We start from the raw sequence: 55382 nt of genomic DNA, 5'->3' as shown, positions 1-55382 counted from the left end.
CCGGGGTGGTTTGGTGGACTGCCGGGACAGTGGAACCCGGCAGGGAGGCGGCGGCGGCACCGTGTGCCACTGCCTGACGGAGGCAATCGGCCGGGGCGGCGCCCTGGCCGTGTGCGAGCAGATAGCCAGCCAGCGATGAATCGCCCGCGCCGACAGTACTGACCGCGGCGACCGGCGGATGCGTGGCCAGCCACGCGCCGTCGGCCGTTACTAGGACAGCTCCCTTGGATCCGAGAGTTGCCAGCACAGCACCCACACCGGAACGCACGACGGCGGCGGCGGCCGCTGCAGCAGATTCCGGATCCGCTTCAAGTTCGTCTGCGGTAAACGCCGTGGCGAAGCCGGCTGCAGCAGCCAGTTCCGCCAGTTCCTCGGCGTTGGGTTTGAGGAGGTCCGGTTTCCCGGACACACCGTCCTGTGACGTGCCATGCTGTGCCGTGCCGTCCGGCGAGATGCCGGAGACGGCGGCGACGAGCGGGCCGCCGGAGGAGTCGACGGCGATCAGCGGGGCGCCGCCGTTGGCTGCCGCCCGCAATCGCCGCGTGACGGTGGCGTAGAAGTCGGCCGGGAAGCCGGGAGGCAGGGAACCGGCCAGGACCACCCAGCTGGCGCCGCGGGCGCGTTCCAGCAGCAGGCCGATCAGGGCTTCCTGCTGGTCCTCGCTCAGCCGCGGGCCGGGCTCGTTGATCTTGGTGGTCACGCCACCCGGCTCGGTCAGCGCCACGTTGGTTCGCAGCGGCTCGTCGATGGGAAGGGCCGCGAACGGCACGCCATCGTGGAGCAGCCCGGCGAGGACGGGATCACTCGCGGCGCCCGGGAGCACCGCGATGGTCTCCAGGCCGGAGGCAACCAGGGCGCGGGAGACGTTGACGCCCTTGCCGCCGGATTCCTGGCTGACCGAGACGGCGCGCTGGACTTCGCCGCGTTCCAGGGGTCCGGGCAGGGCCACCGTGCGGTCCAGGCTGGGGTTGGCCGTGAAGGTGACGATCACGCGATCACCACGTCGACGCCGGCCTCGGTCAGGGCTGCCGCCAGTTCGGGGCTGGGCTCGCTGTCTGTAATCAAGGTGTCCAGATCTTTCAGGGAGGCGAACTGGACTAGGGTTTCTGCGTCCAGCTTGGAGGAATCGGCCAGCACCACGATGCGGCGTGCCGAATGGACGAAGGCTGCCTTGACGGCGGCTTCTTCAGGATCGGGCGTGCTGAGGCCAAAGGTGGGGTGGATGCCATTGGTGCCGATGAAGGCGATGTCCGGGCGCATCCGCTGCGCGGCCTCCACTGTTGACTGTCCCACGGCGGCCTGGGTGAGGCCGCGCACGCGGCCGCCCAGGATCTGGAGGGCGATTCCGGGAGCGCTGGACAGTTTGGCTGCGATGGGAACGGCGTGGGTGATGACCACCAGTTCGGCTCCAGTTTCGCCGGCGGAAGGTTCGACGGCGGCGCGGCGGGAGAGGAGGTCGGCCAACGCTTCGGTGGTGGAACCGGCGTCGAGCAGGATGCTGCCGGACGAGGCCTGGGGGATCAGGGCAAGTGCAGTCTGCGCGATGCGCATCTTCTGGTCCGGGCGCTGGATGGTCCGTTCGTTGATGCTTTCCTCGGTGGTGCTGAAGCGGTCGGCCGCAACTGCTCCGCCGTGGACCCGCCGCACGGTGCCGGTGGTTTCGAGCGTGGCGAGGTCGCGGCGGACGGTTTCGGTGGTGATGCGGAAGCGCTCCGCCAGCATGGTCACGCTGACCCGGCCCGTGCCCGCGACTAGCTCGGCAATCTTCTGCTGGCGCTCCTCGGCGAACACGTACCCTCCATTGCGTAAAGTGCTGAATCCCAGCGGCTGTGACGTCCAGTGATTGGCATCACATGATGTTGAATTACTTGACTTTATCTTCGCTTATGTTGGTTTGTCAATGGAAACCCACAAGAAACAAAGTCCGCAGGCCGGGTCTTCGCGCGGAACGGAAAAGCCGGGCCGGGCCTGTGTGGTCCGGCCCGGCGTCCGGGTGGTTGTGGAGCCTAGATACCGCCGTCGCGGCTTTCGTTGCGGGTGATGCGCTCGCCGGTGTTGGGATCAACCACCGAACGGGTTTCGCTGACCCGGCGGCTGCGGCCCGGTGAGGCCAGGATGAGGGAGGCGATCAGCCCGATCACGCCAACAGCCATCAGGATGTAGCCAACCATGACCTGGTCTATGAAGGGGATGAGTCCCGGGGCGACGGCCCAGGCCAGGATGGCGCCGAGTGCAATAAGGAAGATGGAGGAACCGATTCTCATGACTTGCTCCTTGTTGTCCGCTGATCTTGGAGGGGCGGTACTACGCGCGGCAGCATCCTGTGCGCCGCACTTGCTAAGCATGCTTTCCAGCGTCAGGCTACCTTATGTGTCCGGTGTTGGGCGGAACGCTGGCCTCAAATCCCGAGTCGTGCCCGGCTCCCCAGTCGATGTGGTGACGGTAGACCCAGTCCGGACGGTGGACCGCAGCCCGTCCGCGCCTATCAGCAGGTGGCCTTCGGCGGACGTGCCGTCGTCGAATCCTGCGGTCACGCCGTCGGGGGTTTCGGTCACGGAGCTGAGCCCCTTTCCGTACAGGATGCGGATGCCCCGCCGCGTCGCTTCCGTGCGGAGCAGTCCGTATAGCTCGGAGCGCGTCAGTGTGCGGGCGGTGGTCCCGTCCGGCAGGGCGCCGCCGTACTTGAAGTCGATCAGGTGGCGTCCCGTCGAGCCCAGGTACATGGACATCCGCGGCGTGCTGAACCCCAGCCCTGCCGCGGCGTGCTTCAGCCCAAGGGTGTCCAGGGCGTCGAAGCCGTTGACGGCGACGGTAAGGAAGCCTCCGACGCCGTCCGACGGGCCGCCGTACGCTTCGAAGACAACGGGCGTGTGCCCCGCCTTTTGCAGTGACAGGGCCGTCGCCAGCCCTGCGACGCCGGACCCGATGATGAGGCAGTTCAACATGGCTGTTCTCCTTCTGATTTATTTCGTTCTCCGAACTGCAGGGACTCTCGGCCACCGAGGGCAAGGCGATCGACATTCTGATGCGCTTCGGCCCCCTGACGGCGGGGGAGTTCGGCGAGCGGCCGGGCTTGGCCCCCGCATCCGTGACCGGCCTGATGCGGCGGCTTGAGGCCAAGGGTGTGGCCCGGCGCGTCCGGCATCAGGAGGACAGGCGCAAGGTGCTGATCGAACTGGTGGGTGACCAGGCCTCTGCCGCGGCGCCCTATTTCCTGGATTTCATGGGCGGGCTGGCGGCCCTGCTGGAGGGCTACAGCGACGAGCAGTTGCGGACCATCGCCGACTTCTCATCCAAGGCTGCTGCGGTCCAGCAGGATGCGGCCGGGCACCTCGGGTCCGGGGCAGAATAGAGAGCCAAGCACGGCGGGCGGCTTTTCCGGCACATTCGCGGCAGGAGTCGATGCGAGCCGCTGGCCCGCTGGACTGGCTACGCTGATCCGATGGAAACAGTTACGTGGTCCAAGCCGGAAAGCGAACGGGACGGCACGCCGCTGCTGGTCATGATGCATGGCTACGGCACCGATGAGTCGCGGATGGTGCGGCTGTTCGAATACCTGCCGGCCGAGTTCACTTGTGTTGCCCTGCGCGCACCCATGGTGATCGGCGACCACTACGGCTGGTTCCTGCTGGACTACTTCCTGGCCAACGATTTCGCGGATGTCATCGCGGCCACCAACACCGTCCAGGCGTGGATTAACTCCGTCAGGGGCCAGCACAGCAGCGTGAGTCTGTTGGGTTACTCGCAGGGGATGGCCATGGCCAGCACGCTGCTCCGGCTCCATCCCGCGGATTACAAGGCCACGGTTGGGCTTTCCGGTTTTGTGCTGGAAAACGAGCTGTTGTCCCTGACCGAATCCTTCACGGCCCCGCCGCCCTTTTTCTGGGGGCGGGACAAGGCGGACCTGGTGATCAATGAGGACGCCACGGCCTACACCGGACAATGGCTGAACGAAAACACCCGGTTGACCGCCAGGACGTATCCGGGCATGGGCCACGCCATGAGCAAGTCGGAGATGGTGGACGTCAGCGCGTTCCTGCGCCACTACGTGCCCGGCTGAACTGCGTCATCGGTCCAAGCGCGTGATCGGTTGAACCCTGTGCCCGGCCGGGCGTGTGCCCCGTATCGCAATATGAGAAAAAACAGTTGCGCGCGAAATTTGTAAGCGCTTACACTCGTCGGTGGCCGGCTCTTTGCTGGCCATTGGAAACCGTCGGAAAGGGCAGCCGGACAGATGCCATGTGCCAGGCCTCTATCCAGGCCTCCTGCTCGCCTTGCGCCGCGATGCCTGCTCCGCCAAGTTGTCAGGCCGTGCCAAGGCGCTCATGATGGAAGAAGACGTTAAACAGCAGCCCATCGGCCCGCCGTGGTTTTACCGTGGCCCTTAGCCGCCTCTGCTGACCCCGGCGGCATCGTGGCCGCCCCTCTCCGCTCCTTGCTTGGACCCCTCCTTGCTGCCCGCCGCTTTTCTGCCAGCCCTTCCACGTTCCGCCTGTATGCACAGCCCCCGCTTACATAGCCCCACTACTTTCCGCCCAGTGACATCCCGCCCGTGACATCCCGCCTGTTGCCCGCCGTCTGAAAGGACACCGCGCATGACTGACGTTCTGAAAACCCAAAGCACCAGCTGGACCACTGCCTCCGCCATCCTGTTCGACCTCGACGGCGTGCTGACCCCCACAGCCACTGTCCACGAACAGGCGTGGAAGGAACTCTTCGAGGGCTTCCTGGCGTCCCGTCCGGATGTGCCCGGCTACCGCGAGGACGATTACTTCGATCACATCGACGGCAAGCCCAGGTTCGACGGCGTCCGGGACTTCCTGGCGTCCCGCGGCATCGTGCTGCCCGAAGGCGAGCCCAGTGACGGCACCACCGGTCAAGATTCCGCCGAGATCCCCGGGCAGGACGCCACCGTCCAGGGACTGGGCAACCGGAAGAACAAGGTTTTCAACGACATCGTCAGCGCCGGCGTCGAGCCGTTTGAAGGCTCGGTGCGCTTCCTGGAAGCCGCCGTGGACCGCGGACTCAAGGTCTCCGTCGTCTCCTCATCCCGGAACGCCCCGGCTGTGCTTAAAGCCGCCGGCCTGAACGGGTACTTCGAAATAGTGGTTGACGGTGTGGTGGCTGCGGCCCAGGGCCTGCCCGGCAAACCGAGCCCCGCCACGTACCAGTACGCCGCGGAACTGCTGGGCCTGCCCAGCGAAGAATGCGTGGTGGTTGAGGACGCCGTCTCGGGTGTCCAGGCCGGACACGCGGGGCAGTTCCACTCGGTGATCGGCGTGGACCGCGGCGCCGGCCGGCAGACCCTGCTCGACGCCGGAGCCACAAGCGTGGTCAACGACCTCGACGAACTGCTCTAACAGTCATCGCCGCCTGACGCTCCCCCGGCCTCAGGCACGAAGCACTTCCCCGCAACGCACAACGCCAAAGGACCCCAACACCATGGCTCTTATCACCGCGGACCGTGAACGGTTCCCCAACACCTCCTGGCAGCTTGTGGAAACACAGCACCAGCCGGGCAGCGCGGGCACCCTTGAGACGCTCTTTGCCCTGGGCAACGGCCATCTGGGTATCCGCGGTGCGCACTGGGCGGCCTCGGACGCAGACCTTCCGGGCAGCTTCATCAACGGCCTCCATGAGATCTGGGACATCAAGCATGCGGAGAACGCGTTCGGCTTCGCCCGGACCGGACAGCGGATCATCTACATCCCTGACGCGAACAACTTCACGGTGATCATCGACGGCGAGAGCCTGACCCTCGCCGAATCAGCCGTGCTGGACTACCGCCGCTCCGTCGACTTCGCCACCGGCATCTACGAATGCCGGATCACGTGGCTGTGCCGGTCCGGCGCCACGGTGACCACCACAGAACGCCGCGCCGTGGGCTTCGCCTCACGCGGCAGCCTGGGCATCTCGCTCGAAGTCGCCGCGGACCGCGAGGTTTCCGCCGACGTGACGTCCTCCGTCATCAACCGCCAGGACCAGCCTGTGGAGGACCACTCGGCGCATGACCCGCGCCGGGCAGGCCGGCACGCAGGCCGGGTTCTCCTGCCGGTAAGGACCGACGGCGGCGACGGCTCGCTCCGTCTCTCCTGGGAAGCGGCGGAATCCGGGCAGCGCGTGGGAATCGCCGTGGACCACTGGACTTCCGCCGGCCACCAGCCCTTTGAGACCGTTGCAGGCGAAGACGACAGCAGCGTCCGGTACGTCCTTGCCGTCCGCGCCGACGAGCCTTTCCGGCTCGAAAAGAGCGTCAGCTATGCCGCCGGCCGCGGCGTCCAGGACTCGGACCGGGACGCGGCGGAGGCCGCCGAAGCCGGGCTCCGGTCTGTGGAGGACATCTTCACCGAGAGCCGCGAGCATTACCGCGCGTACTGGGACACCTCGGACATCGTGGTGGGTGGCCAGCCCGAGCTCCAGCAGGCCATCCGGTGGAACCTGTTCCAGCTGGCCCAGGCCACCGCGCGGGCGGACATCGCCGGCATCCCCGCAAAGGGGGTCACCGGATCGGGTTACGAGGGGCACTACTTCTGGGACCAGGAGGTCTACCTCCTGCCCTACCTCACCTACACGAACCCCGACGGCGCCCGTCAGGTCCTGGAGTTCCGGCACGACATGCTGCCAGCCGCCAAAATCCGGGCCAAGGAGCTCAGCGTGGAGGGCGCACTGTTCCCGTGGCGCACCATCAACGGCCTGGAAGCCAGCGCCTATTACGCCGCCGGCACAGCGCAGTTCCACATCGCAGCGGCCATCGCCTTCGCCACCAACCGCTACCTGTGGGCCAGCGGCGACGAAACCTTCCGCGAGGGTATGGGTGCCGAACTCCTGATCGAAACCGCCCGCATGTGGGCCGCCTTGGGCTTCTTCGGCAAGGACGGGGCCTTCCACATCCACGGCGTTACCGGCCCTGATGAGTACACGGCGGTTGTCAACGACAACCTCTACACCAACGTGATGGCCCGCTTTAACCTGCGCGCTGCTGCGGCGCTGGACCACCCGGAGATCGACGCCGCCGAACGCGAGCTGTGGGAGCAGGCCGCGGCCCGCATCCACCTGCCCTTCGACGAAGACCTGCAGGTCTACTCGCAGGACAACGACTTCATGACCCTGGAGCCGTGGGACTGGACCACCCCCCGGTCCAAGTACCCGCTGCTGCTGAACTTCCACCCGCTGGTGATCTACCGGCACCAGGTGCTGAAGCAGGCAGACACAGTGCTGGCCATGTTCCTGCAGTGGCAGGACTTCTCCGCCGAGGAGAAGCGCCGCGCGTTCGATTTTTACGATCCCATCACCACCGGCGATTCCACCCTGTCCGCCTGCGTGCAGGGGATCATGGCTGCCGAGGTGGGGCACCCTGAGGCCGCCCTGGAGCACTTCACGAACGCCGTTTTCATCGACCTGGACGACACCCACGGCAACACGATCGACGGCGTGCATATCGCCTCCGCCGGGGGTGTCTGGAGCTCGCTGGTCTCCGGCTTCGCCGGGCTCCGGGACCAGGGCCACCTGCCGTTCTTCGATCCGCGGCTCCCGGCCGGGTGGGAGGCATTGTCCTTCCACCTGAAGATCCAGGGCCGGTTGCTGCTGGTGGAGCTCGACGCCGGTGCACTGACACTGAGCGTCCGCAGCGGCGGACCGCTCGACGTGGATGTCCGCGGCCAGGTGCTCAGCATCGGCGCGGAACCGGTCCGGATTGCCCTGGAGCCTGTTGAGGTTCCGGAGCGCACTGTCTTCCCCAGCGGACCCCCGACGGCGAGCCTCCCCATTGTGGGGTTCCGCGCCTGACGTGATTGCGCGCCTGAGGTGATTGCGCGCCTCAGGTGACGGGGTGCGTCAGTCTCCTGCCGCCGTCGTGCGTTCCACTTCAACCTGCCTGTCCAGCGGGTGGGCCAGTTCGTCGGCGGGCATCCGGGCGGCGATCATGGCGATCACCGCCAGGGCGGGGCAGACGACGCCGGCGGCCAGGAAAATTGCCCAGATGGGGAAGACCTCGGCTGCCGGTCCGGCCAGTGCCATGGAGATGGGCATCAGCGCGAGGGACACAAAGAAGTCCAGGCTGGAGACCCGTCCCAGCAGGTGGCTGGGCACGCGTCGCTGCAGCAGCGTGCCCCAGATGACCATGCCCACGCTGCCGGTGGCGCCCCAGACGAACATTGCGGCGGCCACGGTCCAGAAGCTGTCCAGAAAGCCGACGGCGGCGAGCGGCAGGCTGCCCGCACCCCAGGACACCATCATCACCGTGAGATAGCGGCGCGGCAGTTTCAGGGATGCGGTGACCAGCGAGCCGACGGCCCCGCCCACGCCCATCACGGCCAGCAGGAAGCCGAACATTCTCGAGTCGCCGCCGAGCTGGTCGCGGACCACAAACGGCATCAGCACTTCGATGGGACCGATCAGGAAGAGCACGGAAACGCAGGCCCACAGCAAGGTCCACAGCAGCCACGGTGTGCGGATGGTGTAGTTGATGCCCTCGCGGAGGTCGTGGAAGAAGGACGTTTTCGCGTGGCCCGTTGCCCCGGCGTCTTCCCCGGCCCCGGTGCTCCCGCCGTGAGCCCCGCCGTCGGCCCCGTTGTCGGGTGCGTCCAGGGCATGGCGCCCCAGGAAGTTCAGGACGATGAACGCCAGCAGATGGCAGGTGGCCACTCCGGTCACGGCGTGCGACGGCGAGAGCGCCGCCACCACCACGCCCGCGACGGCGGGTCCGGCCGCCTGCTGGAGGATGGGCCGCATGGTCCCCTCCATGCCGTTCGCGGCCAGCAGGTCCTCGGGCGGCAGGATGCGCGGCAGGATCGCGGAGTAGGCAGGGAAGAAGAACGCGGCGCCCACGCCCAGCACAAAGCTGCCCACGGCGAGATGCCACAGCTGCAGCCACCCTGCCATGGCCAGCCCGCTGATCGCCGCGATAACGGCGAGGTTGGCGCCTTCAACGGCAATGATCAGGAGCCGCTGCGGCACGCGGTCGGCGGCGATCCCGCCCGCGAGCACGAAGGCCACCAGGCCGATGCTGCCGGCAGTGGCCACCAGGGACAGCTCCAGCGGGCCGCCGCCGAGGTGGATCACCTGGTAGACCATGGCGACAGCCCACATTCCCGATCCGAAAATGGAGATGGCCAGCGCCGCGATGAGGACCCGGTACTCGCGGTGCGCAAAGGGCCGCAGCGCTTGGAGTGTGGGCATAGGGCAAGTCTAGGCTGGGCTGGATTTTGGCGGAACTCAACGCCGGGGCCCGGCGCCGGGACCGCTTACTCTTAAGCACCCTTAGTGTTAAGGCAGGGCCGCAGCCAAAAACTGCCGGCGGACACAAGCAATACCGAAGCAGAGGTGACCATGAACAAGCGCAGCAATCCCGCAGTACGTATCGCACAGGAGACCGCCCACAACGCGGTGTTCGACGCCGACGGCAAGCCGAAACCCGGAGTCCACAACATGCTCCTCCGGGCAGTCGAAATCCAGCGGCCGCTGGTGCTCGCCTACGTCCGGCGGCTGCAACGCAAACACCCGCGCGCCAGTGCCGCCAGGCTCGCGGAGATCCTCGAACGCGACTACCTGCGGGCGGTGACCGGCGGCGGTGCGATCGTCGGGGCAACCGCCGTTGTGCCCGGCGTCGGAACCGTGGCCTCCCTGGGCCTCTCCGCCGTGGCTACCGTTGGCTTCCTCGAAGCCACGGCACTTTATGCCACCTCGCTGGCGGAACTTCATGGCATCCGGCTGACCAACCCGGAAAAGGCCAGCACCATGGTCATGGCCATCATGCTGGGCGAGGAGGGGGCTTCACTGCTGGGAACGCTGAGCGGCCAGGCCATGGGCAAGGGAGCCAGCGCCACCCAGGCATGGGGCAACGTGCTGACCAAGTCCATGCCATCGGGCTTCGGTGCCATTCGGAACAAGATCCAGAAGGCCTTCCTCAAGAACCTGCTCAAACGCCAGGGCACGGCGCTGCTTGGCCGGGCGCTTCCGTTCGGCATCGGCGCGGTGGTGGGCGGTGCCGGTAACCTCATAATGGGCCGTGCCGTGGTGGCCAACGCCAAGGAAGCCTTTGGTCCGATGCCGGACACCATCCCGGGGGAGCTCAAGGCTGTGGCGGCGGAACCGGAAAAACTTACTTTGGAAGGCAACAACCTTGGATCTTAACGCTGACCTCGGCGAATCGTTCGGCTCGTGGAACATGGGGGACGACGCCGCCATGTTCCGGCTGGTGACCAGCGCGAACGTGGCCTGCGGCTTCCACGCGGGGGATCCCGTCACCATGCTGGACAGCTGCCGCGCCGCCTTCGAGCTCGACGTCACCGTTGGTGCGCACGTGGGGTACCGGGACCTGGCCGGCTTCGGCCGCCGGTCGCTGGACATGTCCTTCGACGAACTGTTCGGTGACGTCCTCTACCAGCTGGGCGCGCTCGACGGCGTGGCGCACGCCGTCGGGGCCTCCGTTGACTACGTCAAGCCGCATGGCGCCCTGTACAACCGCCTAGTCCACGACGCCGAGCAGGCCTCCGCCGTGGTTGCCGCCATCCAGGCCTACGACCCCGGCCTGCCGATCCTCGGCCTGCCGGGCTCGCAGCTGCTGATCCAGGCCAAGGAAGCCGGCCACCCGGTTTTTATTGAGGCTTTTGTGGACCGCGCCTACCAGGCGGACGGGACCTTGGTGCCGCGCTCCCAGGCTGGTGCTGTCCTCCACGACGTCGACTCGATCGTTGAGCGCGCAGTGCGCCTCGCGACGAAGGGCGAAGTTGTGGCCGTGGACGGAACGGTGGTTCAGGTCCGGCCCGACTCCCTGTGCATCCATGGCGACACCCCCGGGGCCGTGGAAATGGCCGCCGGTGTTCGTACCGGGCTCGAAGCGGCCGGCGTGCAGCTGGAGTCCTTCGCGTAACCGCCCCGCGTTGCCTTAGAAGGGCCAGGTCAGCCGAACACCAGGTGCGCCGCGCTGAAGATGACCAGCCCGGCCAGTGAGCCCACCACGGTGCCGTTGATCCGGATGAACTGCAGGTCCTTGCCCACCTGGAGTTCGATCTTCTGCGACGTTTCCTCGGCATCCCAGCGGGCCACGGTATCGGTGATCACGCCGGCGATGTCGGAGCGGTAGGTCCGCACCAGGTAACCGGCGGCGTCGCCGATCCAGGCATTGACCTTGCCGGCCAGTTCGGCGTCGTTCACCAGGCGTGAGCCGAAATCGCGCACCGCCGTCTTGAACCGAACCGTCAGTTCACTGTCCGGATCGTCCACCGCAGACAGCAGGGCGCTCTTCACGGTTCCCCAGGTGCGGGAGGCCAGTTCGCGGACCTCGGGATCTCCCAGAACCTGTGCCTTGATGTCTTCGGCCCGGGCGATCATCGCGGGATCGTGCTGAAGGTCCTGCGCGAGGTCGTTCAGGTATTTGTCGATCTGCTGCCGGACCTGGTGGTTCGGATCGGACTGGACGGCGCGCGTGAACTTGAGGATCTCCACGTACACCTTGTCGCCCACGAGCCCGTCCACGAACTGCGGGACCCAGGTGGGGGACCGGTCGGAGACCAGCCGGCTGACGGTTTCGTGATTGTCGTCCACCCAGTCCGCGGCGCGGTCCACCAGCAGGTCCACGAGCTTGTGGTGGTGCCCGTCGGCAAAAATCCGTTCCGCCATCCTGCCCACCGGCGGTCCCCACGGCGGAGCCAGCAGGTGCTTACGCACCATTCCCTCGATGACCGCCTGGACGTCGTCGTCGTTCAATACCTTGAACACGCCGCGGATGACGGCGGCACCCTCCTTCGCCACGCGCTCGGCGCCGCCCGGACCGGCGAGCCATTGGCCGGCCTTCCGCGCCACGTCCACCGAAGCGAGCTTCTCCTGGACCACCTGCTCGGACAGGAAGTTGGTCTCCACAAACTCGCCCAGCGACGCCCCGATCTGGTCCTTGCGGCGCGGGATAATAGCGGTGTGCGGGATCTTGATGCCCATGGGGTACTTGAACAGCGCGGTCACGGCGAACCAGTCGGCCAGCGCGCCCACCATGCCGCCTTCGGCCGCGGCGCGGACGTACTGCAGCCACGGATACTCCTTCTGCAGCGCGAACGCGAACACAAAAATGACGGCCATGGCAATGAGGAGTCCCAGCGCCACAAGCTTCATTTTCCGCAGCGCTGCCGCCTTTTCGGCGTCCCCGGCACTGAGTTGATGACCGACGACGGCGGCGCCCCCCTTGGGGGGCCGCGGCGCCGGACCTGTGGGCCGGGACGGGTCCTGGCGGGTAGTTGGCTCAGAGTTCACCTGCATGTGCCCAGCCTAGCGCCGAGCCACCGGGCGGCGTCCGCTAGCGTGTCCTCATGACATTCGAGGAGCCTGAGCCGGAACGGCCGCTGGTGTTTGCCCACCGGGGCGCCAGCGCTGCATTTGCCGAACACACGCGCGCCGCCTACCTCCAGGCCATTGCCGACGGCGCGGACGGGGTGGAGTGCGACGTCCACTTGACGCGGGACCAGCACGCCGTGCTGCTCCATGACGCCAACCTGGACCGGACCTCGGACGGAACCGGACCTGTTGCTGACCGAACACTGGCGGAGTTGCGGCTGCTGGACTTCTCGTCCTGGAAAGGCGCCCGGATCCCGGAGGAATACGGCGCAAAGTCAGAGCAGCTCCTCACGCTCCCTCAACTCCTGGACATCCTGCGCGGCGCTGGCCGGCCGATCGGCCTGGCAATCGAGCTCAAGCACCCCAGTCCTTACCAGCTGAAACTGGAAGACCGTGTGCTGGACGTGCTCCGGGGCGAAGGCTGGGACGACGGAACTTCCTCGGTGGACAACATCCAGGTGACGTTCATGAGCTTCAGCCCGGATTCCGTAAAGCACCTGCTCCGGAGTGTGCCGGCCGAATTCATCTGCCAACTGGTGGACGACATCGACGTCGACGAACTCCGCGACGAACTCAGCCTCGGCCCCCTGGCTGGCGGCGCCATCGCCAACCTGATGAAGGCGGCGCAGCTGGAAGGCGAACGCATCCTGGACGAGTGCGACGTGGGACTCGCGGGGCCCGGAATCATGTACGTCCGCGAGCACGCCCGGACCGTGCAGCGCTGGCTGGAGTCCGGTCGCCGCTTCCGCGTGTGGACCGTTGATTCGGAACGGGATGTGGCGCTCTGCCAAGGGCTGGGAATCCACGAGATCACCACGAACAAACCAGCCAGGGTATTGGCGCAGCTGCAATCGAGCGGGCAACAGGTCCAGCTGCCGTCCTGAGTCGCTGCTGTTCAGTCGTTGCCGTTCAGCCGCTGCTGTTTAGCCCCCGGGGCGGCGCTGTGATTGAGTGGACCCATGCCTTTTCGCTGGTCCGCCCGGGCCACCCAAACAGTGTCCGCGGCGGCCATGAGCGCGCTGCTGATGACCAGCGCCATGAAGCACTTCCGCGAGCCACGGTTCTTCGAACAGGTGGTCCCGGATTATCTGTGCCGCGAGACTCCAGGTGCCGGCGGCGAGTCGCCGGAGGGGCACGAAGTGCCAGCGCCCGACGGCGGCAGGCGGCCCCTGGCGGTGATGTCACGGGAGGAATGGATTGCGGTGAGCGGACTGCTGGAAGCGGGTGCCGCCGTCGGCCTCCTGATCCCGGTGTCACGGCGGGCAACAGCCACCGCCGTGACTGCAATGTTCACGGTATTCCTGGCCGGCCACGTGGACGCACTTCGCCGCGCCTATGGCTCCGCCGGATCCCCGACGCAGCGCAAGGTACAAACCGTCCGGTTTCCGCTTCAGCTGCCGCTCATCCTGTGGGCTTGGAGCTTGCGGAACCCGGGACGACGGCGGTGAAGTTGCTCGCCTCGCCCGCCGTGCGGGTGGGAATCTCGATCAGCATCGCCACCGGCCTCTACGGAGTGTCCTTCGGCGCCCTGTCCGTCACCTCAGGTCTTGATTTCTGGCAGACCATGGCGCTCAGCCTGCTGCTTTTCAGCGGCGGTTCCCAGTTCGCGTTCATCGGTGTGGTGGCGGGTGGAGGCTCCGGAATTGCCGCCATGAGCGCAGCCACGTTGCTGGGCATGCGGAACGGCATCTACGGCATGCAGCTCAACGCCCTCCTGCATCCGACGGGCTGGCGGAAGTATGTTGCCGCACAAGTCACCATTGACGAGTCGACCGCCACCAGCAGCGGGCAGACCGACCCCGACGAGCAACGCCGCGGTTTCTGGACGGCCGGCATCGGCATCTACGTACTCTGGAACCTTTTCACCGCCGTGGGGGCCCTCGCAGGAAGCGGATTGGGTGATCCCAAACAGTGGGGCCTGGACGGTGCGGCAGTGGCCGCATTCCTGGCCCTGCTGTGGCCGCGGCTCAAGGGGCGGGAACCGGCGGCGATTGCCGTGGTGTGCGCACTCGCCACGGTTGTAGCCGTGCCGTTCGTTCCCGCAGGCGTGCCCATCCTGATCGCCGCCGTGGTGGCTGCACTGATCGGCTGGTTCAGCCACGGACGCAGTGATGAAGGCCTGGAGCCGGACGTGGATCCCTACGACGAGCACCATGGGCGTCGGGACAAAAACCGGGACGCGCACCTGGACAATCAGAGGGACAGCCACGGGGACAGCCACGGGCAGACGGGGCAGGCGGGCGCATGAATCTCTGGATCTGGTTGTTGCTGGCGTGCTTCCTTGCCTACGCGTGGAAGCTGGTGGGCTATTTCGTCCCGGCGAAGCTGCTGAAGGACCCCCGGATGTCGCGTATCGCCGGCACCATGACCATCGGACTTCTGGCATCCCTGACCATTGTCAACACTGTGGCGTCCGGCCAGACGTTGGCCGCCGACGCGCGGCTGGGAGCCCTCGCCGCCGCAGCCGTCGTGTTGGCTTTCCGGGCGCCCTTCCTGCTGGTGGTGGTGGTGGGAGCCGGTGCCGCAGCCCTGCTGCGGCTCATCGGATGGAACTGACCGCCAGGTGAAACCGACTCCGAAGCACTGGTGGTGCGGCTCATATGCGTTATAGCATGGGCCTGGCTATGCAGTTGGCCGTGGACTCTCGTGAGAGCGCTGACCATGGAAATAAGGCTGCACCCAGCCGGTGCGAGACCCGGCAAAACCCGCCGTCCAGCACGTGATGGATGGCGCGCCGGGCTTCCGGTCAAGCGCTTCTTTACCCGGTTCCGGTCTCTGGCAGACCTGCCGCCGGAGGACCTGGTTGTACTCTCCGAGCGGATGAGACTGGCTCTGGACGTCAGTCAGGAAGCAAACATCACCGCCCTGCACGCGGCCGTACGGGCCGAACTCCGAAACCGGGAAACGGAACCTGACGATTGATGGCCGGCCGGTGTATCGGCGTGAGGCTGTCGCTACGGCCTAAAGGAGTCAGTCAAGATGAACGAACAGCCAGAGCCCAACACCCCGGATCCGGATAGCGGAACCGACAACCCCCAGGCTGCAGACCCGAAGCCGCGGCCGGTCTATGACACCACTGTCTCCGAATCGACGCGGGAACTGCGGGATACTTCCCGGCGCCGCCGCGATGCGGAGGAGAAGCTGCAGCAGCACCTGTTGGAGGCCAAGGAGCACGTGCCCCATCACTACGATCATGAGCCTCACAAGCACGGCCAGGAGCCTCCCCCGGCGGAGGGGAAAGGCAGCGCCGGGCCGCAGGAGAACACGCCCGAAGAAACCAAACATCAACAAAAGAACCCCGGGGGCGACGCCAGCTGATTGGGCTCATCGTCAGCACGGCACCGCCACCCTCGTGGTCCGGGCCGTAGGCCGGTCAGGCGGTTTGCTCATCCTCTGGCGACCCGGTCCGGCGGGCGCTTTCCTCGACGGCCAGCTCATACCACGCCTGCGCACCGAATACCGGGGTGGGAGTGTCGAGGTTTTGGTAGAGGGCGTCCAGCAGATTGGCCAGGTCCTCCGCCGCCAGCGACGGCAGGATCTCCTCGGGGCCGCGGGGGTCGTGGATAATCTGGGACAAGTGTGTCTGGTTCATCGGCGGACGATGGCGTTGGACTGGCTGCGCTGGAGGTGTTTCACTCATGCTCCCTCAGAAGATTCAGAGGCTGGCTGCGTAACCTTACCTGAGTCTAATCCAACGTTTGGACACCAACAATGGGGCGCCCGTGGTGGTGGTCCGGCGGGAGGGCGCGGGTGTCAGGTGAACTGTGGACCCTGTAGCTGTGGGGCGGGCAGCGGCACATGCGCGGGCAACGGGCGGTGGGGCCGTTCAGTGCGGATGGCGTCCTCGATCAGTGCCAGCGGGCGGCGCCAGGCGTCGGAACCGGGCTCCATGGTGTCCACGACGCCGATCAGCATGGCGAGCAGGCGGAACATGTCGGTCATGGAAATATCGGAACGCAGGGTGCCTTGACCCTGGCCGCGGCCAAGCAGGACGCTCATGGAATCCATCAGCGAGCCGGTGATGCCGGTGAGGAGTTCGCGGCGGCCCGCAACGGCGCCCAGCAGGTTGGCATCAGAGCTGGCCGCGGCCATGATGGCTTCGAGGACGCGCAGCAGTCCCGCAGTTGCGTCGATGTCCGCCAGCGCGTCCGCCATAACGGGGTCCACGGTCTCGCGGAGCTGCCGGTTGAGGGCGGCCAGGACCAGCTCCTCCTTGTCGGCGAAGTTCCGGAACAGGGTGGCCGGGCCAACACCTGCCGTCAGTGCGATGGTCTGGAGGGGAACCTCGGGACCATGCTCGCGGAAGCACTGGCGCGCGGCCAGGATGATCTTGTCCACGTTCCGGGCAGCGTCTGCGCGTAGTGGCTTGCGGACGACAGCAATGCTCATTCGTTCAGGTTAGCAATGCCGCAGGCAGCCTTCACGGTTACCGGAGGGTAGCAACGTATGTGACGCTTCGCCGGCCTCACCAGACCCGTTTCGGGTTGGGCCACATGGCAGACTTGCCCTATGTTGCTTGCATTTTCAGTCGCCCCGTCCGGTACGCCTGCAGGGGGATCGCGTCCCACCGACGCATCAGTGCACGACGCCGTTGCGGCCGCCGTGCGGATCGTCCGGGAGTCGGGCCTGCCCAACCAGACGGACTCAATGTTCACCACCATCGAGGGCGAATGGGACGAGGTGTTCGACGTCGTAAAGCGCGCCACCGAAGCCGTGGGAAAGTTTGGCAGCCGTGTCTCACTGGTCATCAAGGCAGACATCCGGCCCGGTTATAAGGGCGAGCTCAGCGCCAAGGTGGACCGCCTTGAAGGGGCACTCTCGGACGGCTCCTAGACTGGTGCCTACGCCGAGTCCTAGACCGTCGCGTGCCTGCGTGCCAGACTGTGGCCATGTTTGAGCACAAGACCCAGCCTGGGTGGGTGGCAGTGGAAGACTTCCTCACAACCACGGTGGTGCACCCAGACTCTGCACTTAAGCAGGCGGTGCGCTCCGCCGTCGACGCAGGGATGCCGCCCATTGAAGTTACGCCCAACGCCGGCAAGCTGCTCAAGCTCCTGGTCCAGCTGTCCGGCGCCCGCCGGGTGCTGGAGATCGGCACGCTCGCAGGGTTCAGCACCATCTGGATGGCGCAGGGACTGCCCGACGGCGGCCGGCTGGTGACGTGCGAATACCTCGCCAAACATGCGGACATCGCCAGGGCGAATGTGGAGGCTGCCGGCTTGGGGGACAAAGTTGAGATCCGGGTGGGCGCCGCCCTGGACACCTTGGCCGCGCTGCAGTCGGAGGGCCAGGAGCCGTTCGATTTTGTGTTCATCGATGCGGACAAGGAAAACGACGCCGCGTACCTTGAGTGGGCCGTGCGCATGGGCAGGCCGGGAACCGTGGTGGTCCTGGACAACGCCGTCTGGGAGGGCGCGGTGCTGGATCCTTCCATGGACCAGATCAATGCCCCCGGGATCATCAGCGCCCTGGAACTGCTGGGCCGGCATCCGCAGCTCGATGCCACCGTGATCCAGACGGTCGGGTCCAAAGGCTGGGACGGGTTCGCTCTGGCACGCGTCCGCTAAGTGCTGACCGCAAGCATCTAACCGCAAGCCCGTGACTCCGAGCGGCTGACTTCTGGGCGCAGACTGCATCCGTTCATCCAGAATATTGCTAAGTATGCTTAGAATGACTGTCCGGCCGATGCCTGTCCGGAACCGCCTGCAGTGGAGGAACACGATGAAAGCGTCACCCACCCTTGCCAGCAATCTTCAGATGGTCCTTACGGACCTGATTGAGCTGCATCTCCAGTCCAAGCAGGCCCACTGGAACATAGTGGGCACCAACTTCCGCGACCTTCACCTGCAGCTCGACGAGATCATCGCCAGTGTCCGGCTGTTTGCGGACCAGACGGCGGAGCGGATGCGGGCCCTGCACGCCCTGCCCGACGGACGGAGCCACACCGTAGCCGCAGACACGCGTCTTGCTGAGCTCACCGGCGGCCTGATTTCCACGAAGGACGCCGTCAAACTGATCACTGCCAGGCTCGAACGGACAGTGCAGACAATGCGGGATGTCCACGATGACGTGGATGAAGAGGATCCCACCAGCGCGGACCTGCTGCATGCCGCCATCGAACGCCTGGAACGGCTCGCGTGGATGGTCAACGCGGAAACCATGACTCCGTCCGCGGCCGTCACCGAACCGGCGGCTAAGTAGGCAGTGCAGAGAGGCGTCAGCGTGACTGCATCATCCCACCAGCCCGTCCGGCTGGTTTCAACTCAAACGGAACTGGCCTGGACGGTTCCCCTGCTCGAGTCCGTGGCGGCCGCATCTGGCGATGTTCCCGCACTTCTGGCCCTGGCCCGGGACTCGGGAAGCCATTGGCCTCAGCCAGGGGACGGACAAACTGCCCGCCTCTGGGAACTGCTCGCTTCCGTCGCGGCGGTGGATATTGCCGCAGGCCGCGTTTTTGAACCGCATATGGATGCCCAAGCGATTCTTGCCCAGACGGGGAACCATCGGGCGGGCGCTGTTCCGGCCGACTGCGCGGGCGCTTGGGGAGTGTTTGCCGCGGAGGGCCCGGGACTCCGCCTCGAGGCCAAGACCGGCGACGCCGGAATTCTGCTGAGCGGGTCCAAGCCGTGGTGTTCACTGGCGCCGCTCCTGGACCGGGCCGTCATCACTGCCTACACCGAAACCGGCGGAAGAGCCGCCTTTGCGGTGGACCTCCGGCATCCGGGAGTGACGTGTGAGGAGTCGGCGTGGGTGGCGCGCGGGTTGCGCGAGATTCCCAGCGGGACTGTCCATTTCAGCCAGGTGCCCGCACAGCAGTTGGGCATCGATAGCTGGTATTTCAGCCGGCCCGGTTTCGCCTGGGGTGGCATGGGGGTAGCAGCCTGCTGGCTCGGGGGCGCCGTGGGCGTGGCGCGGGACTACAAGAACTCCTTGGTCGCCGCAGCTCAGTCCGGCCGCGAACCTGACCAGATCGCGCTGGCTGCCCTGGGCGAGACAGACAGGATCCTCACCGCCGCACTCCAGTACCTGGCGCGAACGGCGGCCCTCATCGACGACGGCCAGCTGTCCAACGACGGCAGCCTGTCCGCCGGGGAAGATACACGGGAGACCGGAGGCGGAAGCCCGGAAGTCAGGGAAGACAGACAGGAGCCAGGGGCACACCCGGCGGCGGACCGGAGCGCGTGGAGCGAAGCGTTACGCGTGCGCGGAACCGTAGCTGCCGCCGTCGAGCGTGTCCTGTCCCTTGTCAGCCGGAACCGGGGACCGGCGCCACTGGCGTTCGACGAACCGTATGCCAAGCGCATGGCGGACCTGGCGCTGTACGTGCGCCAGCACCATGCCATGCGGGACGATGCACAGCTGGGAAAGCTGACGTTGAAGGGGGAGCATCTGTGGTGACCTTCTCGCACACGGACCAGGGGACTGATGAGGCCCGTTGGGCGGCGAGCGGGCTCGCGGCTATGGCGGAGTTGCCCTTGGGGCAGCAGGAATTGGCTGCCATGCGGTTCGTCGTGCTGGCGGCACACCCCGACGACGAGACCCTGGGCGCCGGGGGCCTGCTGGCGCTGCTGCACTCGCTGGGCGCCGACGTCGAGGTGCTGCTGTGCACGGCGGGGGAGGGCTCGCACCCGGACTCGGCGACAACCACGCCTGAACAGCTCGCCGCCGTCCGGCTTGAGGAGTTTGCGGCAGCGATGGGAGTCCTGGGGTTGGCCGGACGCTGGCGTTTCCTCGGGCTGCCGGACCGGGGCCTGCAAGAACTCACGCCGGAAATCGCCGCCCGGCTGCGGGAGGCCGTCGGCCGGCTCCCCGGTCCACCGCAGCACCTGGCAATTGTGGCCCCGTACCGAGACGACGGCCATGCGGACCACAACGCCCTTGGTGCGGTGGCCGCCGACGTCGCCAGCGAAGGTGGGCACGCCCTGCTGGAGTATCCCATCTGGTACTGGCTGTGGGCCTCCCCGGAGGACCCTGCCTGGCGGTCCTGGGCGCGCGTTCCGCTGGGTGCTGATCAGCGGGCGGCGAAGAGGTCCGCCATGGACTCACACGCGAGCCAGATACGTCCGCTGTCCGGGCTGGACGGGGACGAGGTGCTCCTCGGCGAGGGGCTGCTGCAGCATTTCAGGCGCGCTTTTGAGACATTCGCCTGGACGCCGCCCGGGGCCCGCCCGGTCCAATCCCTTCCCCACACCAGCGCGGACGCGCAGCGGATCTTCGACGCCGTGCACGCGAAGTCCGAAGACCCCTGGGAGTACACCACCAGCTGGTACGAGCGGCGCAAGCGCGCGCTCACCCTCGCCGCGCTGCCCCAGGAGAACTACCTGTCGGGCCTGGAAATCGGCTGCTCCATCGGAACATTGACCGCCGAATTGGCCACCAGATGCACCAGGCTGCTTGCCGTGGATGCCAGCAACACCGCGCTTGAGCTTGCGGCCCGGCGGCTCGCGCCGTTCCCCGGGGTTTCCACACGGCAGTTGACGCTCCCCGGTGACTGGCCCGGGGGCAGCTTCGACCTTGTAGTGGTCTCCGAAGTGGGCTACTACCTGTCCGCTGCAGAGTTTGATCTGCTGTTGCAGCGGATCAAGGAATCGATGGCGCCGGACGGCACGCTGCTGCTGTGCCACTGGCGGCACCCGGTTTCCGGATGGGAGCTCGACGGCGACTCGGTCCACGCGCTGGCCCGGAACCGGCTGCGGTGGCCCACCGGCGGTCTGTACCAGGAACGCGATTTTGTGCTGGAAACGCTCGTGGCTCCCGGCGATGCCGGCGATCCCGGACCTCCGGTGTCCTGACATGGACAGGATCGCGCAGGTTGCCGTGGTTATTCCGGTCCATAACGAGGAACCCCACCTGGCACGTGCCCTGGCAGCGGTCAGTGCCGCAGCTGATGCCCTGCAGCACAGTCAGCCGGATACAGACGTCGCCATCGTGGTGGTCTTGGACGCCTGCACGGACAGCTCGGGCGCCGTGGCGGCGCATATTGCGGCGGCGGATCGCCGCATCACCCTGCTGCCGGTCGCGTTCCGCAGCGTGGGGAGGAGCCGGCGGGCAGGGATCAACCTGCTCCTCACAGGGCGCCTGCCGGACAGTGCGGGGGCGGACCGACCGCAGACCGCCGGACGGGTATGGCTGGCAAATACCGACGCCGATTCCTGCGTTCCGGAAAACTGGCTCCTGCGCCAGGTGGAACTGGCTGACGGCGGCGCCGATGCAGTCTTGGGAACGGTGGAACCGGATCCGGAGGGCATGGACGGCGAACTCCTGAGGCGCTGGCACGCCCGGCATCCGTTGAGGGAGGAACACCCCCATGTGCATGGTGCGAACTTCGGTGTGCGGGCCTCGGCCTACATTCGCGCTGGTGGCTTTCCCCGTCAGCGCTCGCACGAGGACCGGGCGCTGGCCGCACGGCTGCGCCGCCACGGGTTCCGTATAACGTCCACGGACACGGTGCGGGTCCTGACCTCAGGGCGGACCGAGGCCCGGGCGCCGCAGGGCTTCGGCGCATATCTGCTGGCACTTGGTATGGAGTCCGCCGTGGCGTTCGAACGCTGAGAAACGGACAAAATGAGGGGGCCGACGACGACTGGGGGGACTGGCCTCGGTCTCAGAAGAGGCCACCTCGCCGCCGACCCCGCCAGACACCCGGGACGTCAAAGGCCCGGGAAAACTGAAGGAATCTGCTGATATTGATCTTCCTCCAAGTGGCGGGCCCTGCCTAGACCCGCTTGACGCCGTTTCGTCCCGTACTGGCGTCCGATCCAGCCTGATCCGGGCCGTTCCCGTGGCGCTCACGCAGCTCGCGGCCGCGCCGGATGTCGTCCTCTTCCTGCTCCTGCATCTTCTCGCTCTTCTTGGTGTCCCGCGGCGGGAGCTGAATGGTTTCTTCGGCCTCGATTCCCGCCTGGAGTTGCCGTCCCCGCTCCATCTCGGCGTCAAATTCTGCCCCGAACAAAAGAGACATGTTCAGGATCCACAACCAGAGCAGCATAACGATCACACCGCCAAGTGCGCCGTAGGTCTTGTTGTAATTGCCAAAGGTGGCCACATAGAAGGCGAAGCCGAGCGAGGCCAGCAGGAAAATAAACAGGGCTATGCCGGAGCCAAGGCTCATCCATCTGAACTTGGGTTGCTTGACGTTGGGAGTGGCGTAGTAGAGCACCGCGATGATGACAATGATGAGTGCCACCATTACCGGCCATTTCGCGATGTTCCAGACAGTGAGGAACGCGCCACCGAGCCCGATCAGGTCGCCGACTGCCTCTGCCACAGGTCCGCTGAGCACCAGCATGCCTGCCAGGAGTGCCACGATGACTACGGCGAGGAGCGTAACAGCCAGCATGGTTCCGCGCAGCTTGACGAATGGACGGCCCTCGTCCACTTCATAGATCCGGTTCATCGCCCTACCGAAGGCGCCAACGTAGCCCGAAGCGGACCACAGCGCTGTTCCCAGGCCAATGACCAGAGTCAATCCTGCCGCCGGCGCGTTCGCCAATTCCTCAACCGGGCCGCTAACGGTATTCACCGTCTCAGCAGGGGCGAAGCCCCGCACGATTTCGAGCAGGGCCGTGGTTGTTTTTTCGGGGTCCCCAAAGAGGCCGATCAGGGAAACGAGCGCGAGCATTGCAGGAAACAAGGACAGCACGGCGTAGTAGGTCAGGGATGCCGCGAGGTCCGGGCACTGGTCCTTGTTAAACTCCCGAAGCGTCTTTTTGGCGATGTACTTCCACGACGGTTTGGTGACGTCGGTGGGGCTGTCCGGTTTCCGGGAGTCGTCGGGTGCGGGAGCGCTGCCCGCCTTGGCGGTGCTGGTTTCGGGTGCATCGTGAGCGGCCATGGTGTGTCCTCTCGGGGTTGGAAAGGGAAAGGCCGGTTCCGCCGGGGGAGGCGGAACCGGCCTGTCTGTGCTGCTGGCGGTGCTGGTGCCGTTACGTGTTCTGGACGTGATCCCTGGCGTCGACAGTGCGGTCCTTGACGTCCGCTGCCGCAACCTGACCTTCGGCCTTAACATGCTCGGCGGCGTCGGCTGCCGTTGCTTTGACGTTTTCCATCGCTTCCCGTGCCGGTTCCTTCAGGCCTTCGGCCATGTCCTTCGCGGCCTCGGTCAGCTGGGTGGTCAACGGTTCGGCGGCGGACTTGAGGGCATCCGCTGCTTCGCGTTCCTTCTCGCTGGCAGGGATCAGTGAGGACAGGAGCAGGCCGGCCCCGAACGCGATCAGGCCTGCAGCCATCGGATTGCCCTGTGTTTTGGCCTTCACCTGGTGCGGAGCGTCACCAATGGCGGCGCCTGCATCGCTGAGTGCATCGCCTGCACTGTCAGTCCGGGCGTGGACTCCGCTGTGCACGCGGTTGGTGACGTCGTCGGCTGTTCCCATGACTCTCTCCTTCACTCCGAAGACGGCGTCTTTCACCTTGTCTGTCTGGCGGTGGACGATGTTAGACGGCGTCACTTTGTCCGCCACCGCGTCCACGTTCGTGCCCAGGCGGGCGCGCGTTGCCTCAATATCTGAACGGATATCGTCCGGGTTGTCGCTCATCGTCTTACCTCACCGGGTTTTAGGGTTGGGGGAATTTCCTGGAGTGTTTCAGCGGTTTGGGGCATGCCCCTCACAGTCTTGAGTTCCTTCCGGCCGATGGAGGCCAGGACGGCGGCGATGACGCCCCAGATGACTGCGACGACGACGGCGGACCAGCCGAGTCCCATCAGCTCGCCTAACGCGATCCAGAGGGCGATCGACAGGAACAGCAGCACGAAGTGGCCAGCTACGCCGGCGCCGGCCAGCATGCCACCTCCCCTGCCTGCCTTGCTGGCGGATTCCTTGAGTTCGGCCTTGGCAAGCTCCACTTCCTGGCGCATCAACGTGGACAGGTCGCGGGTCACCTCACCGAGCAGGTCACCCAACGAGGTGTTGTCCGCCTTCGCGTGCGCCGCCGACGGAGGAGGTTCAGGTATCTGGCTGCTCATCACAGCCTGCCAGCCTGGCCGTCCGCTGAGCGGTCGCGGGTCAGGGGGTCGTTGGCCATAGGATCGTCGGCGAGCTCCCGGTCGGCCAACGGGTCGTCGGCAATGCGGTTGGTCGAGAAGGGCTGTGCCGCGAGTTGGGGGCTGTCGAGAGGACTGGCGGGACGCGAAGGGTCGCCGTAACTGCTCCCCGGCGTGCCGCCGTCGTACCCTGCCGTGGTGGTGGCCGGGCCGGGCAGCTGTACCGGCGGGGGCGGGACAGTCCCACCGGCCGACGGCGTGTAGCCGCTGTCGTATTGACCGCCGGCGCCGTACTGGCCACCGCCGTACTGGCCGCGGGCGCCAGCGTAGTGCGTTGCGGACTCCGGTGCGCCGGCGCTCAGGCTGCGGCTGAGCCGGCCAGCGAGGACGCCAGCCCCGGCCGCGAGAAGCAGGAACGTCCCGGGGCGCTGCCGGGCGAAGCTCTTGACTTCATCCAAGAGCGAGCCCGGGTCCCGCCCGTCCAGCCAGGAGGCTACCGACGAGGAACGCTCCGCGGCCTGGCGGACCAGGTCCGTGGCCACTCCGGGCTGGTCCGATGCACGCGCCATGGCGTGCAGTTCGTCCGAGACTGACCGGAGGCCATTGGCTACCTTCTGCTGCTGGGCGCCTGCCTGCTCCGTGAGATCGGAGCGGGCCTGGTGGAGGAGATCCTTGGCATTCGCCTTCGCCTCTGACGCGACGTTGCCCGCTTCCGTCTTGGCGGTTTCAGCGACGCTTTGCGCGGAATCCGCCGCTGTCCGCGCGACGTCCCCGGCCTCTTCCTTGACAGCATCCTTGCGGGACGTCCCGACGGTGTCGCGCGTCTGTGGCGCTGCTGCGGGGAACGTACTGGGGGCGCGTTCTCCTGTGGTTCCGGGGGTGGCCTGTGGAGCCGGGTAAGCCGAGTCCTCGGGCCTTTGGTTCTCTGTCATCTTCGCTCTCTCTTTCCAAAGAAGGCCGGTTGTTGATTAAGAACCAGCGATACTGGCCGTAAAATAGTAAGCATGGTTACTAACGGAAGGTAAGTACCCTTCCTACCTGAATTTCAAAAGGGGTCCGTATCGCCTGCCGACCCGGCATCGCAGGGACCCCGTCACAACGAAGTGGAAAGGGTGCGTAGTCGTGGATACAACATCGTGGGTTTGGGTGATTGTTGCCGTCGTCGTGCTGGTCCTGATCGTGCTGTGGCTGGTGACCGGGCGTCGCCGTCGGGCCATGGAGCTGAAACGGGACGAATCGCACCGCGAAAAGGCTGCCGAAATGCGCCGGAAAGCCGAGGACATCGAGCTCGATGCGCGTGAGAACGAAGCCCGGGCCACCCGCGCCCGCGCCGACGCAGAGCAAGCGCAGGTGGACGCGGCGAGGCTGAAGCAGGAGGCTGAGCAGAAGACCGACAGCGCCAGGTCGCTCCGGGAGGACGTGGCCGAGCGCACGCAGAAGGCGGACGCGTTGGACCCCGACATAAATCAGGACGGGGACGCGCGTACCGACACGATGCGCACCGACTCCACCCGCACCGACGCCACCCGCACGGAGACGCTTGGGCCGGACCCCGACGCGCATCCGGACGACGCCACGCGTACCGACGCCACGGGCACCGACGCCACGCGGGCGGAGGAACTGCGGCGTGTCCGGGACCGGGCAGACCGGGCTGAGAGGACCGACCGGGACCGGCCGCTCTCAACCTAGCCCTGTTCCCGCAAACCGGCCGTGTTCCCGCCGCCGGGACCGCGACCGTTCCGGACGGCCGGCGCAGGGCAGTCAATTAGGGTTGATCCATGACTGAAGCGGCACACGGGTAATGGCAAAGCGCGGCAAGTCAGCCGGCCGGAACAGCCAGCGTCCGACGACGGGTGTCATCGAGGTGCCCAAGGGCACCCGTCCTGATGGCCCCGTTGAGGGCGTCTACTACATCGATACCGGCGACTGCGAGCTCGTTGCGGACCAGGACAACTCCAACGGGTGGCTCCTGAAGATCAACGGTGTTATGAGCTCCCACATCGACCTCGCCGATCCGCTCTTCCTCGATTTTGAGTACATGCGCTGGATGGCGGCGCTGATTGAGTCACGCTGGCCGCCGAGGTCCGGAAAGGGCGGCGCCAAGTCCGGCGCGCCCGCCGCGGGCGGGACCGAGCGGCTGCGCGGGCTGCACCTGGGCGGCGGGGCCTGTTCCCTGGCCCGGTACTTCCACACCGCCTATCCGGACGCCCGGCAGGTGGTGGTGGAGCTCGACGGCAAGCTGGCCGAGTACGTCCGCGGCTGGTTCGACCTGCCCAAGGCGCCGCTCCTGCGGCTGCGCGTGGGGGAGGCCCGCGAGGTCACCGAGACGCTCACGCCGGACAGTCGCGACTTCATCATCCGTGACGTGTTTGCCGGTTCACTCACGCCGCGGCCGCTCACCACCGCCGAGTTCAATGACCACATCAAGCGGGTCCTGTCGCCGGGCGGCATCTATGTGGTGAACTCAGGCGACGCCCCGGATCTAAGGAATGCGAGGGAAGACGCCGCCGCCGTCGCGGCCGCGTTCGCACACACCGTCATCATCGCCGACCCCTCCATGCTGAAGGGCCGCCGCTACGGCAACATGGTGATGGCCGGCAGCGACACCCCGCTGGACGGAGATCCGCAGCTGGCCCGCCGGCTCCTGGGCGGAGCCGTCCCGGCCCACATCTGGAACGACGCCCAAGTGCGGGCCTTCGCCGCGAACTCCCCGGTGCGTCACGACCCGGCAGTGAACGCCTCCGGTGGTTGAGCTTGTCGAAATCCGGGGTTTCGACAAGCTCAACCACCGGAGTTCCTGCCTCGGCCCAGCAGGGCATCCCGGTGCGCCGCCGTCTGGTCGCGCAATGCCTGCACCACAGCGGCCACGGCAGGGCGGCGCATCGAATCGGGTCGCAGCACCATCCAGTAAGGGAGCAATTCGGCGAAGTCGTCGGGGAGCAGCCGGACCAGGTCGCTGTGCAGATTGCCCATGAAGCACGGCAGGAATCCGATGCCGGCGCCGGCGCGGGTGGCCTCCACATGGACAAACACGTTCGTGGACGTCAGCCCTTCGCGCATGGCCGGCACCAGCCGCCGGGGGGCGTCCAGGTCGTCCACCTGCAGCATCGAATCCACAAAGTACACCAGCGGGTGCTCCGTCAGCTCAGCAACGCTCGCCGGCGTCCCGTTCTCGGCGAGGTAGGCACGCGAGGCGTACATCCCCAGCATGTACTCGCCCAGTTGGACGGCTTCGGCCCGGTGGACCTGTGGTTCGCCCACCACCACTTCGATGTCCAGCCCGGAGCGTTGCTGCAGCGCTCGCCGGGTCATCGTCACCACTTCCACGCTCAGTCCCGGGTGTTTCCGGCGCAGCCGTGCCACGGCGGGCGCGGCGATGTAGGCGCTGAAGCCGTCTGTCGCCGTCATGCGCACGACGCCGGTAATCGGGTCCGGTGCCTGGCCTGCCGGTCCCAGCGCACTCACGGCTGCCTCCACCTGTTCGGCGACGCGGACGGCCTCCGTGCCTAGCTCGGTCAGTTCCCAGCCGCCGGCCGCCCGGGCCAGGACGCGGCCGCCGAGCGCCTTCTCCAGGGCGGCTATCCGGCGTGAGACGGTGGTGTGGTTCAGCCCCAACACTTGCGCCGCCGTCGTAAATTTTGCTGAGCGGGACACCGCAAGCAAGACCAAGAGGTCATCGGGATTCGCCTTCATATCTGCAATTGTGCACACAGCAGGTGCTGGATTGGGCATTGAAGGCACAAGTTTGTGCAGTAATACTCAGTGGAGCCATTAGTGCTGTGGATCACAGTGCGTGTCAAAGTGGACACTAAGGAGAAACTCATGAGCGTAGAGCAGCGCTCGGCAGACAATGCCGCCGGATCCGCACCCAAGGGATCCGGGCTTAAGAAGATTGTGGCCGCCTCGATGGTGGGCACGGTAGTGGAATGGTACGAGTTCTTCCTCTACGCCACAGCAGCCACCCTGGTCTTTGGGAAGTACTTCTTCCCCGCCAGCGGCAATGAGCTGGACGGCATTATCCAGGCGTTCATCACCTACGCGGTGGGCTTTGTGGCCCGCCCCCTCGGCGGCATCGTCTTCGGCCAGATCGGCGACAAGCTGGGCCGCAAGCCCACCCTGCAGCTGACCATCGTGATCGTCGGCGTGGCCACGTTCCTGATGGGCTGCCTCCCGGGCTTCGCCGAAATCGGCTACCTGGCACCGACACTTCTGGTGGCACTGCGCTTCATCCAGGGCTTCGCGCTCGGCGGCGAATGGGGCGGCGCCGTGCTGCTGGTTGCCGAGCACAGCCCCAACAACGCCCGCGGCTTCTGGTCCAGCTGGCCGCAGGCAGCCGTGCCGGTGGGCAACCTCCTCGCCACGCTGGTGCTGTTCGTCATGTCCACCACCCTGAGCCCCGAGGCCTTCCTGAGCTGGGGCTGGCGCGTGGCCTTCTGGCTCTCCGCCGTGATCGTCTTCGTTGGCTACTACATCCGCACCCACGTCACCGAGGCGCCCATCTTCCTGGAGGCCAAGGCCCTCGTGGAGAAGGAACAGGCAGTCAGCTACGGCGTCTTCGAGGTAGTGCGCAAGTACCCCAAGGGCATCCTGCAGGCAATGGGACTGCGCTTCGCGGAGAACATCATGTACTACCTGGTGGTCAGCTTCGCCATTGTCTACCTCAAGAGCGTGCACAAGTACGACACGTCCTCGCTCCTGCTCGCACTCCTGATCGCCCACGTCATCCACTTCCTGGTCATCCCGCAGGTGGGACGGCTCGTGGACAAGCTGGGACGCAAGCCCGTCTACCTGATCGGGTCCATCTCCGGTGCGGCCTGGCCGTTCTTCGCCTTCCCCATGTTCGATACCCGCAACGCCGTGGTGATTGTCCTGGCCGTGACCATCGGCCTCTGCCTGCACGCGTTTATGTATGCCGGCCAGCCCGCCATCATGGCCGAGCTCTTCCCCACCCGGATGCGCTACTCGGGCGTTTCGCTGGGCTCGCAGGTCACCTCGATCTTCGCCGGTTCGCTGGCCCCGCTGCTGGCCACCCAGTGGCTCAAGGACACCGGTTCCTGGCTGCCCACGGCCATCTACCTCGTGGTTGCCTGCGCGATCACTACCGTGGCGGTGCTGAGCCTGAAGGAAACCAAGGGTATCGCGCTGGAGGACGTGGACAAGGCCGACGCCGCCCGCGAGGGACTGCTCCCGGCGGACGCACGCTGAACTGCCTGAGCAGTTCACCGCAGGGAAATTGAGCGCACACGATGGGAAACAGATCTGCAATGGAAAACACACTGAACGGCAGCAAGGCCGTGGTGACCGGCGGCGCCAGCGGGATCGGGGCTGCCTGTGTCCGGGAACTGGCCGCCCGCGGGGCGAAAGTGGTGGTGGCCGACGTCGACTCCGCCGGCGCTGCCGCCCTCGCCGACGAAGTGGGCGGCACCGCCTGGGCCGTTGACCTGCTGGACGTTGACGCGCTCGCCACCCTGAGCCTGGACTGCGACATCCTGGTGAACAACGCCGGGATCCAGAGCATCAGCCCCATCGAAGCGTTCGATCCGGCGGACTTCCGCCGGATCATCGCGCTGATGCTCGAGGCCCCGTTCCTGCTGATCCGGGCCGCGCTGCCGCACATGTATGCCAACGGCTTCGGCCGCATCATCAACGTGTCATCCGTGCACGGAATCCGGGCCTCCCCGTTCAAAAGCGCGTACGTTTCCGCCAAGCACGGCCTGGAAGGGCTGAGCAAGGTGACGGCACTTGAGGGCGGGGGGCACGGAGTCACGTCCAACTGCATCAACCCTGGCTACGTCCGGACCCCGCTGGTCGAGAAGCAGATCGCGGACCAGGCCAAGGTGCACGGTATCCCCGCGTCCGAGGTCCTGGCCAAGGTGATGCTCACCGAGTCCGCCGTGAAACGCCTGGTGGAACCGGAGGAAGTTGCCTCCCTGGTGGCCTGGCTGGCGTCCGATCACGCCGGCATGGTCACCGGGGCCAGCTACGCAATGGACGGCGGCTGGTCGGCGCGGTAGCCGGGGCCGGTTGCCTACTCCTGCCGTCTGACCTGGCGGGGATCGTAGTAGACAACGCCCTCTGCGGCTCCGATGCCGACAGAGCCGGTGTTCCGTGAGACCACCACACCCTCGTGCCGGCCGTTGAAGGGATCGTCACCCACCACGGCGTCCCCGACTTTGTAGGGGCTTGCTGGGCCTGGCACCGCGCGGACGCGGTTCCAGGCCCTTGCCATGAGGCGCGGTTGTCTCGCGTCGGCTTCGTCTCTGCGGAGGCGGTCATGGCGGTCATGTTGAGGTTCGTGTTGGGACGGATTGCGGGCAGCGTTGACCATCGGAAAAACTCCTTCAGCGCGGCGCTCGTCCGCCGCTCACTGTCGGCGCGGTTGCCGGAACGCTCCCAGCAGAGGATGGTCCTCCAATTCCTGGCTGGCACCTTACATTTACGCTATGCGCTATTCACACCAGTCACACCAGTAACATGTACTCGACTTCGCGGACGAGTACTACTTAGGGGATTCAGGGGTCGGCGCTGGCCGGAATCAGCGCTGGCCGTTGAGGATGTCGTCAGCGTTGTTGTAGGCCCAGGTGACGAGCGGGACGAGCAGGCCGGACAGCTCATAGCCGCGTTCGGTCAGGCTGTAGTCCACGCGGGGCGGGATGACCGGCTGCGCCTTCCGCAGGACCAGGCCGTCGCGCTCCAGGGTCTTGAGGGTCTGCGCCAGCATTTTTTCGCTGATTCCCTCGGCCCGGCGCCGGAGTTCGCTCCAGCGCTGCTCACCTTCGGAGAGCGCCAGGAGGATCAGCACTCCCCATTTGCTGGTGATGTGGTCCAGGACGGTGCGGCTGGGGCACCCAGCCGGGAACACGCCGTCGGCCAATCCTTCCGGCAGGTGTGCCCGGAGATCTTCCGGCAGGTTGGTGGGCCATGCAGTCGCTTCCATACCCATAACTTACCAAAAGGTGAGTACCTTACCTAAAAGTGCGTACTGTATTTCAGGAAGTAATTGGCGGTGCGGCTGGTTGTGGAAGGTGACCCCCCCAAGAAATGGTGAAAGGAACCAACCCATGAGCATCGTCATCACCGGAGCAACCGGACAGCTTGGCCGCCACGTCGTCGAGGCCCTCCTGGAGCGCAACGTTCCGGCGGCAGAGATTGTGGCCGCCGGCCGGTCCATTGAAAAGCTTGCCGACTTCGCAGCGCGCGGCGTCCAGGTCAGGGCAATGGACTACACAGACGCCACGTCCGTGGCGCTGGCCCTGCAGGGCGCCAGCAAGGTTCTCCTGATTTCCGGCAGCGAGGTTGGCCAGCGCGTGGACCAGCACCGCACGGTGATTGAGGCAGCCAGGTCTGAAGGCGTGGAGCTGCTGGCCTACACAAGTGTGGCCAACGCTGACACCACTGGCATGAAGCTGGCCGCTGAGCACCAGGCAACCGAGACCATCCTGAAGGACTCAGGGGCTCCATTCGCCATTCTCCGCAACGGCTGGTACCTCGAGAACTACACCGACCAGCTGCAGGGCACCCTTGCCCAGGGCGCGCTAGCCGGCAGCGCCGGTGAAGGCAAGGTCAGTGCCGCGGCCCGGGTGGACTACGCCGAGGCAGCGGCAGCCGTGCTGGTTGCCGAAAACCAGGCCGGCAAGATCTACGAGCTCGGCGGAGATCACGCGTTCACGCTCACCGAACTGGCCCAGGAAATCAGCGCCGCGGCCAACAAGCCCGTGGTGTACCAGGACCTTCCAGCCAGCGACTACGCAGGACTCCTCGCCGGATTCGGCGTGCCGGAGCTCTTCGCCGACATCCTGGCGGACTCGGACCTCGGCATTGCCCGTGGCGACCTCCTGGTCAGCGGCTCGGACCTCCGCACCCTGATCGGCCGGCCCACAACGCCGATGCCGGTTGCAGTCCGCTCGGCGCTCGGCGCTCGCCGCCGTCTGAGCACGAGCGCAACTCCCGGACGCTCTCTCACTTAATGCACGTTTTGGGCAAACGCTCTCTCACCTCATACGAGAGAGCGTTGCGCCAAATCGCCCAAAAGTGAGAGAGCGTGGGGGGGTCCCTAGGACTTGCTGCCTGTTAGGGCCAACGTCCCACCGAGACCGATCATCAAAGCCCCGCCTGTTGCCTCCACCGTTGAAACCCGGCTGGGCGAACGGGCAAACCATTGGCGGGCTGAACCTGCGGCGACGGCCCAGAGGCTATCTGAAACTACGGCGATCAGCAGGAACACCGCCCCCAGCAGCGCCAGCTGGAACGGAATGGCCCCGGAAGGATAGTCAACAAACTGCGGCAGCACTGCTACGAGAACACCACTGATTTCGGGTTGGTGACACCCACCACGAGGCCTTCCGCCACCAGCCGCCGTGGCGAGGAGGCCGCTGGCTGACGATCGCTGAAGGAGTTGTGCCGACGGTTCCGGATGGCCTTGATGCCCAGATAGACCAGGTAGGCGGCGCCGGCCAGCTTCACCACGCTGAAGAGGACCACGGACTGCGCCACAATAATGCCCAGGCCGAGCGCGACGGCAGCCACCTGCACCAGTTGCCCGGTCGCGTTGCCCAGTACCGTCAGGACACCGCCCTTCCGGCCGACCGCCAGGGAACGGCCGATCACAAACAGCACGCTGGGTCCGGGGACGGCGATCAGCACCACGGACGCCAGCGCAAACGCCAGCAGGTTTGAGAGCGGAACCATGCCTGATCTTAGCTCCGGCGGGCTGAGGTAACCACCGGCATCGGTGAGGTTTCGTCCACGAGTTCGGCCCGGCGTCGTCCGTTCCCTCTGACCCACAGCCGGTAGGCGAGGACCAGCAGCCCAAGCCATGCTGCTCCCACGTACAGTGCCACGCGGGTGTCCTCGAAGGCGCCCAGGACGGCGATGACCAGCGCCATAAACGCGATGGTCAGGATGGAGGCCGCCGGCCACCACGGGGACGGGAATTCCGACGCCGGCAGGCTCTTCCGGGCGATCTCCCGCTTCATCGCCACATGGGAAGCCAGGATCATGACCCACACCCAGACGGTGGCAAACGTGGCGATCGAGGCGATCAGGATAAAGACGTCCTCGGGAATGACGGCGTTCAGAACCACGCCCACCAGGAGTATGCCGGCCATCATCACTACCGTCATCCACGGCACGCCATGACGCGAGACCTTGCCGAAAACTGCCGGCGCGTGGCCTTGGCCGGACAGCCCGAACAGGATGCGGCCGGCGCCGAAGATGTCGCTGTTGATGGCGGAGAGCGCGGCGGTGATCACCACGGCGTTGAGGATGTGCGGTGCGGCCGGGATGCCCAGGCCGCTGAAGATCTGGACGAACGGGCTGCCGTTGCTGCCGATCTCGTTCCACGGGAAGAGGCTCATCAGCACGCCGAGGGTCAGGACGTAGAACAAAAGGACGCGGACCGGCACCGTGTTCACGGCCTTGGGGATGACCTTCTTGGGATCCGCGGCCTCGCCGGCGGTGATGCCCAGAGTCTCGATCCCGCCGAAGGCGAACATCACGACGGCGAACGAGGCCAGGAGCCCCTCGAATCCGTTGGGGAACATCCCGCCGTGCTCCACGAGGTTGCCGAGCCCCGGCGCCACGCTGGAGCCGCCCGCCTGGAAGCCGAACGCGATGATGGCGGCGCCGCCGACGATCATGGCGATGATGGCCACCACCTTGATCAGCGAGAACCAGAACTCGAGCTCGCCAAAGACCTTTACGCTGAGCAGGTTCAGTGCGGCCAGGAAGCAGATGATGGCCAGGATCCAGATCCAGCGGTCCACCTGCGGAAACCAGAAGCCCATGTAAATGCTGAATGCGGTGACGTCCGCGATGGCCACAATCGCCATCTCAAAGACATACGTCCAGCCGGTCACAAACCCTGCCAGCGGCCCGAGGTAGCGGCTGGCGTACTGGCCGAACGAGCCTGAGACAGGGTGGCGGACGGCCATCTCGCCGAGGGCCCGCATGACCATAAACACCGCCGCGCCGCCGATGATGTAGGCGAGCAGGACGGCCGGGCCCGCCTTCTGGATGGCGGAGGCCGAGCCGTAGAACAGGCCGGTTCCGATCGCCGAACCGAGGGCCATGAAGCGGATGTGCCGGACGTTCAGTCCCCGGTTCAGGACCTGCGCGACGCCGGATCCCGGACTGGGCTTTTCGGCCGGGCTTGCGTCTTGGGCGGCTGTGTCTTGCCTGGTGGCGGCGTGCTGCATACAAATACCTTCTCGTCATTGGGAGGGGGATCGCCAACCAGCAGATCACTTTGGCGCCTTACGTGATGAGACTCACGGGCGGTTCGTGTCTTCCATCTCAGACTTGGGGCCGGCATTTGAACTTCCTATGGCGTCTAGTCCAAAACTATTGACATAATGTCTGGTTTTCTTTACTTTTGAGATGTCAGCTTTGTTTTACATCCGATGGGAATGGCGGGAGCGGAAATGTCCTTCGAAGAGAAGAGCGCCTGGATCATGGGGGTGGTGGCCACGGGCTCTTATGGCGTGTATCTGGCCATCGTCCTGGGCATGGCCGGCACAATGCCCGTTGCCGAGGTTCCGTACGTGGCTCCACTGCTGTGGACCATCGGGGCATCCATTGCTGCGTCCATCGCCCTGCACATACTCTTGGGCATTTTTTCGCCGAAGGAGGCCGGGAAGAAGGACCAGCGCGACAGGGAGATCTACCGTTTCGGCGAGTACATCGGGCAGTCGTTTGTGGTCATCGGCGGCGTCGCGGCACTGCTCCTGGCGATGGCCGCGGTGGGCCACTTCTGGATCGCAAACGTCATCTACCTGACGTTTGTGTTGTCCGCGATCCTGGGCTCCGTAGCCAAGATCGTCGCCTACCGCCGGGGGTTCCAGCCGTGGTGAAGCCAACGCGGGTGACCAATTCAATCCGCCGCCTGCGGTTCGAACGGGGCGAGATGACGCAGGCCGAACTCGCCGAACGTGTGGGCGTCACCCGCCAGACCGTCATCGCCATAGAACAGGGCCGGTACTCGCCGTCCCTGGAGATGGCGTTCCAGATCGCCCATGTGCTCAGCGTGCCGCTCGAGGACGTGTTCCAGTACCCGAATCATCAAGGAGACGCATCATGAAAGCTATCGTGCAGGACGTTTACGGGAATGCCGACGTGCTCCAACTAAGGGATATCCCGCTGCCTCTGCCGGGTGATGGGGAAGTACTGATCAGGGTCCGCGCGGCCGGCGTCGACCAGGGTGTGTGGCACCTTATGACCGGGCGGCCGTACCTGCTCCGCCTCTTCGGCTTCGGGCTGAAGAAGCCCAAGATTCCGGTCCGCGGCCGTGAGGTTGCCGGCGTCGTGGAGGCCGTGGGGGCTGGCGTCACACGCTTCCAGCTTGGCGACGAAGTGTTCGGTACGTGTGAGGGGTCCTTCGCGGAATTTGTCTGCGCCAGGGAGGATTGTGTGGCCACGAAGCCCGCGAACCTAACGTTCGAGGAAGCTGCGGTGGCACCCATTTCGGGTGTAACCGCGTTGCAGGCTGTCCGCGATGCCGGACAGGTGACGACTGGCCGGAAGGTGCTGATCATCGGTGCTGGTGGGGGAGTAGGGTCCTTTGCGGTGCAGGTGGCGAAAGCGTTCGGGGCAGAGGTCACAGGAGTCTGCAGCACCGGAAAAGTGGAGCTGGTCCGGTCCCTCGGCGCTGATCACGTCATCGACTACACCCGGGACGATTTTTCCCGCACCGGAATGCGTTACGACGTCATCCTGGATACCGCCGGCAACCGGCCGCTCGCAGTCCTGCGGCGCGTGCTGACCCCGCGGGGCACGCTGGTGATCGTCGGCGGCGAGGGCGGTGGGAACCTGACCGGCGGGTTTGAGCGTTCGATGGGTGCGCCGCTGGTGTCACTGTTCTCCGGGCAGAAATTCAAGGGGCTTGTTTCGACGGAAAACTATCGCGATCTCGAGGCGCTGACCATGCTCATTGAAGCCGGCAGTGTGAAGCCTGCCGTGGACAAGGTCTACGCGCTCGTTGAGGCGCCGGCCGCCGTCGAATACATGCACGAAGGGCGCGTCCGCGGCAAGGTTGTTGTCAGCATCTGACGCTCCTCACCGTCCCCAATTACCAGGCGCGAGGGGACAGTTGAGGCCCCCGTGCGAGGGGCACTTGAGCCCCCCGCGCGAAGGGACACTTAAGCCCCGCCCAGCTCCGCCGACACTTCGACAATGACGTCAGCAGGGTTATGCACATAGCCGTTCAGGCTGGCCGTTATTGTCAGACCCGCGCGGGATGATTTGGGTATGGATAGCGGAGCAGCTGTGGCGACGGCGGAGTCCCTTGCGGTGTCCTTCGCTGAGCTGGCTGTGGCGCTCCGGGACGGGACTGATTCCAACTGTTCCGGGGACGCTGATCCTATGCGTCGGCGGGCAGATGAATTCCTGGACGGGCTGGCCGAGATCTCACGGCTGGACGCGAAAAGTGCCGCACTGAAGGCCTGGCTGGCTGCCGGTTACACCGCCGCCGCCGAGGCTTTGGCGGGCCCTGCAACGTCGCCCGAGGACCATACCGGGCAGGAGATGGCCGTGGTCGCGGAGGTCGCGTGTGCCCTGACGGTCAGCGAACGCGCCGCCGGTGCCCTCCTCGCCGAAGCCCACGCCCTGACCACGGCCCTGCCTTTGACGTTCTCCGCGCTGCAGGCAGGGACGATCTCGTGGCAGCACGCCCGGATCATGGTCGACGAAACCACCAACCTCGACAGGCCGGGCGCGGCGGCGTTGGAGGCACATTTCCTGGACCCTCACGTGGTGAATCCGGCACGTGGCCCGGCCGGTGAGCTCATCCCCGGAAGGTTCCGGCACAAGGCCCGCACCTGGCGGGAACGCCACCACCCGGTCAGCATCGAAAAACGCCATATCAAGAGCGCAGCCGACCGAGGCCTGGAATATGCCCCGGACCGCGACGGCATGGCCTGGCTCTCTGCCTACCTCCCTGCGGACACCGCCGCGGGGATCTGGAACCGCACCACCACAGTGGCCAGGGCGTTGCAGGGGCCTCATGAGGACCGGAACCTCAGCCAGCTCCGAGCAGACATCGCCGCCACCTGGCTTCTGACCAACAACAGTGCAGGCAGCGGAGCCGGTGATGAGGGTAGGGAAAAGAGCGGCGGCGCGACCGGCGAAACGAGCCACGAAGAGACCGGGGGCATCGCCGTGAGCGGCGGTGTTCCATCCCCGCGGGCGCAGGTGTTGATCACGGTCCCGGTCATGGCGCTGCTGGGCCTCACCGATGAATCGGCCATGCTCGACGGATACGGGCCGATCCCGCCATCCATGGCCCGCCACCTGATCGCCGACGGTGCCGAATCCTTCCACCGCGTCCTGATCGATCCCCGCGATGGCGCACCGCTCGAGATCGGCCGGACCAGCTACCGGCTCACCAAAGCCCAACGCCAATGGCTACGACTACGGGACGGGAAATGCCCGTTCCCAGGCTGCAGCAACCAGTCCCTCGACAACGAAGCGGACCACCTCCTCGCCTGGGCCACGGCGGCACCACCGGCATCCCAAATCTCGGCCAACCCTGCCACAAACACCACAGACTCCGCCACATCACCGGTTGGAAACCCACCACCGCCACCAAGAATGAACCACCCGGCTGGATATCACCGTCCGGACGGCACTACCAAAGCGAACACCCCGACTGGGAACCATCGACCTGGCCGCCGGAGCTTCTCGAAGAGCTCAGACTTCAACACGTTGGCGCGGTTTCTCGGGACCTGCCCGACCACTCATCCCTGCCCAATGGCCAGCTGCAGGACCATCACTGAAAGAAGCTACGTTCCCAGATTGGGCGCTGGTTTGAGTCACGGGAGCGCAGTTGGTGGTGCAGCATCACATTTCGTCCTCGCGGGGGCGGGCTCTATCCAGCTGCTCCAGTGCTATCGCCCCTCGCAGGAGGAGCCCACACAAACGGCGTGGTGGTGGTGATTGCTCTGAACCCCGACCTTCTCAGGATCGGCTCACTGTCAGCGGACGCGTCCACCTGCAGGTACTTCACTCCCCGGGCGGCCGCCACCTGGGCGCGTGCGAAAACCAGAGCCTTGTGGATCCCCGCCCGCGCCATGCAGGCAACATTGAGCCGCCCCATAAGCCAGCGAAGTCCGTCCCCGGATTGATCTCGAGCCAGGCCGCCGAAACCACTTCCCCCGAGGCCTCGGCCAGGAAGACCACCAGGTTTTCCGGGTCCGAGGCCAGCCGCTCAGACAGGTCCGCGGCCACCCAGCTGTAATCGGCGGCCCACACTTCAGACTTCATCGCCGCGATGCGCTCCAGGTCAGGGAGTTCGCGGGCAAGCCTCACCTGGATACCCTCCGGGACCACAGGTTCACCGGCCATCGCGGCCGTCTCACCCACCAGGACGGTCTCGCGGTCTTCCGGCACGAAGCCTGCTGCGCGGAGGCGGGACTCAAGATCAGCTGGGAAGTCATGCGCCCGGGTCTTCCATTCGACGGCCTCCCCCCCCGGCCGGCAAAGTACTCACGCTGTTCGACGATCCTGTCGAGCATCCCTCCCTCCACACCGAGGTCACGAGCCGATTCGATGAAGCCCCGCCGCTGTCCGGTCACGCGTAGCAGGGGTCCCAGCAGCTGATATTCGTGGCCTGCCGGAACGGCTGGGGGAACCAGCCGGCGGAGCTGGGAATCGTACGCGGCGAGGACATCGGTGGTTGAGGCCATACGCTTCAGCCTACGACCAGCGCCGCCGGACCCGATCCGACCCCGCCGGACGCCGCCGGACCCGATCGGACCCGAGCGGACCCGAGCGGGGCCGGGAGGACAACCCAGGCCCAGTAGGCGGGAAGGGGGCGCACGACTGGCTATGTCTGGCATCCCGGACACCGGCCGTGTTTTGATGGCCATGAGGGGACCGGTCGTGGGCGCAAGGTTAAGTACGGGATCCCGGACATGGCCGGAAGCCCCGCGAGAAATGACGGAGGGCACAGTGGAGTCGAGTGCAGTGGTGTCGAGCACGGAAGCCAGGCCAGAGGCGGGCAGTGAACCAAGGGCGACGTCCAAAGTCCCCGCCGCCGAGAACACCCTGCGTATCCTCAAGCTGCTGGCCTCCAAGCGGGGGCCGGTGGCGGCGTCGAGCATTGCCACGTCCTTGGGATTGCCGCGCTCCAGCGTCTATCACCTCCTGGGCGTGATGGAGGCGAACGGCTTTGTCCTCCATCTGCACGAGGAGCAGCGCTACGGGCTGGGCATCAGTGCCTTTGAGCTGAGTTCGGCGTATTCGCGGCAGGAACCGCTGTCCCGCCTGGGCCGGCCGCTGCTGGCGTCGCTGGTGGACGTCATCGGTGAGAGCGCGCACCTGGCGGTGCTCCACGGCCGCGACGTGCTGTACATCGTGGAGGAACGGGCCAAGAACCGCCCGTCCCTGGTGACCGACGTCGGCGTCCGGCTTCCCAGCCACCTCACCGCCAGCGGCCGCGCCATTCTCGCCGCACTGCCCAAGTCGCAGGTCCGGGCGCTTTACCCGAATGCCGAGGCCTTCACCGCCCGGCATGAGGTGGAGGGCGCCATCATGAAGTACTCCGCGCTGTCCTCGCACCTGGACCAAGTGAGGCAGCGCGGCTACGCCACCGAACATGGCGAGGTGACGCCCGGCTTCGGCTCGATCGCCGCCGCTGTCGCGGACCACGTGGGATGGCCGACGGCGGCAGTCGCCGTCACGTTCCTCGAGGACAAATTGCCGGCGGACCAATGGCCGGCGCTCGCCGCGCGGGTCCAGAAAGTAGCGGACGAACTCTCCGTCCGCATCCACGGCCGCCCTGCCAAGTAGTGCTGCCCCCCGTCGGCTGGCTCTGCCTCGCCGACGGTCCGACAGAAACCCCGCAGCGGTCTGGAATCCCGGACACCACCCCTCCGAAAGCCCTGTCCGGCCAGGCCCGGAACGGCTTTAGTTGATACAGAACCTCTTCCCAACACCGCGAACCTCGTACTCGCCCAGAACACAAAGGAGCCCCTCATGGCACCCGCCGATTTCACTACCGGTGCCCGCCCGGTCAAAGCTGCCCGCGGCACCGAGCTCACCGCCAAGAGCTGGCAGACCGAAGCCCCGCTGCGGATGCTGATGAACAACCTGGACCCTGAGGTCGCGGAGCGCCCGGATGATCTGGTGGTTTACGGCGGGACCGGCCGTGCCGTCCGGTCCTGGGCGGCGTTCGATGCGATCACCCGCACCCTCGAAACCATGGAGAACGACGAGACGCTGCTGGTCCAGTCCGGCAAGCCGGTCGGTGTGTTCCGGACCAACGAATGGGCGCCGCGGGTACTCCTGGCGAACTCCAACCTCGTGGGCGACTGGGCCACCTGGCCCGAATTCCGCCGGCTCGAGGCCGAGGGCCTGATGATGTACGGCCAGATGACCGCCGGGTCCTGGATCTACATCGGCACCCAGGGCATCCTGCAGGGCACCTTCGAGACCTTCGCCGCGATCGCCCGCAAGCTCACCGGAGACGAGGACGGCACCCTCGCCGGGACCCTGACCCTCACCGGCGGCTGCGGCGGCATGGGCGGCGCGCAGCCGCTCGCCGTCACCCTGAACGAGGGCGCCTGCCTGATCGTCGACGTCGACGAAAGCCACCTCCGCCGCCGCGCCGGCAAACGCTACCTCGACGAGGTCGAAACCGACCTCGACACCGCCATCGCCAAGGTCCTGGCGGCCAAGGAGGAGCGCCGCGGCTGGTCCGTGGGCTATGTCGGGAACGCCGCCGAGGTCTTCCCCGAGATCCTGCGCCGCCACCGTGCGGGCGAACTCACGGTCGATATCGTCACGGACCAGACCTCCGCCCACGACCCGCTGTCCTACCTGCCCGAAGGCATCACCGTCCAGGAATGGCACACCGAGGCCGCCGCCGACCCCGAAGGCTTCACCAAGAAGGCCCAGGCCTCGATGGCCCGGCACGTCCAGGCCATGGTGGAGTTCCAGGACGCCGGTGCCGAGGTCTTCGACTACGGCAACTCCATCCGCGACGAGGCCCGCACGGGCGGCTACACCCGTGCCTTCGAATTCCCCGGCTTCGTCCCGGCCTACATCCGCCCGCTCTTCTGCGAGGGTCTGGGCCCGTTCCGCTGGGTCGCGCTCTCCGGTGACCCCGAGGACATCGCGGTCACCGATGCGGCCATCAAGGAACTCTTCCCCGAGAACAAGCACCTGCACCGCTGGATCGACGCGGCCCAGGAACGGGTCGAGTTCGAAGGCCTGCCGGCCCGGATCTGCTGGCTGGGCTACGGCGACCGCGCCAAGGCCGGCCTGCTGTTCAACCAGCTCGTCAAGGACGGCAAGGTCAAAGCGCCCATCGTGATCGGCCGCGACCACCTGGACTCCGGCTCCGTCGCCTCCCCGTACCGGGAGACCGAGGCCATGGCCGACGGCTCCGACGCGATCGCGGACTGGCCGCTGCTCAACGCCCTGCTCAACACCGCCTCCGGCGCCACCTGGGTATCGATCCACCACGGCGGCGGCGTCGGCATCGGCCGCTCCATCCACGCCGGCCAGGTCTCCGTCGCCGACGGCACCGACCTCGCCGCGCAGAAACTCGAACGCCTCCTCACCAACGACCCCGGCATGGGCGTCATCCGCCACGCCGACGCCGGCTACGACCGCGCACTCGACGTCGCCAAAGAGCGCGGCGTCCGCATCCCGATGCAAGAAGGAATCACAAAGTGACCGTCACCACCCACTCACCGCTCACCGTCACCCTCGGCTCCAGCGGCGTCACGCCCGAGGACGTTGTCGCCGTGGCCCGTCACAACGGCCAGGTGACCATCACCCAGGAGGCGCTGGACACGGTGGCGAAGGTCCGCGCGCACATCGACGAACTCGCGCACAGCGAGACCCCCGCCTACGGCATTTCCACCGGCTTCGGCGCGCTGGCCAACCGGCACATCCCCGGCGAGCTGCGCACCCAGCTGCAGAAATCGCTGATCCGCAGCCACGCCGCCGGCATGGGCCCGGCCGTGGAACGCGAGGTGGTCCGCGGCATCATGTTCCTGCGCGCCAAGACACTGGCCTCCGGCCGCACCGGCGTCCGCCCCGTCGTCCTGCAGACCATGGTGGACGTGCTCAACGCCGGCATCACCCCGGTGGTCCGCGAATTCGGCTCGCTTGGCTGCTCCGGCGACCTCGCCCCGCTGTCCCACTGCGCCCTGGTGCTGATGGGCGAGGGTGAAGCGGAAGGGCCCGACGGCGTAACGTACGGCGGGCGGGGTGAGGCTGCAGTCGCCGAACTGCTGGCCGGGCACGGCATCGAACCGGTCACCCTCGCCGAGAAGGAAGGCCTGGCGCTGGTCAACGGCACCGAGGGAATGCTGGGCATGCTCCTGATGGCCATCGCGGACCTTCGCCAACTGTTGACGACGGCGGATATCACCGCCGCACTCAGCGTCGAGGCGCTGCTGGGTACGGACCAGGTCTTTGTGCCGGAACTGCATGCGGCGCTGCGTCCGCATCCCGGCCAGGCTGCCAGCGCTGACAACATGCTGCGCGTGCTGTCGAACTCCCCGATCGTGGCCTCGCACCGGGTGGGTGACTCCAAAGTCCAGGACGCCTACTCGCTGCGCTGCGCGCCCCAGGTGGCCGGGGCCGCGCGGGACACGGTGGACTACGCCGCCCTGGTGGCATCCCGCGAGCTCGCTGCGGCCATTGACAACCCGGTGGTCTTGCCGGACGGGCGTGTCAGCTCCAACGGCAACTTCCACGGCGCACCCGTGGCTTACGTGCTCGATTTCCTGGCCATTGCCGTTGCGGACCTCAGCTCCATCGCTGAGCGCCGGACGGACCGGATGCTGGACCCGGCGCGTTCGCACGGGCTGCCGGCGTTCCTGGCCGCGGATCCGGGTGTCGACTCGGGCCTGATGATCGCCCAGTACACGCAGGCCGGGCTGGTCTCGGAGAACAAGCGCCTGGCCGTCCCGGCGTCGGTGGATTCCATTCCCAGCTCCGCCATGCAGGAGGACCACGTGTCCATGGGCTGGCACGCGGCCCGAAAGCTCCGCAAGGCCGTGGAGAACCTTCGCCGCGTCCTGGCCATCGAACTGGTGACGAGTGCCCGCGCCATCGACATGCGGACGCAGCTGTCCGACGACGAGCTCCTCCCCGGCCCGGCAGGCGCTGCAGTGATCGGGGTGCTGCGGTCCGTCGTCGAAGGCCCGGGAACCGACCGGTTCCTGTCACCGGAGCTGGAGGCAGCTGACCGTCTGGTTGCCTCAGGAAGGGTCCGGGCAGCCGCCGAATCCGCCGTCGGAATTCTTGCCTGAGCGGGAATATCCTTCGGTCCTGCCGAGAAATTCGTCCAATGTCGAAATATGGTGCAACACGAACAATTCGACGCCGGGAAGTGTAGTAGAACTGAAGGTGTAGTAAAAGTCACATCAAAGAGGCTGTGGCGCAGGACGTATACAAAGGGGTAGTAGTTCAAATGAAAGCACGTGGGGCTGTCCTGTCGAGGCGCAATGTCCACTCGGCCACCATCTCGGAGTGGGGAACGCTCAAAGCCGGGGACCGGGTGGAAATCATCAAACACGCGCACGTCATTGCGGCGGGCGAAGTGGAAGAAGTATCGCAGAGCGGGAACGTGCTGTGGCTCGTGCCGGCCACTCCGTCAGAAAAAGAACTTTTCCTTAAATCCGACGGTGTAGAGGTCCGCAGGAGTTAGGAACACAAGACCAAATAGCAAAGAGTCCCCGACTTCCGGTAACGGAAGTCGGGGACTCTTTGCGTGGATCGCGGGCGGGATCGAAGCATCGATCGAAGCCCGGATCCAGGGCCGAATCAGCTCAGGCTGCAATGCTTTCGTACGTTTCACCAAAGGGGACCGACTCGTCCAGGGCCACGGTGAAGCGTCCCGGGCGCAGGCGCGTCACAAGGATGCCGCAGGCCGCGTCTTTTGCCGGCTCGATCAGCGTGGCAACGGCGTTGTCCAGGCCTTCATGCATCTCGTCGGCAGTGGAAAACTGCAGGTCGATGGACCGGGCATCTGAGGCCTCGTCGGCCGTAACGGCGGCCAGGGGGCGTTCCAATGTAGCTATAGTCATAGCTTCAAGTATACCGGTGATGAACCTAGATGTCAGATGACTGCTATCTCGAACGCCCAGACGCCGAAAATCCGAAGCTTGTTCGCTGAACCGCACCGTTAAGGTGTGGTCTCACGAACAAGCTTCGGATCGAAGGTAACGCCCGCTCAGCCCGCCATGCCCGCTTTGACGGCCAGAACTGGACAATCAGCCTCGAGCAGGATCCGCTGCGAGGTGCTGCCCATGATCAGTTTGCCCACCGGGGTGCGGCGGCGAATCCCGATCACGATGAGGTCGGCGTTGTGCTCCTCCGCGGCATCGAGGACCTCCGCTGCCGCGTCATGGCCACGGACCGGCTGCTTGATCACGTGGTCGATCCCGTGGGTGGCCAGGCGCGCCTCGATGCTCTGCACTTCGGGCTCCTGGGCGTACCGGTTGTCCACCAGGGCATCGCCCTTGGAGGAGTTGATCACCAACAGGGTGGTGTTGTTCTTCCGGGCTTCGGCGATGGCCTGAGTCAGCGCCGCTTCGCCCTCTGGTGTGGGGACGTATCCCACCACGATCGTCATGGTTGCTCCTTGTGGTCTGCGGTCTGGTCTGTACTTTGTGGTTTTCTGCCGCCGGCGGTGGAGGGGAAGGCGTGGACTTACTAGCCGTCGCCGTCGCCCCCGTCGCCGTCGGAATTTCCGTCGGCCCGGTGGCTGCCATGGCTGACGGAGCCGCGGGCCACGTCTGTCGGTTCGGATCCGCGAGTGGCGTTTGGGGACAGGAGGCTGGTGGCCGGACGGTTGCGGCGCCACAGCTTGAACAGCAGCGGCCATATGAGGATGATCGCAATGATGACATAAACGCCGATGGCAATCGGTTCACCAAAGAGTCCGGCGGGGTCGCCCGCGCTGAGCTGCAGCGTCCTGCGAAGCTGCCCTTCGATCCGCGGCCCCAGGATCACGCCGAGGATGAGCGGCAGTACAGGGAGTCCGAAGCGGCGCATCATGAATCCGAGCGCACCGAGGGCCAGCAGGAGCACCAGATCGAACACCTGCAGGTTCACCGAATAGGCGCCCAGCGTGGCGAAGAACAGGATCCCCGCATACAGATATGGCCGCGGTAACTGTAGGATTTTTGCCCACATGGGAGCCAGGGGCAGGTTGATGACCAGGAGCAGGAAGTTGCCAATGAAGAGGCTCGCGATCAGCGCCCAGACCAGCGGTCCTTCGTTGGCGAACAGCAGGGGTCCCGGCTGGATGCCGTATGAAGCAAAGGCTGCCAGCATCACGGCTGCGGTCGCGTTGGTGGGCAGGCCCAGGGCCAGCAGGGGGGTCATGGTGCCGGCGGCGGCCGCATTGTTGGCTGCTTCCGGCCCGGCAACCCCCTCGATGGCGCCCTTGCCGAACTCCTCGGGGTGCTTGCTGAGGCGTTTCTCGGTGACATAGGACAGGAACGTGGGGATCTCGGCCCCGCCGGCCGGAAGTGCACCAAACGGGAAACCGTACGCCGTTCCACGGAGCCAGGGCTTCCAGGAGCGCTTCCAGTCCTCCTTGCCCATCCACGGACGTCCTACGGGGATGATTTGCAGCGGGTTGCGCCGCAAGTGTGCGGCAACCCACAGTGCCTCGCCCACGGCGAAGATGGCCACTGCCACCACCACGATGTCCAGGCCGTCAGCCAGCAAGGGCTGGCCGAAGGTGAGACGGCGCTGGCCGGTGACTGAATCCATGCCAATCAGACCGATCGCCAGGCCGAGGCCCAGAGAGGCAAAGCCCCGCAGGCGGGATGAGCCAAGGACGGCGGTTACTGCCAGGAGCGCCAGGACCATGATGGCAAAGTAGCTTGGGGCTCCAAGGCTGACGGCGAACTCCACCACAATCGGTGCGCAGACAGCCAGCAAAGCGGTGCCTATAGTGCCCGCCACAAACGAGCCGATAGCCGCCGTCGCCAGGGCTTGGGCGGCCCTGCCGGCTTTGGCCATCTTGTTGCCTTCAATGGCCGTCACCACAGACGACGATTCACCCGGGGTGTTGAGCAGGATGGAGGTAGTGGATCCACCGTACATGCCGCCGTAGTAGATGCCAGCGAACATAATGAAGGCGCTGGTGGGTTCCAGGACATACGTAACCGGGAGCAGCAAAGCAACGGTCATAGCCGGGCCCAGGCCTGGGAGCACTCCGACGGCAGTGCCCAGGAGCACACCGATGACAGCGTAAAGGAAATTCATGGGGGTCAGTGCTGTGGCAAAGCCGTCCATGAGGGAGGAGAAGACATCCATCAGAGAATCCCTTCCAGGAGGCCGGCGGGCAGCGGTATGCCGAGGCCCAAGTAGAAACCGTAAAAGGTGAGCACGGACAGGAGTACCGCGATGATGCCGTCACGTGCGTAGTGCCGGCTGCCCAAGGCCCACGCACTGCCCCAGAACAGCACGGTCCCGGAGATGACCCAGCCTGCCCAGTCGATCAACAGGATGTTGGCGACAAAGGCTCCCACCAGCGGCAGGACGGTCTTCCAGTCCGCGGGGTGTGAGAGATCCACATCCTCACCGCCTTCGGCTTCGCCCTGTCCGCCGCGCAGCACGTTGACTGCCAGCATGATCGCGCAGACGAAGAGCAGGCCGGCCACTATGTACGGCAGCGTCTTTGGTCCCACGGGATCCGATTGAGAATACGGAGTTACCAGGGCTAATGCATCCACCAGGACGAGGACGCCCGCCACTCCGAGCAGGAGGGCAACCCCCAGCTCGGAGCGGCCTTTGAGCCTGGAAGTCAAAGTTTGTGACGAACTCACGCCAGGCCAAGCTTCGTGAGGACGTCCGCCACCCGCTTGTCCTGCTCGGTCAGGAAGGTTTTGAATTCGTCCCCGGTGATGAAGGCGTCCGTCCAGCTGTGCTTCACAAGGGTTTCCTTCCAGGCAGCGGTGCCGTGCATCTTTTCGAGGGCGGCAATCAGCTTGGCTTTGTCATCCTCGGAGATTCCCGGAGGGGCCACGATGCCGCGCCAGTTAGTGAATACCAGGTCGATGCCAGATTCCTTTAGGGTGGGAGCGTCGACGGCTTTGAGCCGTTCGGCACCGCTAGTCGCCAGGACGCGGACCTCGCCGGACTGGATCTGCTGGAGGTACTCGCCGGCGCCCGAAGCTGCGAAGCCCACCTTGTTGCCCAGGATGGCTGGGAGGAGGTCCCCGCCGCCGTCGTAGGACACGAAGTTGACCTTGGTGGCGTCGATGCCAACCGCACCCGCGAGCTGCATGGGCAGCAGGTGGTCCGGGCCGCCGGGGGAGGAACCGCCGCCTACGGCGATAGAGCCCGGGTCAGCCTTCCAGGCCTTCACCAGATCGTCGATGGTCTTGTAGGGTGAATCCTTGCTGACCATGATGGCACCAGGCTCTTCAATGAGCTTAGCCAGCGGGGTTGTGGCTGTCAGTTTGGACTCGGACTTGTTGGTGTAGCTGGCGCCCACCACCCCGAGTCCCATGAGCATGGTCAGGTCCCCATTGCCCTTTTCGTTGACAATGCGGGCCAGGCCCACGGTTCCGCCGGCTCCGGCAAGGTTAAAGACCTCGGTATTGGTGGCGACCTTCTCGTCGTCGAGGACTTTCGCTGCGGCACGGGCAGTTGTGTCGTAGCCGCCGCCCGGGGTGTTGGGTACCATGATCTGGAGTCCCGTCACCGGGCCGGCAGCAGCGCCGGAGGTGGCAGTGCTGGTGGAGCTGGTTCCGGTGGCACCGCAGCCGGTGGCCATCAGGGCGATGCCGGCGGCGACGGCGGCGATTCGCATTGCGCGGATTTGGCGCATGGTGTTCCTCTTTCAATCAAAATTGATCAGCAGGGCTGACTTGTAGTTCCGATGCTAGGCCGGTAAGTGATGGGCATCACTCTTGTGTACGCAGAGAACGTTAAGTTCATTGCGTTCACGTTTCCGGCAGCCCACCGGCCCCGTTGATCCGCGTACGGTGGGGGTATAGTTCCGGGACCCCGCGGGTCCCCCCGCCGCCCAGAGGAAAGAACCACAGTGTCTCGACGTAGAGGAATGTCCCTCGCTGGGCAGTACCTGGTGCTGCAGTTGCTGATCGTCCTCGCCGTGCTGGTGGCCGTGGCTGCGATCTCGCTGACGCAGTCGGCCGCGACCTTTGAACGGATTGAGGGCCGCCGGGCACTCTCCGCCGCCGAAGCGCTGGGCGCCAACCCTACAGTGCGGGCGCTCCTTCCGGCCGCCGAACCCAGGGCCGGGTCAGCCCTCCCCACGGTGGCCGAGTCAGTGCGGACGGTCTCTGGGTCCTCGCACGTGGCTATTGCCAAGATTGACCGCACGGTGGTGGCCTCCTCAGATCCAAGTCTGTTGGGCCAACCGTTGGAACTGGGTGACAGCCGGGTCATGGAAGGCCGCTCGTGGACCGGCGCGGTGGGCGGATCCGGTTCGCAGTCGCTCTCAGCGCACGTTCCGGTCCTTGATGACAGCGGCACGATGATCGGGATCGCCTCCATCAGCCGGCACTATCCGTCCGTTTTGGAGAGGCTCGGCGACGCTGCCCCCAACCTGCTGACCTACCTGGGTATCGCCAGCGTGCTGGGAGTAGCCGGCTCGCTGCTGCTGGCCCGCCGGGTCAAGCGGCAGACGCTCGGCATGGAGCCCAGCGAAATCACCGGGCTGGTGGAAAACCGGGAGGCCATGCTTCGTGGGTTAAAGGAAGGCGTGGTTGCCCTCGATCCGTACCAACGCGTAACTGTGGCTAATGACAGCGCCCGCGAACTGCTCGGGCTGCCCGCTGACTGTGTGGGCAAGGACCTGGCGGCGCTCGCGGTGGACCCGGCGCTGAAGGACGTTCTCACCCAGGAGCAGGTGGACCCGGACCGGCTGGTGCTGGTGGGGGAGCGGCTTGTGGTGCTTAACCGTGTGCCGATCCAGTCCCGGGGCCGGGATATTGGCGCGGTCACCACCTTGCGCGACCGAACTGAGATGTCTTCCTTGGAACGTGAACTGGGCGCCACCCGGACGGCCACTGACACGTTGCGCGCGCAGGCCCACGAATTCGCCAACCAGCTGCACGTGATTTCCGGCCTCATCCAGATCGGGGAATACGATTCCGTGGTCCAGTTCGTCAACGGTGCCACGCTGGACAGGACCCGGCTCAACGACGAGGTCACCAGCCGCATCCAGGACCCGGCGCTCGCCGCGCTCCTGATCGCCAAGTCGAGCCTCGCCACCGAACGCGGGGTTAGCTTGCAGCTAGACCCGGAATCCGGGCTGAAGCGCGTTGATGATGAGCTGTCCCGCGACCTGACCACGGTCGTCGGGAACCTGGTGGACAACGCGTTCGACGCCGTCACCGGGCTTCCGGAGGCAGAGGTCAGGGTGCTCGTGGAGGACACAGCCGACGGCGTGACGGTCACCGTCCGCGATTCCGGCCCCGGCGTCGCCGGGGATCCGGGGGAGATCTTCCAGCAGGGTTTCACCACCAAGGACCCGGGCCCCGGCGGCAGCAGGGGCTTCGGCCTGGCGCTGTCCCGGGTGGTCTGCCGGCGCAGCGGCGGCGACCTCACGGTAACCAACAACAACGGGGCGGTCTTCACCGCCCGGCTGGAACGAACACGGAGAATGCAGCAATGATCAAAGTCCTGATCGTCGATGACGACTTTATGGTGGCCAAGGTCCACGCAGGGTTCATTCAGCGCACTCCCGGGTTCGCCGTCGTCGGGGTGGCCCATACCGGCGCCCAGGCGGTCATCGAAACGGGGCGGCTGCAACCGGACCTGGTGCTGCTCGATATCCACCTGCCGGACATCAACGGCCTGGACCTGATGCACAAACTGCGCGAAGTGGCCCCGGAACTGGATGTCCTGGTGATCAGCGCCGCCCGTGAAGTGGACACGGTGCGCAAGGCCCTCCGCGGCGGGATTGTGCACTACCTCATCAAGCCCTTCTCGCAGACTGACCTGCAGGAACGGCTGGAGCACTACCGCAGCGCCTACCAGGGCCTCGACTCGGCCAAGGATGTGGCGGAGCAGTCGGACGTGAACCGGGTGTTCGGGCTGGACCGGACCGATCGGCCGCTGCCGAAGGGCTGCAGCATCGAAACGCTGAAGCTCGTGGAAGCTGCCCTGAAGGAGGCCGACGGCGACCTCTCCGCCGCCGAAGTGGCGGTCCAGTTGGGCACGTCCAGGGTCAGTGCGCGCCGGTATCTGGAGTACCTCCACGACGAAGGCGTGCTGGAGGTCCGGCTTAAGTACGGCGTGGGCAGGCCCGAGCGGCGGTATGTGCTGAAGGGCTAGGGCATGCCCAGTGCGGCCTCGATGGGACCGACGGCGAAGAACAGCAGGAACGCGCCGGCCACCGCCCACATCAGCGGGTGGACGTCCTTGATGCGGCCCTGGAACGACCGGATCAGGACATAGGCGATGAAGCCTGCGCCGAGACCGTTGGCGATGGAGTACGTGAACGGCATCAGGGTCATGGTCAGGAAAGCCGGGATGGCGATTCCCCAGTCCTGCCAGTCGATCTTGCCCACCTGGGAGACCATCATGAAGCCCACCACCACCAGGGCCGGGGCCACCGCCTCGAACGGAACGAGGTTGATCAGCGGGGTGAAGAACATAGCCACCAGGAACAGCAGGCCGGTGACGATGGACGCCACGCCCGTCCGAGCACCCTCGCCGATCCCGGCGCCGGCCTCAACATAGATCTGGTTCGAGGAGACGGAGGCGCCGCCACCCACGATCGCGCCGAGCGCGTCCACCTGGAGCACACGGTCCACGTCCGGGATGTTGCCGTCCTTGTCCACCGTGCCGGCCTCGTTGGCCAGGCCCACCATGGTGCCCATGGCATCGAAGAAGATGCTGAGCAGGATCACGAATGCCAGCAGGGTGGCGGCCACGAAGCCCAGGTGTTCAAAAGCGCCGAACGGGTTGGCCTTGCCGATCAGCGACAGGTCCGGGGCGCTCCACCCCGTAAAGGACGGTGCCACGAGGGACCAGCCCTGCGGGTTGGCGGTAGTGCCGTCAAAGCTGGGGCCGATGTGGAGGGTCATTTCCAGGATCACGGAAATGATGGTGGAGGCGATGATGCCGATCAGGATGGCGCCCTTGACCTTGCGGACCACCAGGGCGATGGTGAGGATCAGGCCGAACACAAAGACGGCCGTGGGCCAGCCCAGCAGCTTGCCGTCGAAGCCTAGGCCCACCGGAACAGTGGTACCGGCAGCGTCGGGGATGCGGCGGACAAAGCCGGCGTTCACCAGCCCGATCAGGGCGATGAACAGTCCGATGCCCACCACAATGGCGGTCTTGAGCCCGTCCGGGACGGCCTTGAAGACGGCGGTCCGGAAGCCGGTGAGGACCAGGATCATCATGGTCACGCCGGACAGGACCACCAGGCCCATCATGTCCGGCCACGTCAGGCCCGGGTTAGTGGCCACGGTGACGGCCACAAAGGCGTTCACGCCCAGCCCCGCGGCCAGCGCGAAGGGGTGCCTGCCCCAGGCGCCCATCAGGATGGTGAGGATGCCCGCCACAAACGCCGTCACAGCAGCCACGGCGGCAAAACCAAGTGTGTTGCCGCTGGAATCCGGGCCGGAGAGGATCAGGGGGTTAAGCACCACGATGTAGCTCATGGCGAAGAACGTGGCAAAGCCGCCGCGGATCTCGCGGGAGAGGTTGGACCCCCGCTCGGATATCTTGAAGTACCGGTCCAAGGCAGAGCCCTGCTTAAGCATTAGTCCTCCGGGATGTGTTGTTGGGGTTACTCGATCCTAGAGGGCGGGGACCGCGCCTAGTGTGCGTGCCTAGAATGTCTGTCAGGAACCTCACAATGCCGAGCAATGTTGGAGACGCCATGACTACTGACACATCGACAGTCCAGCAGCTCCCCGCGGACCACATTGCCGACAGCCACGATCTGATCAGTGTGCAGGGCGCCCGGGAGAACAATCTCAAGGACATCAGCATCGAGATCCCCAAGCGGCGCCTGACGGTGTTCACCGGGGTGTCCGGATCGGGCAAGAGCTCACTGGTGTTCGCGACGATCGCCGCGGAGTCCCAGCGCATGATCAACGAGACCTACAGCGCCTTTGTGCAGGGGTTCATGCCTAACTTGGCGCGGCCCGACGTGGACCACCTCGACGGGCTGACCACGGCGATCATCGTTGACCAGGAGCGGATGGGCGCGAACCCCCGCTCCACGGTGGGCACTGCCACGGACGCCAACGCCATGCTCCGGATTCTCTTCAGTCGGCTGGGCACGCCGTACGTCGGGCCGCCCACGGCATTCTCCTTCAACGTCCCGACGCGGAAGGCCAGCGGTGTGATGAGCACCGAGAAGGCCGGAGGCCGGGTGGAGAAGGCCGTGGTGCAGAACGTAGTCTATCTGGGCGGCATGTGTGCGCGCTGCGAGGGCATGGGCTCGGTCTCCGACTTCGACCTCACGGCCTTGTACGACGACAGCAAGTCGCTCGGCGACGGTGCACTGACCGTCCCCGGCTACAGCATGGACGGCTGGTACGGCCGGCTGTTCGAGGGCATGGGACTCCCGATGGACAAACCGATTGCCACGTTCACGAAGAAGCAGCTTGAGACGATGCTGTACTCCGAGCCCACCAAGATCAAGGTTGAGGGCATCAACCTCACGTTCGAGGGCATCATCCCGAAGATCCAGAAGTCCATGCTGTCCAAGGACGTCGAGGCGATGCAGCCGCACGTGCGGCGCTTCGTGGAGAGCGCCATCACTTTCCAGGCCTGCCCCGAGTGCGAGGGCACGCGGCTCAGCCCCGAGGCCAGGTCCTCAAGGATCCAGGGCAAGAACATCGCCGACCTCTGCGAGATGCAGATCAGCGACCTGGCCGAGTGGGTCCGCGAATTCGACGAGCCGTCGGTTGCGCCGCTCCTCAAAGGCCTGCGGCACCTCCTTGACTCGTTCGCCGAGATCGGGCTGGGTTACCTCTCCCTCGACCGCCCGGCCGGCACCCTCTCCGGAGGAGAGGCCCAGCGCACCAAGATGATCCGGCACCTGGGGTCGTCCCTCACGGACGTCACCTACGTCTTCGACGAACCCACCATCGGCCTGCACCCGCACGACATCGAGCGGATGAACCAGTTGCTGCTTCAGCTGCGGGACAAGGGCAACACCGTGCTCGTCGTCGAGCACAAGCCCGAGACCATCGCCATCGCCGACCACGTGGTCGATCTCGGTCCCGGCGCCGGCACCGCGGGTGGCAACGTTTGCTTCGAGGGCAGCGTGGAGGGGCTGCGGGGGAGCGACACCATCACCGGCCGCCATCTCGATGACCGGGCCAAGGTCAGGGAATCAGTCCGCAAACCGTCCGGCGTCCTTGAGGTGCGTGGCGCCTCCACGCACAACCTGCAGAACGTGGACTTGGATGTTCCGCTCGGCGTGCTCTGCGTGGTGACGGGTGTGGCCGGTTCCGGCAAAAGCTCGCTGATCCACGGTTCCGTGGCAGGACGTGACGGCGTTGTGGTGATCGACCAGGGCGCCATCAAGGGCTCCCGCCGCAGCAACCCCGCCACGTACACGGGCCTGCTCGAGCCGATCCGCAAGGCGTTCGCGAAGGCCAACGGCGTGAAGCCGGCACTGTTCAGCTCCAACTCCGAAGGTGCCTGCCCCACCTGCAACGGCGCGGGCGTCATCTTCACCGAGCTCGGCGTGATGGCCACCGTCGAGTCCACGTGCGAGGACTGCGAGGGCCGGCGGTTCCAGGCGTCGGTGCTGGAATACACGCTGGGCGGCCGCAACATCTCCGAAGTGCTGGCCATGTCCATGACAGAGGCTGAAGTGTTTTTCAGCGAGGGGGAGGCCCGCACGCCCGCCGCCCACAAGATCCTGGACCGGCTCGTCGACGTCGGGCTCGGTTACCTGACGCTCGGCCAGCCGCTCACCACCCTGTCCGGCGGCGAGCGGCAGCGCGTCAAGCTGGCCACGCAGATGGCCGAGAAGGGCGACGTCTACGTCCTCGACGAACCGACCACCGGCCTCCACCTCGCCGATGTCGAGAACCTGCTGGGCCTCCTTGACCGGCTTGTTGAGTCCGGCAAATCGGTCATCGTCATCGAGCACCACCAGGCGGTCATGGCGCACGCCGACTGGATCATCGACCTCGGTCCCGGCGCAGGGCACGACGGCGGCAAGGTCGTTTTCGAGGGCACGCCTGCAGAGCTTGTGGCCGCCAAGCCCACGCTCACCGGCAAGCACCTCGCGGCTTACGTCGCCGGCTGAATGCCGGTGCCCGGGAAGAGTGCCCGGGAAACGTACCCGGGAAGCGTGTGCTGCCGCTGCCAAGGGAAGTTCGCCTAGGCTTGAAGGACGCCAACCCTAGGGAGCAGTACACCCATGCGATCCATCCGCCGCCAGTTGCTGAGCGTTGTGCTCGGGACCTTCGTTCTTGCCGCCGCGCTGCTGGGGTTTTCCGCCCCGGCGACGGCACACGATGCGGCCGAGTCAAGCAGCCCCGCACAGGGCGCCACGGTGGCCACAACGCCGGAACACGTCTCCGTCACCTTCAACAAGAACCCGCTGGGCATCGGCGCACAGTTCTCCGTCAAGGATTCCGCCGGGGCTGAGTGGGCGGACGGCGCTGTTGAGATCGTGGACAGCACTGCCACCCAAAAGCTCAAGGCCGGCGCTCCGGCGGGGGCGTACACGGTGGCCTGGCGGGTGGTCAGCTCGGATTCCCACCCGATTGAGGGGACATTCGGCTTCACGGCGACCGCCGCGGCGGCGGGAGCCGCGCCCTCGGGAACATCGTCGGCTGGAGCATCGCCGTCGGCCGCTGTTCCCACGATGGGAACCGCGCAGCCGGGAACCGTGGCAGCTCCGGCCCCGGCCGAGGACGCGTCCGAACCGTTCCCCTGGAGCCTGGTGCTCTTTGCCGCAGTGGCCGTCGGGCTGCTGGTGGCCATCGGTATCCTCGCGAAGCGCCGCCTCGACGCAGGCAGCGACGACGAAACCGAACAGGCCTAGACGCAATGCCGTTCGGTTAAGGTCTGCACGGTGATGTCAACCCGTATCCCGGCGTTGCGTTCAGGTGAATAGGCGCAGCCCTTGTTAGAAGTGAATCAAGTCTTG

Annotated in this window: 56 protein-coding genes and 2 pseudogenes (1 of these 58 running past the window's edge); 34 read left to right on the top strand and 24 right to left on the bottom strand. The window is 66.0% G+C overall.

The window, feature by feature from the left end:
* The 4 genes from ACX80M_RS16850 to ACX80M_RS16835 form a co-directional block, all read right to left on the bottom strand.
* Nucleotides 1-991 carry the 5' portion of a 1-phosphofructokinase family hexose kinase gene (locus ACX80M_RS16850; RefSeq protein ID WP_252600626.1) on the bottom strand. The gene continues 35 nt to the left of window position 1, outside the view, so 991 of the gene's 1026 nt are visible here — the first part of the coding sequence; the start codon lies at nt 989-991; its stop codon lies beyond the left edge, outside the window.
* Nucleotides 988-1791 carry a DeoR/GlpR family DNA-binding transcription regulator gene (locus ACX80M_RS16845; RefSeq protein ID WP_252600625.1) on the bottom strand — a complete coding sequence of 268 codons (804 nt, stop codon included), beginning with the start codon at nt 1789-1791 and terminating at the stop codon, nt 988-990. The genes ACX80M_RS16850 and ACX80M_RS16845 overlap by 4 nt, the downstream gene beginning before the upstream one ends.
* 215 nt (nt 1792-2006) lie before the next feature.
* Nucleotides 2007-2264 (bottom strand): DUF6458 family protein, encoded by a 258-nt coding sequence (locus ACX80M_RS16840; protein ID WP_056348963.1) that lies wholly within the window; start codon nt 2262-2264, stop codon nt 2007-2009.
* 102 nt (nt 2265-2366) lie between these two features.
* Nucleotides 2367-2945: an FAD-dependent oxidoreductase gene (locus ACX80M_RS16835; RefSeq protein ID WP_252600623.1), complete on the bottom strand. Its 579-nt coding sequence runs from the start codon at nt 2943-2945 to the stop codon at nt 2367-2369.
* A gap of 20 nt (nt 2946-2965) precedes the next feature.
* Between ACX80M_RS16835 and ACX80M_RS16830 the strand changes: the two genes are divergently transcribed.
* From ACX80M_RS16830 to ACX80M_RS16815, 4 genes are all read left to right on the top strand, one after another.
* On the top strand, nt 2966-3352 hold the full coding sequence (locus tag ACX80M_RS16830) for a MarR family transcriptional regulator (RefSeq protein WP_459310016.1): 387 nt from the start codon (nt 2966-2968) through the stop codon (nt 3350-3352).
* Nucleotides 3353-3442: 90 nt separating this feature from the next.
* The gene (locus ACX80M_RS16825; RefSeq protein WP_252600621.1) at nt 3443-4060 is read left to right on the top strand and encodes an alpha/beta hydrolase; all 618 of its coding nucleotides are present in this window, start codon (nt 3443-3445) and stop codon (nt 4058-4060) included.
* A gap of 535 nt (nt 4061-4595) precedes the next feature.
* Nucleotides 4596-5360: an HAD family hydrolase gene (locus ACX80M_RS16820; protein WP_252600619.1), complete on the top strand. Its 765-nt coding sequence runs from the start codon at nt 4596-4598 to the stop codon at nt 5358-5360.
* A gap of 82 nt (nt 5361-5442) precedes the next feature.
* Nucleotides 5443-7785, top strand: coding sequence for a glycoside hydrolase family 65 protein (locus ACX80M_RS16815; protein WP_459310014.1), 2343 nt, complete (start codon nt 5443-5445; stop codon nt 7783-7785).
* Nucleotides 7786-7833: 48 nt separating this feature from the next.
* Here the strand turns inward: ACX80M_RS16815 and ACX80M_RS16810 are convergent, their stop codons facing one another.
* On the bottom strand, nt 7834-9177 hold the full coding sequence (locus tag ACX80M_RS16810; protein ID WP_252614554.1) for an MFS transporter: 1344 nt from the start codon (nt 9175-9177) through the stop codon (nt 7834-7836).
* A gap of 150 nt (nt 9178-9327) precedes the next feature.
* On the opposite strand from ACX80M_RS16810, the gene ACX80M_RS16805 reads away from it, so the two are divergent.
* A complete protein-coding gene (locus ACX80M_RS16805; protein ID WP_459310013.1) occupies nt 9328-10131 on the top strand; it encodes a hypothetical protein in 804 nt (267 codons plus the stop codon).
* Nucleotides 10121-10870 (top strand): LamB/YcsF family protein, encoded by a 750-nt coding sequence (locus tag ACX80M_RS16800; protein WP_252600613.1) that lies wholly within the window; start codon nt 10121-10123, stop codon nt 10868-10870. The genes ACX80M_RS16805 and ACX80M_RS16800 overlap by 11 nt, the downstream gene beginning before the upstream one ends.
* Before the next feature lie 29 nt (nt 10871-10899).
* On the opposite strand, the gene ACX80M_RS16795 is transcribed toward ACX80M_RS16800, so the two are convergent.
* Complete coding sequence (locus ACX80M_RS16795; RefSeq protein WP_459310012.1) at nt 10900-12249, bottom strand: DUF445 domain-containing protein; 1350 nt, start codon at nt 12247-12249, stop codon at nt 10900-10902.
* Nucleotides 12250-12299: 50 nt separating this feature from the next.
* Between ACX80M_RS16795 and ACX80M_RS16790 the strand changes: the two genes are divergently transcribed.
* From ACX80M_RS16790 to ACX80M_RS16770, 5 genes are all read left to right on the top strand, one after another.
* Entirely contained in the window at nt 12300-13208 is a 909-nt protein-coding gene (locus tag ACX80M_RS16790) for a glycerophosphodiester phosphodiesterase (RefSeq protein WP_252600609.1), read from the top strand.
* 75 nt (nt 13209-13283) lie between these two features.
* Entirely contained in the window at nt 13284-13772 is a 489-nt protein-coding gene (locus ACX80M_RS16785; RefSeq protein WP_252600607.1) for a DoxX family protein, read from the top strand.
* Nucleotides 13769-14572 (top strand): AzlC family ABC transporter permease, encoded by an 804-nt coding sequence (locus tag ACX80M_RS16780; RefSeq protein WP_252600673.1) that lies wholly within the window; start codon nt 13769-13771, stop codon nt 14570-14572. Before ACX80M_RS16785 ends, ACX80M_RS16780 begins: the two co-directional genes overlap by 4 nt.
* Nucleotides 14569-14880: an AzlD domain-containing protein gene (locus ACX80M_RS16775; RefSeq protein ID WP_252600605.1), complete on the top strand. Its 312-nt coding sequence runs from the start codon at nt 14569-14571 to the stop codon at nt 14878-14880. The genes ACX80M_RS16780 and ACX80M_RS16775 overlap by 4 nt, the downstream gene beginning before the upstream one ends.
* Nucleotides 14881-15303: 423 nt before the next feature.
* Nucleotides 15304-15642 (top strand): hypothetical protein, encoded by a 339-nt coding sequence (locus tag ACX80M_RS16770; protein WP_252600603.1) that lies wholly within the window; start codon nt 15304-15306, stop codon nt 15640-15642.
* Nucleotides 15643-15697: 55 nt separating this feature from the next.
* On the opposite strand, the gene ACX80M_RS16765 is transcribed toward ACX80M_RS16770, so the two are convergent.
* Together ACX80M_RS16765 and ACX80M_RS16760 are read right to left on the bottom strand one after the other, a co-directional pair.
* Nucleotides 15698-15916, bottom strand: a complete 219-nt coding sequence (locus ACX80M_RS16765; protein WP_252600601.1) for a hypothetical protein — start codon at nt 15914-15916, stop codon at nt 15698-15700.
* A gap of 161 nt (nt 15917-16077) precedes the next feature.
* A complete protein-coding gene (locus ACX80M_RS16760) occupies nt 16078-16713 on the bottom strand; it encodes a TetR/AcrR family transcriptional regulator (RefSeq protein ID WP_459310011.1) in 636 nt (211 codons plus the stop codon).
* A 120-nt stretch (nt 16714-16833) separates the two neighbouring features.
* On the opposite strand from ACX80M_RS16760, the gene ACX80M_RS16755 reads away from it, so the two are divergent.
* From ACX80M_RS16755 to ACX80M_RS16730, 6 genes are all read left to right on the top strand, one after another.
* Entirely contained in the window at nt 16834-17157 is a 324-nt protein-coding gene (locus ACX80M_RS16755; protein ID WP_252600597.1) for a thiamine-binding protein, read from the top strand.
* Nucleotides 17158-17213: 56 nt separating this feature from the next.
* Nucleotides 17214-17891, top strand: coding sequence for an O-methyltransferase (locus ACX80M_RS16750; protein WP_252600596.1), 678 nt, complete (start codon nt 17214-17216; stop codon nt 17889-17891).
* Between the two features lie 154 nt (nt 17892-18045).
* Nucleotides 18046-18525 carry a Dps family protein gene (locus tag ACX80M_RS16745; protein WP_252600594.1) on the top strand — a complete coding sequence of 160 codons (480 nt, stop codon included), beginning with the start codon at nt 18046-18048 and terminating at the stop codon, nt 18523-18525.
* 21 nt (nt 18526-18546) lie between these two features.
* Nucleotides 18547-19722 (top strand): acyl-CoA dehydrogenase family protein, encoded by a 1176-nt coding sequence (locus ACX80M_RS16740; RefSeq protein ID WP_252600592.1) that lies wholly within the window; start codon nt 18547-18549, stop codon nt 19720-19722.
* On the top strand, nt 19716-21116 hold the full coding sequence (locus ACX80M_RS16735; protein ID WP_459310010.1) for a PIG-L family deacetylase: 1401 nt from the start codon (nt 19716-19718) through the stop codon (nt 21114-21116). The genes ACX80M_RS16740 and ACX80M_RS16735 overlap by 7 nt, the downstream gene beginning before the upstream one ends.
* A 1-nt stretch (nt 21117) precedes the next feature.
* On the top strand, nt 21118-21876 hold the full coding sequence (locus ACX80M_RS16730; RefSeq protein ID WP_252600588.1) for a glycosyltransferase family 2 protein: 759 nt from the start codon (nt 21118-21120) through the stop codon (nt 21874-21876).
* 163 nt (nt 21877-22039) lie between these two features.
* Here ACX80M_RS16730 and ACX80M_RS16725 read toward each other — a convergent pair whose 3' ends face one another.
* From ACX80M_RS16725 to ACX80M_RS16710, 4 genes are all read right to left on the bottom strand, one after another.
* On the bottom strand, nt 22040-23158 hold the full coding sequence (locus tag ACX80M_RS16725) for a YihY/virulence factor BrkB family protein (protein WP_252610733.1): 1119 nt from the start codon (nt 23156-23158) through the stop codon (nt 22040-22042).
* A 91-nt stretch (nt 23159-23249) separates the two neighbouring features.
* Entirely contained in the window at nt 23250-23858 is a 609-nt protein-coding gene (locus tag ACX80M_RS16720; protein ID WP_252610731.1) for a DUF3618 domain-containing protein, read from the bottom strand.
* Nucleotides 23855-24286 carry a phage holin family protein gene (locus ACX80M_RS16715; RefSeq protein WP_252600583.1) on the bottom strand — a complete coding sequence of 144 codons (432 nt, stop codon included), beginning with the start codon at nt 24284-24286 and terminating at the stop codon, nt 23855-23857. Before ACX80M_RS16715 ends, ACX80M_RS16720 begins: the two co-directional genes overlap by 4 nt.
* Complete coding sequence (locus tag ACX80M_RS16710; protein WP_252600581.1) at nt 24286-25236, bottom strand: hypothetical protein; 951 nt, start codon at nt 25234-25236, stop codon at nt 24286-24288. The genes ACX80M_RS16715 and ACX80M_RS16710 overlap by 1 nt, the downstream gene beginning before the upstream one ends.
* A 190-nt stretch (nt 25237-25426) precedes the next feature.
* Between ACX80M_RS16710 and ACX80M_RS16705 the strand changes: the two genes are divergently transcribed.
* Both ACX80M_RS16705 and ACX80M_RS16700 read left to right on the top strand, forming a co-directional pair.
* Nucleotides 25427-25993, top strand: a complete 567-nt coding sequence (locus ACX80M_RS16705; RefSeq protein WP_252600579.1) for a hypothetical protein — start codon at nt 25427-25429, stop codon at nt 25991-25993.
* A 112-nt stretch (nt 25994-26105) separates the two neighbouring features.
* Entirely contained in the window at nt 26106-27056 is a 951-nt protein-coding gene (locus ACX80M_RS16700) for a spermidine synthase (RefSeq protein WP_459310009.1), read from the top strand.
* Nucleotides 27057-27085: 29 nt separating this feature from the next.
* Here the strand turns inward: ACX80M_RS16700 and ACX80M_RS16695 are convergent, their stop codons facing one another.
* Entirely contained in the window at nt 27086-27997 is a 912-nt protein-coding gene (locus ACX80M_RS16695) for a LysR family transcriptional regulator (protein WP_252600575.1), read from the bottom strand.
* A gap of 129 nt (nt 27998-28126) precedes the next feature.
* Between ACX80M_RS16695 and ACX80M_RS16690 the strand changes: the two genes are divergently transcribed.
* Both ACX80M_RS16690 and ACX80M_RS16685 read left to right on the top strand, forming a co-directional pair.
* The gene (locus tag ACX80M_RS16690) at nt 28127-29509 is read left to right on the top strand and encodes an MFS transporter (protein WP_252600574.1); all 1383 of its coding nucleotides are present in this window, start codon (nt 28127-28129) and stop codon (nt 29507-29509) included.
* Between the two features lie 59 nt (nt 29510-29568).
* On the top strand, nt 29569-30318 hold the full coding sequence (locus ACX80M_RS16685; RefSeq protein ID WP_252600572.1) for a 3-hydroxybutyrate dehydrogenase: 750 nt from the start codon (nt 29569-29571) through the stop codon (nt 30316-30318).
* A gap of 14 nt (nt 30319-30332) precedes the next feature.
* Here ACX80M_RS16685 and ACX80M_RS16680 read toward each other — a convergent pair whose 3' ends face one another.
* Both ACX80M_RS16680 and ACX80M_RS16675 read right to left on the bottom strand, forming a co-directional pair.
* The gene (locus ACX80M_RS16680; protein ID WP_252600570.1) at nt 30333-30533 is read right to left on the bottom strand and encodes a hypothetical protein; all 201 of its coding nucleotides are present in this window, start codon (nt 30531-30533) and stop codon (nt 30333-30335) included.
* Nucleotides 30534-30839: 306 nt separating this feature from the next.
* Entirely contained in the window at nt 30840-31241 is a 402-nt protein-coding gene (locus ACX80M_RS16675; protein WP_252600568.1) for a winged helix-turn-helix transcriptional regulator, read from the bottom strand.
* 124 nt (nt 31242-31365) lie between these two features.
* Between ACX80M_RS16675 and ACX80M_RS16670 the strand changes: the two genes are divergently transcribed.
* Nucleotides 31366-32271: an SDR family oxidoreductase gene (locus ACX80M_RS16670; protein WP_252610721.1), complete on the top strand. Its 906-nt coding sequence runs from the start codon at nt 31366-31368 to the stop codon at nt 32269-32271.
* Between the two features lie 86 nt (nt 32272-32357).
* On the opposite strand, the pseudogene ACX80M_RS16665 reads toward ACX80M_RS16670, so the two are convergent.
* Together ACX80M_RS16665 and ACX80M_RS16660 are read right to left on the bottom strand one after the other, a co-directional pair.
* A pseudogene (locus tag ACX80M_RS16665) lies at nt 32358-32992 on the bottom strand (LysE family translocator).
* Between the two features lie 8 nt (nt 32993-33000).
* The gene (locus ACX80M_RS16660) at nt 33001-34500 is read right to left on the bottom strand and encodes an amino acid permease (RefSeq protein WP_459310008.1); all 1500 of its coding nucleotides are present in this window, start codon (nt 34498-34500) and stop codon (nt 33001-33003) included.
* Nucleotides 34501-34725: 225 nt separating this feature from the next.
* On the opposite strand from ACX80M_RS16660, the gene ACX80M_RS16655 reads away from it, so the two are divergent.
* The 4 genes and pseudogenes from ACX80M_RS16655 (at nt 34726) to ACX80M_RS16640 (ending at nt 38073) form a co-directional block, all read left to right on the top strand.
* Nucleotides 34726-35154 carry a hypothetical protein gene (locus ACX80M_RS16655; protein WP_252600562.1) on the top strand — a complete coding sequence of 143 codons (429 nt, stop codon included), beginning with the start codon at nt 34726-34728 and terminating at the stop codon, nt 35152-35154.
* Nucleotides 35148-35381, top strand: a complete 234-nt coding sequence (locus ACX80M_RS16650; RefSeq protein WP_058930270.1) for a helix-turn-helix transcriptional regulator — start codon at nt 35148-35150, stop codon at nt 35379-35381. The genes ACX80M_RS16655 and ACX80M_RS16650 overlap by 7 nt, the downstream gene beginning before the upstream one ends.
* Entirely contained in the window at nt 35378-36349 is a 972-nt protein-coding gene (locus ACX80M_RS16645) for an NAD(P)-dependent alcohol dehydrogenase (protein ID WP_252600560.1), read from the top strand. Before ACX80M_RS16650 ends, ACX80M_RS16645 begins: the two co-directional genes overlap by 4 nt.
* A 198-nt stretch (nt 36350-36547) precedes the next feature.
* A pseudogene (locus tag ACX80M_RS16640) lies at nt 36548-38073 on the top strand (HNH endonuclease signature motif containing protein).
* Nucleotides 38074-38299: 226 nt separating this feature from the next.
* Here the strand turns inward: ACX80M_RS16640 and ACX80M_RS16635 are convergent.
* Complete coding sequence (locus tag ACX80M_RS16635; RefSeq protein ID WP_459310007.1) at nt 38300-38686, bottom strand: hypothetical protein; 387 nt, start codon at nt 38684-38686, stop codon at nt 38300-38302.
* 579 nt (nt 38687-39265) lie between these two features.
* Here ACX80M_RS16635 and ACX80M_RS16630 point away from each other — a divergent pair.
* From ACX80M_RS16630 to ACX80M_RS16615, 4 genes are all read left to right on the top strand, one after another.
* The gene (locus tag ACX80M_RS16630; protein ID WP_459310015.1) at nt 39266-40087 is read left to right on the top strand and encodes an IclR family transcriptional regulator; all 822 of its coding nucleotides are present in this window, start codon (nt 39266-39268) and stop codon (nt 40085-40087) included.
* A gap of 186 nt (nt 40088-40273) precedes the next feature.
* Nucleotides 40274-41977 (top strand): urocanate hydratase, encoded by a 1704-nt coding sequence (hutU, locus tag ACX80M_RS16625; RefSeq protein ID WP_459310006.1) that lies wholly within the window; start codon nt 40274-40276, stop codon nt 41975-41977.
* Entirely contained in the window at nt 41974-43566 is a 1593-nt protein-coding gene (hutH, locus tag ACX80M_RS16620) for a histidine ammonia-lyase (protein ID WP_459310005.1), read from the top strand. Before hutU ends, hutH begins: the two co-directional genes overlap by 4 nt.
* A 161-nt stretch (nt 43567-43727) precedes the next feature.
* The gene (locus tag ACX80M_RS16615) at nt 43728-43964 is read left to right on the top strand and encodes a hypothetical protein (RefSeq protein ID WP_056348863.1); all 237 of its coding nucleotides are present in this window, start codon (nt 43728-43730) and stop codon (nt 43962-43964) included.
* 121 nt (nt 43965-44085) lie between these two features.
* Here ACX80M_RS16615 and ACX80M_RS16610 read toward each other — a convergent pair whose 3' ends face one another.
* From ACX80M_RS16610 to ACX80M_RS16590, 5 genes are all read right to left on the bottom strand, one after another.
* Complete coding sequence (locus ACX80M_RS16610; RefSeq protein ID WP_252600549.1) at nt 44086-44343, bottom strand: hypothetical protein; 258 nt, start codon at nt 44341-44343, stop codon at nt 44086-44088.
* Between the two features lie 146 nt (nt 44344-44489).
* Nucleotides 44490-44891: a universal stress protein gene (locus tag ACX80M_RS16605; RefSeq protein WP_252600547.1), complete on the bottom strand. Its 402-nt coding sequence runs from the start codon at nt 44889-44891 to the stop codon at nt 44490-44492.
* An 80-nt stretch (nt 44892-44971) separates the two neighbouring features.
* Nucleotides 44972-46588: a tripartite tricarboxylate transporter permease gene (locus tag ACX80M_RS16600; RefSeq protein WP_459310004.1), complete on the bottom strand. Its 1617-nt coding sequence runs from the start codon at nt 46586-46588 to the stop codon at nt 44972-44974.
* Complete coding sequence (locus ACX80M_RS16595) at nt 46588-47100, bottom strand: tripartite tricarboxylate transporter TctB family protein (protein WP_252600544.1); 513 nt, start codon at nt 47098-47100, stop codon at nt 46588-46590. The genes ACX80M_RS16600 and ACX80M_RS16595 overlap by 1 nt, the downstream gene beginning before the upstream one ends.
* The gene (locus ACX80M_RS16590; protein WP_252600543.1) at nt 47097-48107 is read right to left on the bottom strand and encodes a Bug family tripartite tricarboxylate transporter substrate binding protein; all 1011 of its coding nucleotides are present in this window, start codon (nt 48105-48107) and stop codon (nt 47097-47099) included. Before ACX80M_RS16590 ends, ACX80M_RS16595 begins: the two co-directional genes overlap by 4 nt.
* 234 nt (nt 48108-48341) lie before the next feature.
* Here ACX80M_RS16590 and ACX80M_RS16585 point away from each other — a divergent pair, with 234 nt between their 5' ends.
* Complete coding sequence (locus ACX80M_RS16585) at nt 48342-49919, top strand: sensor histidine kinase (protein ID WP_252600541.1); 1578 nt, start codon at nt 48342-48344, stop codon at nt 49917-49919.
* Nucleotides 49916-50581, top strand: a complete 666-nt coding sequence (locus tag ACX80M_RS16580; protein ID WP_058930259.1) for a response regulator — start codon at nt 49916-49918, stop codon at nt 50579-50581. The genes ACX80M_RS16585 and ACX80M_RS16580 overlap by 4 nt, the downstream gene beginning before the upstream one ends.
* On the opposite strand, the gene ACX80M_RS16575 is transcribed toward ACX80M_RS16580, so the two are convergent.
* Complete coding sequence (locus ACX80M_RS16575; protein ID WP_252600540.1) at nt 50578-52020, bottom strand: NCS2 family permease; 1443 nt, start codon at nt 52018-52020, stop codon at nt 50578-50580. The genes ACX80M_RS16580 and ACX80M_RS16575 overlap by 4 nt on opposite strands.
* Nucleotides 52021-52139: 119 nt before the next feature.
* Between ACX80M_RS16575 and ACX80M_RS16570 the strand changes: the two genes are divergently transcribed.
* Both ACX80M_RS16570 and ACX80M_RS16565 read left to right on the top strand, forming a co-directional pair.
* Complete coding sequence (locus ACX80M_RS16570; RefSeq protein ID WP_459310003.1) at nt 52140-54533, top strand: ATP-binding cassette domain-containing protein; 2394 nt, start codon at nt 52140-52142, stop codon at nt 54531-54533.
* A 114-nt stretch (nt 54534-54647) separates the two neighbouring features.
* Nucleotides 54648-55277 carry a copper resistance CopC family protein gene (locus tag ACX80M_RS16565; RefSeq protein WP_459310002.1) on the top strand — a complete coding sequence of 210 codons (630 nt, stop codon included), beginning with the start codon at nt 54648-54650 and terminating at the stop codon, nt 55275-55277.
* Nucleotides 55278-55382 lie beyond the last annotated feature (105 nt).

The sequence above is a fragment of the Pseudarthrobacter sp. MDT1-22 genome (assembly GCF_054511035.1).
This window is presented reverse-complemented; position numbering and strand designations above follow the sequence as displayed.

Excerpts from the sequence above, each read along its gene's own strand:
- ACX80M_RS16840 (WP_056348963.1), bottom strand. The coding sequence starts at position 2,264 with ATGAGAATCGGTTCCTCCATCTTCCTTATTGCACTCGGCGCCATCCTG.
- ACX80M_RS16835 (WP_252600623.1), bottom strand. The coding sequence starts at position 2,945 with ATGTTGAACTGCCTCATCATCGGGTCCGGCGTCGCAGGGCTGGCGACG.
- ACX80M_RS16825 (WP_252600621.1), top strand. The coding sequence starts at position 3,443 with ATGGAAACAGTTACGTGGTCCAAGCCGGAAAGCGAACGGGACGGCACG.
- ACX80M_RS16820 (WP_252600619.1), top strand. The coding sequence starts at position 4,596 with ATGACTGACGTTCTGAAAACCCAAAGCACCAGCTGGACCACTGCCTCC.
- ACX80M_RS16815 (WP_459310014.1), top strand. The coding sequence starts at position 5,443 with ATGGCTCTTATCACCGCGGACCGTGAACGGTTCCCCAACACCTCCTGG.
- ACX80M_RS16810 (WP_252614554.1), bottom strand. The coding sequence starts at position 9,177 with ATGCCCACACTCCAAGCGCTGCGGCCCTTTGCGCACCGCGAGTACCGG.
- ACX80M_RS16805 (WP_459310013.1), top strand. The coding sequence starts at position 9,328 with ATGAACAAGCGCAGCAATCCCGCAGTACGTATCGCACAGGAGACCGCC.
- ACX80M_RS16795 (WP_459310012.1), bottom strand. The coding sequence starts at position 12,249 with ATGCAGGTGAACTCTGAGCCAACTACCCGCCAGGACCCGTCCCGGCCC.
- ACX80M_RS16790 (WP_252600609.1), top strand. The coding sequence starts at position 12,300 with ATGACATTCGAGGAGCCTGAGCCGGAACGGCCGCTGGTGTTTGCCCAC.
- ACX80M_RS16785 (WP_252600607.1), top strand. The coding sequence starts at position 13,284 with ATGCCTTTTCGCTGGTCCGCCCGGGCCACCCAAACAGTGTCCGCGGCG.
- ACX80M_RS16775 (WP_252600605.1), top strand. The coding sequence starts at position 14,569 with ATGAATCTCTGGATCTGGTTGTTGCTGGCGTGCTTCCTTGCCTACGCG.
- ACX80M_RS16770 (WP_252600603.1), top strand. The coding sequence starts at position 15,304 with ATGAACGAACAGCCAGAGCCCAACACCCCGGATCCGGATAGCGGAACC.
- ACX80M_RS16765 (WP_252600601.1), bottom strand. The coding sequence starts at position 15,916 with ATGAACCAGACACACTTGTCCCAGATTATCCACGACCCCCGCGGCCCC.
- ACX80M_RS16760 (WP_459310011.1), bottom strand. The coding sequence starts at position 16,713 with ATGAGCATTGCTGTCGTCCGCAAGCCACTACGCGCAGACGCTGCCCGG.
- ACX80M_RS16755 (WP_252600597.1), top strand. The coding sequence starts at position 16,834 with ATGTTGCTTGCATTTTCAGTCGCCCCGTCCGGTACGCCTGCAGGGGGA.
- ACX80M_RS16750 (WP_252600596.1), top strand. The coding sequence starts at position 17,214 with ATGTTTGAGCACAAGACCCAGCCTGGGTGGGTGGCAGTGGAAGACTTC.
- ACX80M_RS16745 (WP_252600594.1), top strand. The coding sequence starts at position 18,046 with ATGAAAGCGTCACCCACCCTTGCCAGCAATCTTCAGATGGTCCTTACG.
- ACX80M_RS16730 (WP_252600588.1), top strand. The coding sequence starts at position 21,118 with ATGGACAGGATCGCGCAGGTTGCCGTGGTTATTCCGGTCCATAACGAG.
- ACX80M_RS16725 (WP_252610733.1), bottom strand. The coding sequence starts at position 23,158 with ATGGCCGCTCACGATGCACCCGAAACCAGCACCGCCAAGGCGGGCAGC.
- ACX80M_RS16720 (WP_252610731.1), bottom strand. The coding sequence starts at position 23,858 with ATGAGCGACAACCCGGACGATATCCGTTCAGATATTGAGGCAACGCGC.
- ACX80M_RS16715 (WP_252600583.1), bottom strand. The coding sequence starts at position 24,286 with ATGAGCAGCCAGATACCTGAACCTCCTCCGTCGGCGGCGCACGCGAAG.
- ACX80M_RS16710 (WP_252600581.1), bottom strand. The coding sequence starts at position 25,236 with ATGACAGAGAACCAAAGGCCCGAGGACTCGGCTTACCCGGCTCCACAG.
- ACX80M_RS16700 (WP_459310009.1), top strand. The coding sequence starts at position 26,106 with ATGGCAAAGCGCGGCAAGTCAGCCGGCCGGAACAGCCAGCGTCCGACG.
- ACX80M_RS16695 (WP_252600575.1), bottom strand. The coding sequence starts at position 27,997 with ATGAAGGCGAATCCCGATGACCTCTTGGTCTTGCTTGCGGTGTCCCGC.
- ACX80M_RS16690 (WP_252600574.1), top strand. The coding sequence starts at position 28,127 with ATGAGCGTAGAGCAGCGCTCGGCAGACAATGCCGCCGGATCCGCACCC.
- ACX80M_RS16685 (WP_252600572.1), top strand. The coding sequence starts at position 29,569 with ATGGAAAACACACTGAACGGCAGCAAGGCCGTGGTGACCGGCGGCGCC.
- ACX80M_RS16680 (WP_252600570.1), bottom strand. The coding sequence starts at position 30,533 with ATGGCAAGGGCCTGGAACCGCGTCCGCGCGGTGCCAGGCCCAGCAAGC.
- ACX80M_RS16675 (WP_252600568.1), bottom strand. The coding sequence starts at position 31,241 with ATGGAAGCGACTGCATGGCCCACCAACCTGCCGGAAGATCTCCGGGCA.
- ACX80M_RS16670 (WP_252610721.1), top strand. The coding sequence starts at position 31,366 with ATGAGCATCGTCATCACCGGAGCAACCGGACAGCTTGGCCGCCACGTC.
- ACX80M_RS16660 (WP_459310008.1), bottom strand. The coding sequence starts at position 34,500 with ATGCAGCACGCCGCCACCAGGCAAGACACAGCCGCCCAAGACGCAAGC.
- ACX80M_RS16655 (WP_252600562.1), top strand. The coding sequence starts at position 34,726 with ATGTCCTTCGAAGAGAAGAGCGCCTGGATCATGGGGGTGGTGGCCACG.
- ACX80M_RS16645 (WP_252600560.1), top strand. The coding sequence starts at position 35,378 with ATGAAAGCTATCGTGCAGGACGTTTACGGGAATGCCGACGTGCTCCAA.
- hutU (WP_459310006.1), top strand. The coding sequence starts at position 40,274 with ATGGCACCCGCCGATTTCACTACCGGTGCCCGCCCGGTCAAAGCTGCC.
- ACX80M_RS16615 (WP_056348863.1), top strand. The coding sequence starts at position 43,728 with ATGAAAGCACGTGGGGCTGTCCTGTCGAGGCGCAATGTCCACTCGGCC.
- ACX80M_RS16610 (WP_252600549.1), bottom strand. The coding sequence starts at position 44,343 with ATGACTATAGCTACATTGGAACGCCCCCTGGCCGCCGTTACGGCCGAC.
- ACX80M_RS16605 (WP_252600547.1), bottom strand. The coding sequence starts at position 44,891 with ATGACGATCGTGGTGGGATACGTCCCCACACCAGAGGGCGAAGCGGCG.
- ACX80M_RS16600 (WP_459310004.1), bottom strand. The coding sequence starts at position 46,588 with ATGGATGTCTTCTCCTCCCTCATGGACGGCTTTGCCACAGCACTGACC.
- ACX80M_RS16590 (WP_252600543.1), bottom strand. The coding sequence starts at position 48,107 with ATGCGCCAAATCCGCGCAATGCGAATCGCCGCCGTCGCCGCCGGCATC.
- ACX80M_RS16585 (WP_252600541.1), top strand. The coding sequence starts at position 48,342 with ATGTCCCTCGCTGGGCAGTACCTGGTGCTGCAGTTGCTGATCGTCCTC.
- ACX80M_RS16580 (WP_058930259.1), top strand. The coding sequence starts at position 49,916 with ATGATCAAAGTCCTGATCGTCGATGACGACTTTATGGTGGCCAAGGTC.
- ACX80M_RS16575 (WP_252600540.1), bottom strand. The coding sequence starts at position 52,020 with ATGCTTAAGCAGGGCTCTGCCTTGGACCGGTACTTCAAGATATCCGAG.
- ACX80M_RS16570 (WP_459310003.1), top strand. The coding sequence starts at position 52,140 with ATGACTACTGACACATCGACAGTCCAGCAGCTCCCCGCGGACCACATT.
- ACX80M_RS16565 (WP_459310002.1), top strand. The coding sequence starts at position 54,648 with ATGCGATCCATCCGCCGCCAGTTGCTGAGCGTTGTGCTCGGGACCTTC.